The organism is Enterobacter sp. CCUG 70166 (genome assembly GCF_020224095.1).
In the GTDB taxonomy this organism is placed as follows: domain Bacteria; phylum Pseudomonadota; class Gammaproteobacteria; order Enterobacterales; family Enterobacteriaceae; genus Enterobacter; species Enterobacter intestinihominis.
This window is the reverse complement of the sequence record NZ_NRIQ01000008.1, coordinates 57,672-115,342: the sequence shown is the minus strand read 5'-3', so window position 1 is coordinate 115,342 and position 57,671 is coordinate 57,672. Positions and strand designations below refer to the sequence as shown.

Sequence of the window (57,671 nt, the reverse complement as noted above, 5' to 3'; positions counted from 1 at the left end):
GTTATGTAGCAACGGCTACCAGCCGCAATCTTGATCTTGCATTTGCTGATCCGGTTGATTTCCGTATCTGGAGCATACAGGACAAGTTTAAGAACGTGGAGCTATTCGCGGAAAGCTCAATCTTGCCTGTGGTGTACCGTCCAGACTTTGTGACCAAACTGGCGAACGACGCAGCTTAACGATCAGTGAGCAGTTATTGGGGACGCATTGTCCCCGCTGCTGGCGAGGCAAAGAAGAGGAGATACACAGATACCCGTTATCGGGTTTGCCTGTGGCAAATCTCGAAAGGAGATACATATGAAATTAGCTTTGATCGGTACTGGCAACATGCCGCTGATGCAGTGGATTCTGGACGGTAAAGGCGATGATTCGATCATCAACATGTCTGCATTAGCACGCAGGCTTGAGTGTAGTCGTTCCAGCTTACTTGACCGCATCCATACGCATGGATTCGACAGCGCTATTAGGTACTACTTGAGCGAACAGCGACAATGGAAACTGAAAACATGAGAGCCGGGTTAATCCCGGCTTTTTTTTAGCGCTTTTTATTCGATTGAGAAACAACCGAACCAGCTAAGGTTTTAGTAACCTCGCTTGAACGTGGGTTTTTCAAAGCTGCTGATGCTTTGGCTTCCATGTTCGTGCCAGTCTGATTTTTTGTTCCTGCTTGTGATAGCACCGAACCCGCTAAACTTTTCTGAATCGCAGAGGCGTTTGGGTTGTTTAGAGTCTCTGCCGCCAGATGAGCTACATCTTTCGAGGATTGCTTATCATTGTTTGCCATTTCAACACCTATTCACGGGATGGATTTTTGGATATATTGTATTTGTTATATCAATAAACACAATATGTAGTAGTTATGATAGAAGCGAAGCGGCAAGCTTAGCAAGCTCGGAAAAAAGTTTTTACTGGTTTTATGACCAGTGTCAATTGTTTGATAACTGACCGTTTACGAAGTGGTAGAGAAGTCATATAGGTAGTGTGCAGGCATAAGCTTGTAATACTCAGGACAAACCAAATGGCAGATAACTTACAGCGTCGGCAGCCAGAAGATAAACGTTTCATCAGCTTGAGTGAATCTTGGGAAGTAGCATATTGGACCCAAGCGTTGGGTGTTACTGAATCTCAGCTTAGGGCTGCTGTTAGAGCTGTTGGTAATGGCACCGCTAAGGTAAGAGCACATCTAGGTAAATAAATTTGTGAAGGCACCTTTAATTGTGCTGTTGAGGCTGGGGAAACCCGGCCTTTTTTGTGTTCGGTGTTTGGTACTGTGAGCCACAACTTGAGACCCAAGCTGGGACACAGAGCATTTTTTAGGGTTGAGTCTTTGGCTTTCCGCTGGCATTATCCAGAACAGGGATTAACGGGACGTTAATCGCAAGTCTTTGATTTTTATTTATTTGACTCGGGGTGCCCTTCTTTGTGAAGGCTGAGAAATACCCGTATTACCTGATCTGGATAATGCCAGCGTAGGGAAGTCAGATGCCTACCCGGTCATCGCTTCTTTCCGCACGGCAGGAGCGAAACCATGCAGCCTGACCTGCTCGACTCACACGTTTTACATCAATTCCGAACCCGTTCCCCGCTCACGCACTGTATGACCAACGATGTCGTGCAGACCTTCACCGCCAACGTTCTGCTCGCGCTCGGTGCTTCCCCGGCAATGGTGATCGAAGCCGAGGAAGCGGAACAGTTTGCCGCGCTTGCCGATGCCCTGCTCGTCAACGTTGGCACGCTCACCGCGCCGCGCGCCCAGTCGATGCGTCGGGCTATTGAGAGCGCGGTAGCCGCGGGCACACCCTGGGTTCTGGACCCCGTCGCGGTTGGCGCGCTGGCGTTCCGCACCCGTTTTTGCCAGCAAATATTATCCCTTAAACCTGCGGCCATTCGTGGCAACGCCTCCGAAATCCTCGCCCTTGCCGGAATGAGTGCGGGCGGACGTGGGGTCGATTCCACCGATACGGCAGCGAGCGCGTTGACCGCTGCGCAGGCGCTTGCCCGCCAGACCCACGCCGTTGTAGTCGTCACAGGGGAAGTGGATCACATCACCGACGGCCAGCGAACCCGTACGGTCGCGGGGGGCGACCCGCTGATGACCCGCGTGGTAGGAACTGGCTGTGCGCTCTCGGCGGTCGTCGCCGCCTGCTGCTCGCTGCCTGGCGACAGGCTTGATAACGCGGCGGCAGCCTGCGGCTTTATGAAGCGCGCAGGGTCAGTTGCCCTGACTCAAAGCCGGGGGCCCGGCAGCTTTGTCTCCGCGTTTCTGGACGCGCTTTACGCGCTGGAGGAACAGGTATGACGCGCATTAATGCCCTGACTATTGCGGGAACCGATCCAAGCGGCGGAGCGGGGATCCAGGCAGACCTGAAAACCTTCTCTGCGCTCGGCGCATACGGGTGCTCGGTTATCACCGCGCTGGTTGCGCAAAACACGCGCGGCGTACAGTCGGTGTATCGCATTGACCCGGATTTTGTCGCCGCGCAGCTGGATTCGGTATTCAGCGACGTACGTATCGACACCACCAAGATCGGCATGCTGGCAGAGGCGGACATTGTTGAAGCGGTCGCTGAACGTCTCAAACACTACCAGATAAAAAACGTGGTGCTTGATACCGTGATGCTGGCCAAAAGCGGCGATTCGCTGCTCTCCGCCTCGGCTGTCGATACCCTGCGTAAAAAGCTGCTGCCGCAGGTTGCGCTGATCACGCCAAACCTGCCTGAAGCCGCCGCGCTGCTGGATGCGCCACACGCGCAAAACGAACGTGAGATGAAAGAGCAGGGGAATGCGCTGCTGGCGATGGGGTGTCGCGCGGTGCTGATGAAAGGCGGCCATCTTGATGATGCAGAAAGCCCGGACTGGCTTTTCACCCACGATGGCACGCAACGTTTCACCGCGCCACGCGTCCAGACCAAAAACACCCACGGCACGGGCTGTACGCTCTCGGCGGCGCTGGCGGCGCTGCGTCCTCGTCACGCCACATGGGCGGATACGGTGCAGGAGGCGAAGGTCTGGCTCTCGGGCGCGCTGGCAAAAGCCGATTCTCTGGAAGTGGGTCACGGTATTGGTCCGGTTCACCATTTTCATGCATGGTGGTAAGCCGTATACTGGCATGAAACTCATGCCAGAGAAAAACAGAGATGGAACAAGCGCATACCCGGTTAATTGCTCAACTCAAGGAACGAATTGCCGCACCGGACAACACGCCGCTGTATCTGAAATTTGCCGAAACGGTTAAGAACGCGGTGCGCAGCGGTGTGCTCGCGCACGGTAATATTTTGCCCGGCGAGCGCGATCTGAGCCAGCTGGCCGGAGTGTCGCGTATTACGGTGCGTAAAGCCATGCAGGCGCTGGAAGAGGCTGGCGTCGTTACCCGCGCGCGTGGATACGGGACGCAAATCAACAATATCTTTGAATATTCGCTGAAAGAGGCGCGCGGCTTTTCTCAGCAGGTGGTGCTGCGTGGCAAAACGCCCAACACCCTGTGGGTCAATAAACGCATCGTGAAGTGCCCGGAAGAGATCGCCCGCCATCTTTCCCTTGCGCCGGAAAGCGATGTGTTTTTGCTTAAGCGCATCCGTTACGTGGATGACGATGCGGTATCGATAGAGGAGTCCTGGGTACCGGTAGGATTAATTCCCAACCCGGACGACATTGGCGTCTCGCTTTATGATTACTTCCGCAGCCAGAATATCTTTCCGCAGCGCACCCGTTCCCGCGTCAGCGCCCGGATGCCGGACAGCGAGTTTCAGGCGCATATCAAGATGGACGATAAGATACCGGTGCTGGTGATCAAGCAAGTCGCGCTCGATCAACAGCAGCGGCCAATTGAGTACAGCATCAGCTACTGCCGCAGCGACCTATACGTCTTTGTGTGCGAGGAGTAGGGCCTCGCGCGTGGGGGCGCAGTCTCCACCGCGATGGCTGACTACCCAGGCGGCCACGGCATTGCCAAGCTGCACCGACTCTGGCAGTGACCATCCCGCAGCCAGCCCGGCAAGGGTACCTCCCGCATGGCTGTCACCGGCACCGATGGTATCGACGACGGTAGCAGGAAACGCCGGAACGTGTCCGGAAGCGTCAGCGTCGTACCAGACCGCCCCGTCTTTATCATGGCGTACGATTAGCGCAGCGCCAAACCGTTGCTGCCACTGAGTGCCGAGCTGTTCCACTTTCACGCCAAGCCATTCGGCGGCAAGTTCCGCCTCCTGCCGATTGAGCGAGACAACCGGTTTACGGGCCATAATCCGCGCCATCAGCGGGTCGGGAATATCCGCGATGCGCGGACCGAAATCGATAAAGAGCGTCACATCCTGAAGACGTTCCACCCAGGCCGTCAGCAGCTCGCCGCTGGGCGACGCCAGCTGGTAGCCGGACAAATAGACCAGGCTTTTCTCCGGCACGCTCAACCCATCCAGCCAGCGTTGCTGCCACTGATTCTCCACACCGCTAAACGACATGAAGGTCCGTTCACCATCAGGCTCCACCAGCGCCAGGCACCAGCCGTTATCGCCCGTTTCCGCTTCCACGGCGCTGTGCAGATCCTGCTTCGCCATGGCATTACGGATAATATCGGCCCACACGCCGTGGCCAACGGGAAGCGCGTTTTGCGCTGCAATGCCGAGCCGCTTGAGGGCGATGGCGATATTCAGCGCGCAGCCGCCAATATTCACTCCCTGTTGCTTAAGCTCGATATCACACCCGCGCCAGGGCAGGGCGTAGGCGTCGGCAATCACGTCGATGACCGCCGCGCCGAGCACCGTTACGGGGCGCGTAGCGTGAAGGGTTTCGAGACGGCGGGCAAAAGCACTCATACGCCCTCCCTTTGCTCCCGGAAGTGCAGCAGTTTTTCGCAGTAGCGTCCGAAATCAAGCTGGTTTACGGCATCAAGTTCGCTTTTAAGCGCCGGATCAATGGCCTGTACACCGTGCAGCGCGCCACAGATGGCCGTTGCCATCGCGCCGATAGTGTCCGTATCACCGCCCAGGTTAGCGCATAACACCGCGCAGCGGTTCGGATCGGTGCCAGCAAGTTCGACCATCGCAATCGCCGCCGGAACGGACTCCAGGGTGCTCGTGCCCGCGCCAATAAGCTGATAGATCTGCTCGCTGGCGGACTCCGTACCGTTGGCTTCGCGCACGGTTTTCAGGGCCAGCTCAATACGAGCGGAAAGCGATGCGCTGAAAGTGGTCGTGTTCGCCTCCTGCGCCGCACGGGCAATACCCGGCAGGGCATCGGCGATGTTCTGCCAGCGCTCGCCGTCGATAGCGCGTGAAACCGCCCACGCGATCACCACCGCACCGGCGATGGCGAGATCCGATTTATGGGTCGGGCTGGAGGCTAACGCAACCTGTTCAACAAAATGTGCCAGACGCGTGGCCGGTAGCAGGCATCCCAGCGGGGAGGCGCGCATCGCCGCCCCGTTGGTGACGCCGTTATTTTCCAGCTCGCTCACCGGCTTGCCGTCACGGATGGCGTTCAGGGCAATTTTGGAGGTCGGGCCGAGCACATTCTTATTGAACGCGTCAAAATCCAGCGCCCAGTCCAGAATATGCTTACCGATAACGTCAGGATTAATTTCCCCGTCGCATTCGATAATCGCGTCGGCCAGGCACAGCGCCATCGACGTATCATCCGTAAATTCGGCCTGATTAAAGTAGCAGGCGGCATTATTCTCAGCCGGGCCGGGTAAGAAACGGTCGATCCAGCCGAAGTGCGCTTTCACCCGCTTGCGCGGCCACAGTTCAGACGGCATCCCCATCGCATCCCCTAACGCCTGCCCGTAAAGAGCACCGAGAATACGGTCTTGTTTCATTTAACTTCCCCTCGTGTCAGCGCGGTATCGCCATCAACCACCTCAATTGCGGTGATCTCTTTATCCGATTCGCGGAAAAACAGCATAAACAGCACGGCAATCACTACAATCATGATTGCACCAAACGTCCACATTCCGGCCCAGTTGAAGGTCAGCCCATTCACCGGCTCTTTATAGGCGAACATTTTTTCCATCATCACGCCGCCGAGACGGTAACCCAGCAGGCTACCAAAGCCCTGACAGCACAGCGTGATCAAGCCCTGCGCCGCGTTGCGCATATGCACGGGCGCTTTTTTATCCACGTAGATGTACGCGGTGACGTAATAGAAGTCATAGCTTACGCCGTGCAGCAGAATGCCGAGGAACAGCAGGGCGTAGGTGAAGTATTGTTCGGCGCCGCCGTAAACAAAGAAGCCGTAGCGAATGGCGGCGGTGATCAGCCCCAGCAGCAAGACCTTCTTAATACCAAAACGTTTGGTAAAGAACGGCAGGGCGAGCATGAAGAAGATTTCAGAGAACTGGCCGAGGGTCATCCAGCCGGTGGCGTTTTTCATCCCCACTTCGGTGAGATAGCCGTTGGCAAAGATGTAGTAGAAAGCCAGCGGCATGGCGAACAGGAATGAGCAGAAGAAGAACACCAGGAAGTTTTTATCGCGCAGCAGGATCAGCGCATCCAGCCCCAGCATCACTTTGATATCCAGCTTGCCGGTGCTCTTCGGCGGGGTATTCGGCAGGAAAAGTGCGAAGACGCCGAGCAGAAGGGAGCTGGCAGCGGTCATCAGCAGCGGGATATTGGTGTCAGAGATGTCGCTATAGCCCATCATCTGCGGCAGGAAGCCGCACGCCAGGCCGGATGCAATCCAGCCGATGGTGCCCATCACGCGGATGCGCGGGAAATCAGCCTCCACGTCATCGACGTTCGCAAAAGCGATGCTGTTCGTCAGCGCGATGGTCGGCATATAGGTCAGGGAGTAGGCCAGTAACAGCGGGAAGAAGGTGCTGAACTGGGTTTGCTGTGCTGCGAAATACATCAGAATCGCGCCAGCGAACATCAGCACGGCCAGCACTTTCTGGGCGGCGAAGAAACGGTCGGTCAGCGAGCCGACCAGGATAGGAGAGAGGATCGCGGCAATAGCGGTACAGGCATAGGACCAGCCAATTTCCCCGGCGGTAAACCCGCTCTTGCTCAGCCACAGCCACAGCGGCACAAACCACGCGCCCCAGATAAACCATTCAACAAACATCATGAATGACAGTTGGACTTTCGTTTTCATTTTTTAATCCTGCATGTCAGAGGTACGCATGTAACATACCATGTGATAATACCTTTTAAATACCTTTTAAATACCTTTAAGGCGATTGTTTGATCAGTGTAACAAAAATGTTGTACATGAAACGAGCCAGCAGATTGTGCTTAAAAAAGTTGCAAATGGTGGAAAATAGGTTAAGTCGGTACCAGGCTTAGTCTGCCTGCAAAAACGTGGGCTTGGATCACACGCTCCGACATCATGTCGGACATACGGGAGCATCACTATGACTGATATTGCGCAGCTGCTTGGCAAAGACGCCGACAGCCTTTTACAGCATCGTTGTATGACCATTCCAGCCGACCAGCTTTATCTGCCTGGCCATGATTACGTAGACCGCGTCATGGTCGACAACAACCGTCCTCCTGCCGTACTGCGAAACATGCAGACGCTTTATAATACCGGCCGCCTGGGCGGAACCGGGTACCTCTCTATTCTGCCCGTTGACCAGGGCGTTGAACACTCTGCGGGGGCATCGTTTGCCGCGAACCCGCTCTATTTTGATCCGAAAAATATCGTCGAGCTGGCAATTGAGGCAGGCTGTAACTGCGTGGCCTCCACCTACGGCGTGCTGGCCTCCGTGTCGCGTCGCTATGCCCACCGCATTCCGTTCCTCGTTAAGCTGAACCACAACGAAACCCTGAGCTACCCAACCGAATACGACCAGACGCTCTACGCCAGCGTCGAGCAGGCGTTCAATATGGGTGCGGTGGCGGTCGGGGCAACCATCTATTTCGGTTCTGAACAGTCGCGTCGTCAGATAGAAGAGATCTCCGCGGCGTTCGAGCGCGCCCACGAGCTGGGCATGGTAACCGTGCTGTGGGCCTATCTGCGTAACGGCTCGTTCAAAAAAGACGGAGTGGATTACCACGTGTCTGCGGATCTGACCGGTCAGGCAAACCACCTTGCGGCGACCATCGGCGCGGACATCGTGAAGCAGAAAATGGCCGAGAATAACGGCGGCTATAAAGCGGTGAACTTTGGCTATACCGACGACCGCGTCTACAGCAAGCTGACCAGCGACAACCCGATCGATCTGGTGCGCTACCAGCTGGCGAACTGCTATATGGGCCGCGCCGGGCTGATTAACTCCGGCGGTGCGGCAGGCGGTGAAACCGACCTGACCGATGCGGTGCGCACGGCGGTGATTAACAAACGCGCGGGCGGCATGGGGCTGATCCTCGGCCGTAAGGCGTTCAAAAAATCTATGGCCGACGGCGTGAAGCTGATCAACGCGGTTCAGGACGTCTATCTGGACAGTAAGGTCACGATCGCTTAAGTCTTTTCCCCTCACCCTAACCCTCTCCCCAACGGGGAGAGGGGACTGTTCAGTGCATACGGGAAGAGGGCCGCCACCCGGCAACACATCAGCGCAAAAGCTGACAGTCCGGCGGCAACCGGCACTGCAACGCGCCGGGCAAAACTTCGATGCGGAATCGCTCGCCGCTGAGCGGCTCTCCGTCGAGGTTAAAGGTCATGCCGTGTGGGGCGATCACTTCAAACCACGCGGATTTCCCGTCGATGATATTGGGGCTCTCATCTGGCTGCGTCAGCGTCGTAAACAGCGCCGGCAGCAGCCCGTCGCCGGTAAAAATACGCAGCTGTAATTGACCGTCATTAATCAGCGCTTCCGGGCAAAGCTGCTGACCGCCCCCCGCCTGCCGCCCGTTGCCGATACCAATCACCAGCGCGTCGCCCTGCCAGTGGAAGTTTTCACCTTGGATCTCACAGCTGTCGGGCTTGAGGGTGTCCATGCGCATCAGGCCGTGGATCAAATATGATACGCCGCCCAGCGCCGCCTTGAGTTTTTCGGGCGTTTCGCTGGTGATGCGCGTGCCGAACCCGCCGGTCGCCATATTGATAAAGCAGGTTCTTTCATTCACCTGCGCAATATCGACGGCGGTCGCTTTCCCGAGGATAGCCAGTTGCAGTGCTTTGCCTACATCCTCAGGTATACCGGCGCTGGTGGCAAAATCGTTGGCGGTACCGAGCGGTAAAATCCCCATCGCCGGGCGAGCTGCGTCGTTGAGGTCAATGAGCGCACCGGCGATCTCGTTGATCGTTCCGTCGCCGCCGCCGGAAATGATGGTCTGAACACCTAACCTGATGCCCTCGTCGATGTAGCGCGCCGCATCGCCTTTTTCAAACGTTACCCGCACGTGTATGCATGCTCCGTCTTCACGCAATTCGGTAATCGCCTGGCGCAGCAGATCGTTGCCTGCACTCTTGCCGTTAAGAATTAATAAACTGTCTGGATAGGTTGCCATCCGGGTTGCTCCCTTTTTTAGCTATAGAAAGAGTGTATCCCAGAGAGGGAAAAAGCGGGTAAGAACAGGATGAAAGGCAAAAAATAAGCCCGCGTAAGGGCTTTGAAATCGACTAAAGAACCCCGTAGCGCTTACAATGCATACTACTGCCGCTCAATTGACTATTGTGGTCAACGTTTGAGGTGTGACATTGGCCTTGCCTCGATTTTGAGCTGCTTACGCCAGACCCGATTATGTAGCGTTAGCGCAATGGAGCGGTAAAAAATCGATGAATTCATCCACATAATGTTCAGAAAGAAACATCCCAGCCCCAGCAAAGAGGTTATTTGCGGTGTGTAGTTCTCAACAGGGCCGAATAAAAGCGAAATCCCCGTCCAGATGAAATAAATGATGCTCATTATGCCTGTCAGCGTAATGACGAAAATATGCAGTTTATATCCAGGTAAAGAACCTCGTGTAGTCAGAAACATCGTGCTCATCACTACCAGACAATACACAATCGCTGCAATGAATACTCCCATCATAACCTTAAATTCGGGTAAGCCGAGCCAGCGAAACAGCAACAACCAGAGGGACACTTGCAGCATGGCGTAGCAAAAAATAGCCAGTAACGTGCTCACTGCCAAAGGAATTCCTGTCATATGGACGCCCACAGGAACGCCGAACCGATCTTTTAACTGTTCTTTTAATGTTTCAAGCTGGTTGGGATCATCGGTCGCCATTTTACTTTTAACCAAAGCACTTAATGCAAGGCTATCTTTAATGTATTTCATCATGGACGGGTCAATAACTTCCTGTAAATGAAAAAGACTGAATTAAACCAAAAATGTATTTACCCGTTTGTGCAACATTCTGTGGATTTCTGATATTTCCTGAGATGGCACTTCCAACGAAGGCGGAAGAATTTGAAATGGTATTCAGCAACTCACGCTGTAAGAGCAACTGCAACGCTTCTGACGGATAACGTTTGGGATACACGCCTGCCTTCATTGCTGCTTTTACACCTGAATTCGAGATGCCGGGATTGCGGATACGAATAATCTCCTCTGTTAATCGCGTACGGTCGGCCCGGCTCATTTTTTGTAATAAGGAGAGCAAACTCTCAGACGATGAACGGTTAAGAAGGCGATATGTTAATGCAGCGCTTTTTAAACCCGCAGCAGCCCCGGCAAGAGAAATCGCATCCAGGGCTGTGTTGGTTGCTGTATACCACTCCTGGGAGTCCATCCACGCAACGTAGTCATCGTGATTCATAGCAATCAACGATAGTCGGCCAAGCCCATTTGCACATTGAATTCCAGTTGCTACACCACCGGCTAAAATCACAGCGGCTATAGCACCGGAAGACCCTGCAGTGAGAGGTATAGCCATACCGGCCCCTGCCGCAAGTACAACAGTAAGAATTGCGGCTCCGCAGGAAATTGCCGTTGAACCAATTTCAGTCGCCAGGGAAGGGGACTGAATCGTAGCCGTTGTTGCGTGAACGGGGTTAACTTGTGAGGCATTTACTTTGGTTATGACTACATGACTAACCGAGCTTTCGTTTGGTGTCGCAATCCTTCTTGATGGCCGTACTAGCCACTGACGTGTACCGTCTGAGTAGATAATCCCGGCCTGGCTAAAATTTCTGCTGCAGTCCAGTTGACCTGCAAGTGCTGTGAAATTTATATCGCCGCCAGAGGCAAGACCAAGACTGCGTGCGAGTTCGTAATCTGGAAGATCCTTTGAAAATTGTCCTGTGAATGTCACTTCATCTCTCCGTCCGTGTGAAACGTTGATTGTTAATAAATCAAGAGTAAAGGTCCTGTTAACACTTAAAATTAGGAATGTTCCGAATAGTGTTCATCCCTCTCAAAGCCATTAAAAAATGTGATTAGGATCCTTTGTTCGTTCGATTTGCTTAGATGATACGCCTAATGCTGACACAAACCTTTCCCGGGTCAATGCAACGCCATATTTATCAGGGGGAAAAATTTCAGGAGTTAACAAAAAAATAAGCCCGCGTAAGGGAGATTACGCAGGCTAAGGAGGTGGTTCCTGGTACAGCTAGCATTTATGGGTTATGTTTTTCAGCGGGGGGATAATACCCGTATTGAACGAAGCGGTATGTGATCCGATTCTAAGAATTATCCCAGCGTGAAAAAATCCCGTTGATTGACTATTTGCCGTGCGGATTTCGGGTATTTTCACCTTCAAAATTGCGCATCAGCAGCGCAAACTCCAGCTCTACTTCTTCAGGAACCGGCAGCCAGACCACATGGCCGTCGCCAGGTGCGACCTCAATCGCCTCACCTTTTTTGTTTTCCAGATGCTCCAGGCGGAAGTTCATGTTGCCCTGCGGTGTCATCAGCTCCAGGCTGTCGCCTTTAGTGAATTTGTTTTTTACGGCGACGGCGGCCAGCGGGCCTTTACGCTCGCCGGTGAAGTCGCCTACAAACTGCTGGCGTTCGGAAATCGAATAGCCATGCTCGTAGTTCTGGTAGTCGTCGTGGGTATGTCGACGCAGGAAACCTTCGGTATAACCGCGATGCGCCAGGCCTTCCAGCGTTTCCAGCAGGCTGGTGTCGAACGGTTTACCGGCGGCGGCATCGTCGATGGCTTTGCGATACACCTGCGCGGTACGAGCGCAGTAGTAATAGGACTTGGTGCGGCCTTCGATTTTCAGGGAGTGCACGCCCATCTGGGTTAAACGCTCCACGTGCGCGATGGCGCGCAGATCCTTCGAGTTCATGATATAGGTGCCGTGCTCGTCTTCGAAGGCGGTCATGTACTCACCCGGACGTTTGGCTTCTTCGATCATAAACACGCTGTCGGTAGGCGCGCCGATACCCAGCGTTGGCTCAACGTTGGTGACCGGGATCGGCTCGTGTTTATGCACGATGTTACCGATGTCATCCTCTTTGCCTTCCTGAACGTTATATTCCCAGCGGCAGGCGTTGGTGCAGGTGCCCTGGTTCGGGTCACGCTTGTTGATATAGCCAGAGAGCAGGCAGCGGCCGGAGTAGGCCATGCACAGCGCGCCGTGAACGAAGATTTCGATCTCCATATCCGGCACCTGGGTGCGGATCTCTTCGATCTCTTCGAGAGACAGCTCGCGAGACAGAATGACGCGGGTCAGCCCCATCTGCTTCCAGAATTTCACCGTTGCCCAGTTGACGGCGTTAGCCTGCACCGAGAGGTGAATGTCCATCTCCGGGAAGTTCTCCCGAACCAGCATGATTAAACCCGGGTCCGACATGATCAGCGCGTCCGGCCCCATCTCCACGACCGGCTTCAGGTCACGAATGAATGTTTTCAGCTTGGCGTTGTGCGGCGCGATGTTCACCACCACGTAGAATTTTTTGCCCAGGGCATGCGCTTCGTTGATGCCGAGCTGAAGATTCTCGTGGTTGAATTCGTTGTTACGCACGCGCAGCGAATAGCGCGGCTGGCCCGCGTAGACGGCGTCGGCACCATAGGCGAAAGCGTAACGCATATTTTGCAGCGTTCCCGCCGGGGAAAGGAGTTCCGGTTTAAACATGTTTGTTCTCGTTCTGATGACAGGTCAGATCCGCGTGCACCAGGTGCAGCGGTAAGGGGAGATCCCCCACTTTAAGGGCGGGCATTGTAGCGCTGCGGGGCGGGGAGGTAAAGCCCGGCCCCCTCACCCTAAACCTCTCCCCAGGGGGGAGAGGGCAGGGTGAGGGGAGTATGTTGTCAGGCAATCCTGCACGCATCCGCTTCCCAGCGATACCCCACGCCGTACACCGCGCGAATAAACGACTGGTCGGCGTCCAGCGCCTCCAGCTTGCGGCGCAGGTTTTTGATGTGGCTGTCGATGGTGCGGTCGGTCACCACGCGGTAATCGTCATACAGATGGTTGAGCAGCTGCTCGCGGGAAAACACTTTTCCCGGCTCGTGGGAGAGGGTTTTCAGCAGGCGGAACTCCGCGGGGGTGAGATCCAATAGTTTGCTGCGCCAGCTCGCCTGGAAGCGGCTTTCGTCGACGATCAGCGGGCTTTGTGCATCCAGCACCTGCAATTCACGCTGCGGCTTGCAGCGGCGGAGGATGGTTTTCACGCGAGCGACCACCTCCCGCGGGCTGTAAGGCTTGCAGATGTAATCGTCGGCGCCGATTTCGAGCCCCAGCAGACGGTCGATCTCTTCAATTTTGGCCGTCACCATCACGATGGGCACATCGGAGAAACGACGAATTTCCCGGCACAGGGTCAGGCCGTCAGTACCCGGCAGCATCAGATCCAGCAGGATCAGATCCGGCGGCGTCTGGCGCACGTAGGGCAGCACCTGGTCGCCGTGGCTGATAAGCGTTGGCGCATAGCTCGCGGCACGTAAATAGTCGATCAGCAGTTGCCCAAGTTTAGGCTCGTCTTCCACGATCAAAATACGCGGTGTGTTGTCGTCAATCGGTAACTCGGTCATGCTTCCCTCGATAAATCCCGTTCCAGAGGTAACTCTACTGTAATGCTAACCCCGCCAAAAGGCGAATGGGCGGCGCGGATGGTGCCACCATGCGCCTCCACAATGTTTACGCAAATCGCCAGCCCAAGGCCGGAGCCCCCGCTGGCGCGGTTACGCGAACCTTCGGTGCGATAGAAGCGCTCGAACAGTTTTTCCAGCTGCGCATCCTTCACGCCAGGGGCGGAGTCCGCAAAGGTCAGGGCAAAGCGCCCGTTTTCCTGCTTGCCGGAGATATGCAACCCGCCGCCGCCGTCGGTGTAGCGGAGGCTGTTCTCCAGCAGATTATTGAACAGCTGCATCAGGCGATCTCTGTCACCGAATACCACCGCACTGTCAGGCAGCGAGAGGTTGATTTTCAGGTCACGGCTGGCGAAGCGTTCGCGGAACGCGCCGGTCACGACTTCAAGGATATTGATCACGTCGATTGGGGCTTTCTGGTAGGCCAGGGCGCCTTCATCGGACATGGAAAGCTGATGTAGATCGTCCACCAGTTTGGTCAGCGTACCGACTTCCGCCTGTAGCGAGGCCACGGATTCGGGGGTGAACTGCCGCAAGCCGTCCTGAATCGCCTCCAGCTCACCGCGCAGCACCGCCAGTGGGGTGCGCAGCTCGTGCGAAATGTCGGCCATAAAGTCGCGGCGCATCTGCTGGTTTTTCTCCAGCGTGCTGGCGAGCTGGTTGAAGTCCTGCGCCAGCTTGCCCAGTTCATCCTGACTGCGGGTGTCCACGCGGGTCGAGAAATCACCCGCCGCCAGCTTATGCGTGCCTTCCACCAGGCGTTTTACCGGCGCCAGCAGGCCACGCGCCAGCGGGAAGGTGGCGAGCGCCGCAAGCAGGGTAGAAAGCGCGACAATCAGCCAGCTGGTCTGGCGCTGCTGGCGATCAAAGTTGATGTCGGTGTTGCGCGTCAGCCGCTCGACCGGCGAGGCAATAACCCAGCCCACCGTGGCGCCGTTCGAGGTAATGGCGCGCTTTGTACCGTCCGGCGGTACCGGCGAGCGCGGGCCAACGAGCACGTGCATCTCCTGATCGATCACCCAGAACTGGGTGCGCCAGCCGTGCGGCGGCATGCCCGGCCCCGGGCGGTCGTCGTCATTATCGTGCTCCAGCGAGCGCAGAATTTGAAATATAAAACGATCGTTATTGCGCAGAAAACGCCAGTTACCGTGCAGGCTATACTGTTCCCCCAGTGCGTCGCTTAAGCCCTGTAAGCGCTGTTCGTTACCGTGCTTGATGTAGTCAATAAAGCCGCGCTCAAAGCTTACCCGCACCGCCCAGTGCATGGTAATCAGCAGGACGATACAGGTGGCGAAAATCGCCACAAAAAGCTTACCGGTGATCCCCGGACGCCAGAATTTCATGGTGCACTCCTTTTGCCGCGTCGGATCACAACGTTTTTGGTCGTGTCATTCGGTACTCTGGCAAAGATAAAAGCGGGCAGGGCGATAATTACCGCCATGCTGAGGTAGGTGTATAAAAAGACCTGATGCGCGACGGGGGTGTCGGCGCTGAGATGGTGCTGACCGTACATGCCGAGCAGCAATCCGGCGACCGTGACCCCCACGCTCATGGAGAGCTGCATGATCATCGACAGCAGGCTGTTACCACTGCTCGCCAGTTCGTCCGGCAGATCTTTCAGCGTCAGGGTGTTCATCGACGAGAAGCGCATGGAGTTGATGATCCCCTGGCAGAACAGCACCAGCGGCAGGATGTAGTACCAGCCCAGCAGCGCCACGGTCATAAACAGCAGACTAACCAGCGCCAGCCCGAGCGTGGCGGCCACCAGCACCCGGCGATAGCCAAAGCGGTTTACCACCTGCACCACAATACGCTTCATCCCCATGCTGCCGAGCACCATCGGGATCATCATCAGCCCGGCATGGAACGGCGAGAAGCCCATCCCAATCTGTAAAAATACCGGCGTCATAAACGGCAACATGCCGCTGCCGATGCGTCCGGCAAAGCTGCCGAACAGACCAAGACGGTAGGTGGGATTCTTGAACAGGTTCAGGCTAAACAGCGCGTTAGCGTTGCCTCTGGCATGCCAGAGATACCAGAGAATGGCGGTGACACCCAGCGCTACCAGCAGGGCGAGCGACAGGGAGGAGATCCCCAGCCCTTTTTGCCCGTCGAGCGCCAGGGTGAGCGTCGCCATGCCAGCTGCCAGCAGGATGAAGCCAAAGAAATCAAAGCGCCGGGTCTGCATTTTATAGTTCGGCATCAGCGTCAGGGTGGCAATCGCGCCGATAATACCGACCGGCAGGTTGATCAGGAAGATCCAGTGCCAGGAGGCATACTCCACCAGAATACCGCCCAGCGCCGGGCCCAGCAGCGGGCCGACCTGACCGGGCAGGGTGACGAAGGTCATCGCCGCCATATACTGCGCGCGCGGAACAATTTTCATCACCGTTAACCGCCCGACGGGCACCATCATCGCGCCGCCGACGCCCTGTAGCACGCGCGCCATCACCAGCTGGTCAAGGGTATTGGCCTGGGCGCAAAACAGCGAGCCGGTGGTAAACAGCACAATGGCGGTGAAAAAGATGTTTCGCACGCCGACTTTATCCGCCAGCCAGCCGCTGGCGGGCAGCATCACGGCGACCGTCAGCACGTAGGCGACAATCACCATATGCATGTGCAGCGGGCTCTCCCCCAGGCTTTTCGCCATTGAGGGGAGGGCTGTGTTCACGATGGTCGTGTCCAGCGACTGCATAAAGAAGCCGAACGCGACGATCCACAATTGCCAGCGAACGTTACTGGGTAGGTCGGTCATTTACTCGGTCACCGTGGTTCTCTTTTTACGCGAAAAACGCAGCCGCAGGCGGTCAAAGAACAGATAGACTACCGGCGTGGTGTAGAGCGTCAGCAACTGGCTCATCACCAGGCCGCCAACGATCGTGATCCCCAGCGGCTGGCGCAGTTCAGAGCCGTCACCGCCGGATATGACCAGCGGCAGTGCGCCGAACAGCGCGGCCAGCGTAGTCATCATGATCGGGCGAAAACGCAGCAGACAGGCCTGGAATATCGCCTCGTCCGGCGTCAGGTTGCCGTTGCGCTGGGCGTCCAGGGCAAAGTCGACCATCATTATCGCGTTTTTCTTCACAATACCTATTAATAGCATGATCCCAATGAGCGCGATGAGGCTGAATGGAGCACCGAACAGCTCCAGCGCCAGCAGCGCCCCCACGCCCGCAGAGGGAAGCGTGGAGAGAATGGTCAACGGATGCACGTAGCTTTCGTACAGCACGCCCAGCACGATGTACACCGTGGCAATGGCCGCCAGGATCAAAATGACCTGCGAGTTCATGGTGTCCTGGAACACCTGCGCCGTACCGGCAAAGCTGCCGCGCACGGAGGAGGGCACCCCAAGCTGGGTCATGGCGCGGTTGATGGCGTCACTGGCCTCAGACAGCGACGAGCCGGTTGGCAGGTTAAACGACACGGTCGAGGCGGCGGAAAGCCCCTGGTGGTTCACCGACAGCGGCGCGTTCGACGGCTGCCAGCTGGCGAAGTACGACAGCGGGATCGCCTTGCCGTCATCATTGATCACAAACATCTTGTCCAGCGCGCTGATGTCCTGGGTGTAGCGCGGATCAACTTCCATAACCACCTTGTACTGGTTCATCGGCTGATAGATGGTGGAGACTTCACGCTGCCCGAAGGCGTTGTTAAGCAGGCTGTTGGCCGCCTCCACGTTAATGCCCAGGCGGGCCATAGTTTCACGATCGTAAGTGAGCGCCATCTCCGCGCCATTGTTCTGGCTGTCGGAGTTCACGTCCGCCAGCTGCGGCAGCGCGGCCAGCGCTTTACGGATCTTCGGCTCCCACTCGCGCAGGGCGGCTAAGTCATCCGAGAGCAGGGTGTACTGATAGCTGGCGTTAGCCTGTCGTCCGCCGACGCGGATATCCTGAACGGCCATCAAAAACAGGTTCGCCCCCGGCTCTTTGGCGAGCTTCACCCGCAAGCGGTCAATGATCTGCTGCGCCGTTTCGTGACGTTCACCGCGCGGCTTAAGGGTAATAAACATCATCCCGCTGTTAACGCGCGAGCCGCCGGTAAAGCCGGTAACGTTGTCTACGGCCGGATCTTCCCGGATGATTTTCATAAAGTCCTGAAGCTTGCCGCGCATCGCCCGGAACGAAATGCTCTGGTCTGCCTGAATACCGCCCATCAGCACGCCGGTATCCTGCTCCGGGAAGAAGGTTTTCGGGATGGTGATATACATCCAGACGTTGAGCCCGATGGTGGCGATAAGCACCAGCCCGACAATACGCGTGTGGTTCAGCACCCATTTCAGCGATTTGCCGTAGCCGGACTGCATCGCCATCAGGACGTGGCCAAAGCCTTTCATGCGCGGCTGTGAGTGTGGTTGGCTGCGCTTTAGCATCCAGCCGCACATCATCGGCGTTAGCGTCAGTGAAATCACCAGTGAGATACCAATGGCGACGGAGAGCGTGACGGCAAATTCGCGCAGCAGTCGCCCCGGCAGGCCGCCCATCAGCAGCAGCGGCAGGAACACCGCCACCAGCGACAGGCTCATGGACAGGACCGTGAAGCCCACTTCGCGCGTCCCCTGAAGCGCCGCCTGGAGCGGCTTCATGCCCGCTTCCAGATGACGCGAGATATTCTCCAGCACCACGATGGCATCATCCACCACAAACCCGGTGGCAATCGTCAGCGCCATCAGCGACAGGTTGTTAAGGCTAAACCCGCACAGGTACATGGCGGCAAAGGTGCCTATCAGCGATACCGGGACCGCTACCGCCGGGATCAGCGTGGCGCGCCCCGAGCGCAGGAACAGGAACACCACCAGAATTACCAGCGCGACGGAGATGATCAGCGTTTGCTCTACCTCTTCAAGCGAGGCGCGGATGGTGGGGGAGCGGTCCTGCGCAATCTGGAGATCGATGGCCGCCGGAATGGTTTCCTGAAGCTCCGGCAGCCGCGCGCGGATGCTGTTCACCGTCTGAATGATGTTGGCTTCCGGCAGCTTGCGGATCATCAGCAAAATCGCCGGTTTGGCATTGGTCATCCCGGCGTTACGCACGTCCTGCACCGAATCGGTAACGCTGGCGACGTCGCTCAGGCGCACCGCCGCGCCGTTATTGTAGTGAATAATCAACGGCTGATACTCGGCGGCGGTTTTCAGCTCGTCGTTGGTCTGGATCTGCCAGCGGTGGCTGCTGTCCTCAATCGCACCCTGCGGCTTACGCACGTTGGCGTTGCTGATAGCGGATCGCACGTCGTCAAGCGACACGCCCTGATTAAACAGCGCCTGCGGATTCAGCCCCACGCGCACGGCGGGCAAGGAGCTGCCGCCGACGTCCACGTCGCCCACGCCGTCAATCTGGGCGATGGTTTGCGCCAGCTGGGTGGAGGCAAAATCGTACAGCTCGCCCTGGGAGTAGGTCTCTGACGTAAGCGTCAGGATCATGATCGGCGCATCGGACGGGTTGGCCTTGCGGTAGGTTGGACGGCTCGGCATGCCGCTCGGCAGCAGGCTTTGGGCGGCGTTAATCGCGGCCTGCACGTCACGCGCCGCACCGTTAATATCCCGGTCGAAGTTAAATTCCAGAATGATGCGCGTGCTGCCCAGCGAACTGCTGGAGGTCATCTCGTTAACCCCGGCAATTCGCCCAAGCGATCGCTCAAGCGGCGTCGCCACCGATGAGGCCATGGTTTCCGGCGAAGCACCCGGCAGCGAGGCGCTGACCATGATCACCGGGAAATCGACCTGCGGTAGCGGGGCCACCGGCAGCAGCCGGAAGCCGAGCACGCCGCACAGGGTGATAGCGACGGAGAGTAAAATCGTCGCCACCGGACGGTAAATGAAGAGGGCGAAAAACTTCACTTACGCCTCCTCTTCACGTTTCGGGAAGCGGCTTTTCGTCCACAGGGCCAGACGGTCAAACAGCAGGTAGATAACCGGCGTGGTAAACAGCGTCAGCACCTGGCTCACGAGCAGACCGCCGACCATGCCGATGCCCAGCGGACGGCGCAGTTCGGCCCCCACGCCGGTGCTTAGCATCAGTGGCAGGGCGCCCAACAGGGCGGCGAGGGTGGTCATCAGGATCGGGCGAAAACGCAGCAGACAGGCCTGGTAAATGGCCTCGCGCGGCGCCATACCCTGCTCGCGCTCGGCGGCCAGTGCAAAGTCGATCATCATGATGGCGTTTTTCTTCACGATGCCGATAAGCAGGATGATGCCAATTATCGCAATCACGTCCAGTTCGCTCCCCGCCAGCATCAGCGCCAGCAGCGCCCCCACGCCCGCTGTCGGCAGGGTGGAGAGGATGGTGATCGGGTGGATGAAACTCTCATACAGCACGCCAAGCACGATATACATCGCCACCACCGCCGCGACAATCAGCCAGACGGTGCTGCCCAGCGCGGCCTGGAACGCCAGCGTACTGCCCTGGAACTGAGTCTGAATATCGGACGGGAAGCTGAGTTCTTTCTCCGCGCCCAGAATGGCCTCCACCGCTTCGCCCAGGGAATACCCGTCCGGCACGTTGAACGAAATGGTGGTGGACGGGAACTGATCGAGATGGTTAATCGACAGCGGGGTGTGGCGCTCTTCCACGCTGGCAATGGCGCTGAGCGGCACAATCCCGCCGTCTTTGCTGGTCAGGCGTATTGAGTCCAGCGCGGCAAGCCCGGGCGTGTTCTCGGTGTTATGTTCCAGCACCACGCGATACTGGTTGGCCTGGGTGTAAATGGTGGAGATCAGTCGCTGACCAAAGGCGTTATACAGGGCGTTATCCACATCGGACATGGTAATGCCCAGACGGCTGGCGGTGTCGCGGTTGACGTTCACGTACGCCGCCAGCCCTTTATCCTGCCAGTCGCTGCTGACGTCAGAAACCTGCGGCAGTGCTTTCAGCTTATCCACCAGCTGCGGCACCCAGGTGCTGAGTGCATCAAGCGAGGTGGCCTGGAGCGTAAACTGGTACTGCGTGCGGCTCACCTGCGTATCAATGGTTAAATCCTGGATCGGTTGCAGATACAGCTCAATGCCCGGCACGCGCGCCACCGCGCTTTGCAGGCGCTCAATTACCGCGTTGACGCGATCGTCGCGGTCATCAAGCGGTTTAAGGTTAATTTGCAGGCGCGCGCTGTTGAGCGACGGGTTGGTGCCATCCACGCCCACGTAGGCAGTCAGGCTTTCCACCGCCGGATCTTTCATGATGATCTCAGACACCTGCTGCTGGCGCTGCGCCATGTTGGCGAAGGAGACCGTCTGCGGCGCCTGAAGCGTGCCCTGAATAATGCCGTTGTCCTGAATCGGGAAGAAGCCTTTCGGAATGAAAATCCACAGCATCACGCTGAGCGCCAGGGTGCCGAGCGCCACGCCGAGCGTCGCCCAGGGATGGTTCAGGACTTTCGCCAGCACGCGGCCGTAGGCGGCGATAATGCGCTCGAACATCCGCTCGGAGGCGCGCGAGAAGCGGTTTTGCTTGCGCAAAGATTCGTGGCTCAGCATGCGGGCGCACATCATCGGCGTTAGCGTCAGCGACACCACGGCAGAGATCAGAATGGCGACCGCCAGCGTCACGGCAAACTCGCGGAACAGCCGCCCGACGATATCGCCCATAAACAGTAGCGGGATCAGCACCGCAATCAGCGAGAAGGTGAGCGAGATGATGGTAAAGCCAATTTCTCCTGCGCCCTTCAGCGCGGCGGCTAAGGGCTTTTCACCTTTTTCGATATAGCGCGAGATGTTCTCGATGACCACGATGGCATCGTCCACCACGAACCCGGTGGCGATGGTGAGCGCCATCAGCGTCAGGTTATTAATCGAAAAGTCGAGGAACACCATCACCGCAAACGTCCCGACCAGCGAGAGCGGCACGGCGACGGCGGGAATGATGGTTGCCGGAACGTTGCGCAGGAACAGGTAGATGATCATCACCACCAGCGCAATCGCCAGCATCAGCTCGAACTGGGTGTCTGACACCGAGGCGCGAATATTCGTGGTGCGGTCAGAAAGCACTTTCACGCTCACCGATTTTGGCAGGCTTTCCACCAGCTGCGGCAGCATGGTGCGAATGCTGTCGGCGGTATCAATAATGTTCGCGCCCGGCTGGCGCTGAACGTTCATGACAATCGCCTGCTGCTTATTGGCCCACGCCCCGAGCCAGCTGTTTTCCGCGCCTTGTTCGACGGTTGCCACATCGCCGAGGCGGATCGGCGCGCCGTTTTGATAGGCCACAATCAGCTGACGGTACTCATCGGCGGACTGCATCTGGTCGTTGGCGGAGAGCGTAACTGCTCGGGTTGGGCCGTCCAGCGAGCCCTTCGCTGAGTTAACGTTGGCGCTGCTGATGGCGGTGCGAATGGTTTCGCTGGTTAACCCCAGCGCGGCAATGGCCTGGGCATTGAGCTTAACGCGCACAGCGGGGCGTTGACCGCCCGCCAGCGTCACCAGTCCCACGCCGGTCACCTGCGAAATCTTCTGTGCCACGCGGGTTTCGACCATGTCTTCCACCTGCGTCATCGGCATGGCCGAGGAGGTGACGGCAAGGGTCATGATCGGTGGATCCGCCGGGTTGACCTTGCTGTAAACCGGTGGATTCGGCAGGTCAGACGGCAGCAGGTTAGTGGCGGCGTTAATCGCGGCCTGCACCTCCTGCTCGGCGACGTCCAGCGACAGCGTGAGCTGGAACTGAAGCGTGACGACCGAGGCACCGCCGGAGCTCTGGGAGGACATCTGCTTCAGGCCAGACATCTGGCCGAACTGGCGCTCCAGCGGGGCGGTGATGGCGGACGTCACCACATCCGGACTGGCGCCCGGATAGAGGGTGACAACCTGAATGGTCGGGTAGTCCACTTCCGGCAGCGCCGACACGGGCAGGAAACGGTAGCCAATGATCCCGGCCAGCAGGATCGCCACCATCAACAGGGTCGTCGCAACCGGACGTAAGATAAACAGGCGTGATGGCCCACCTGTAGAGCTCGGCGGCATCACCTGCATCAGGCTTTTGCTCCTGTATTCTGCGCTTCCACCACCTCGACCTGCGCCCCTTCGGTCAGACGGTCAATACCGTCGGTCACGACGCGGTCGCCAGCGGACAGCCCGGCACTGATCACCACCGTCTGACTGTCCTGGATCCCGGTTTTCACCAGATGTTTGCTGACCTTGTTTTCGCTGTTCAGCACCCAGACAAAGTTGCCTTCACTGCCCATTTGCAGGGCCGCCGTCGGGATCACCACGGCGTTTTCTTCTGTCGCGACCAGCATTCGCGCATTGACGAACTGATTCGGGAACAGGGCATCGTCCTGATTGTTGAAGCGTGCTTTAAGCTTGATGGTGCCGGTGGTGGTATCGATCTGGTTATCCAGGCTAAGTAGCGAACCTTCGCTCAGCTTCTGCTTGTTGGTGCGATCCCAGGCTTCAACCACCAGCGCTTTTCCGGCCTTCTGCGCCTGTATCACCGTCGCAATGTCGCTTTCCGGCAGGGTAAAGACGAGATCGATAGGGTGCGTTTGGGTGATCACCACGATGCCCGTAGTGTCGCCGCTGGAGATTTGGTTGCCGATATCAACCTGTTTCAGGCCCACGCGGCCGTCAATCGGCGCGGTGATCCGGCTCCAGTCGAGCTGGAGTTGGGCGCTGGCGACCGCGGCTTCGTCGGCCTTGATGGTGCCCTGAGATTCACTGACCAGAGACTGCTGGGTATCCAGCTCCTGGCGCGACACGAGGTTGGTTTTTACCAGCTGCTGATAGCGGGCTAAATCGCGGCGGGCATTGGCGAGGGTGGCTTTGTCTTTCGCGAGCTGCCCCTGCGCCTGCGCCAGGGCCACCTTAAACTGGCTTGGGTCGATTTCCGCCAGCAGATCGCCGGCTTTCACCTGCTGGCCTTCCTGGAAGTGGATGGCCATCAGCTGACCGTCCACGCGGCTACGTACCGTCACGGTGTTGGCGGCGGTAATGGTTCCCAGCCCGGAGAGATAACGAGGCACCGCTTTATTCACCGCCGTTGCCGCCTGCACCGGTGCCAGCGCCGCGCCGCGCATACCGTGGCGCCCGCCGCCCGTTGGACGTTGTGAGGGGCTATTGGCGCCAGCAGGTGCCGTGGAGTTCGCGGACTGGCTGTGCCAGTACCAGGCGGCGGCCAGGACCACCACAATCAGACCAACGGCGATTGCCCAGCGGGATTTGTTACTGCCTTTCATCGTTATACGTTCTCGTCCTGAAACACTTTCGGGGAATGATACTAGTTTAGTCAGGTAACACAGCGGAAAAATGGAGGAAATATGGAAGACTGTCAGGAATGGTCTGAGTGTGGTGCGTTGTTTCGCCGGGTGGCGGCTTCGCCTTACCCGGCCTACAAGATCCTCGAACCGTAGGCCGGGTAAGGCGAAGCCGCCACCCGGCACAACCCCATTAGCTAAACACCACCTGCGCCCAGCGGGCCAGTCCTGCCGTAACGGAGCCAAAGTCATCGCCGCCGGCAATCGGGATCCCCGGCAGCTGTTCCGCCAGCGCTTTCTTGATCAGCGGGGAACGGGCGCTGCCGCCGGTCAGGTAAATCACGTCCGGTTTCTCTTTGCCATTCTCAAGCGCCAGCTGCACCTGCTCCAGAATACGCTGTAGCGGCTGAGCCAGCGCCATTTCCAGCCCTTCCTGGGTGATAGCCGTAGCCAGATCGTCCCTGATAAACGGCAGCGTAACCGCATGCTCAGGACGATCGGAAAGGGCAATTTTGCTCTCTTCGGCGGTGCGCACCACCCGGTAGCTCAGACGCTGACGCCACACCTTATACAGCAGCGCGACCTTCTCTGCATCCTGCGCATCACGCACCAGATCGTTAAGGAGACGCCCATTCGCGGTGCTGTAAAAATCACTCTGGGCAGGGACGTCGTTGATGGCAATCGCATTCCACCATGGCAGGATCGGCAGGGCGATGCCTTTCTCGGTTTGACCGCCCATGCCGAGCAGCGGCATCAGGCTCTTGAATGCCAGGGCGATATCCAGATCGTTACCGCCCACGCGGCAGCCGCTGTGTCCCAGCAGGCTGTTTTCACGATCGCGACGATGATGCCACTGCGGACCCATCAGCAGTAATGAACAGTCCGTCGTACCACCGCCGATGTCCACTACCAGCACCCGTTTCTCTTCCGTCAGCGTGGCTTCAAAATCCAGTCCCGCCGCAACCGGCTCATACTGGAACACCACGTCACGGAAGCCAGCCCGGTGCGCTGCACGCTCAAGGATCCCCTGCGCCTGCTGGTTGGCTTCGTCGCCGCCCAGCCCCTGGAAGTTGATCGGACGGCCAATCACCGCCTGGGTGATGGCATCCGGCACCTGGGATTGCGCCTGATTGCGGATGTGCAGCATCATCGCGCAGACCAGATCTTCAAACATCGCCACCTGCTGTGGCTTCAGTCCGCTGGCGCCAAGGAAGGATTTCGGCGATTTAACGAAGTAGACCTCTTCCGGGTCTTCAATGTACTGCCCGAGGGAAGAGAGGCCGAACTGCACGCTGGAAGGGGTAACGTCGATATCTTCCTCGCGGTTAAAGCTGACCGCACGGCGCAGCAGCGCCTGGGTTTCCGCCGCCGTGGCCGGAACCTGATGATGGCGGAACAGCCACTCGCTCACCGCTTCACGCGTGGGCGCACAGAGCATTGACGGCAACAGCGTACTGCCGTTTTCCATTTTCAGGAGCTGCGGTTGTCCGTTTTGCATTATCGCAACCGAGCAGTTTGCGGTGCCGTAGTCGAATCCAATAAACACAATAAATCCCCATGCCGGTGAGAAGGGGCGAGACTTTAGCGAAATGTCTGCCAGGCGACAACAGGAATATGAAAGCAAGGCGCAACGCGATCTTTCGGTTTATGCTGAGGTAAATACAAAAGGAGAGACGATGTACACCCTGAACTGGCAACCGCCCTACGACTGGCAGTGGATGTTTGGCTTTCTTGCCGCGCGTGCGGTCACAGGGGTTGAGACCGTTACGGAGGATTACTACGAACGCAGTTTTGGCTATGCGGGGCATCAGGGCATATTTCGGGTTGTGCCAGACAGCGCAACCCATACGCTGGCGGTGTCGCTCAGCCCTGGCCTGATCCCGGTGGCGGATATTTGCCTGGATCGCATTGCCCGCCTGTTCGATCTTGATTGCGACCCGCTAAGAATTGCGCAGACCCTGGGCGATCTCGGCGCGGCGCGGCCGGGGTTACGTTTGCCGGGCGCGATGGATGCCTACGAGCAGGGCGTGCGCGCCATTCTCGGGCAACTGGTGAGCGTTGCGATGGCGGCAAAACTGGCGTCAAGAGTGGTGGCGCTGTGCGGTGAACCCATCCAGGACGCGCCGGGCTACCTCTGTTTTCCTCCGCCAGAGGTACTGGCCGCGGTGGATCCGCTGGCGTTGAAAGCCCTTGGGATGCCGCTCAAGCGTGCGGAGTCGTTGATTCATCTGGCGCAGTCGGTGGTGGACGGTGAATTCCCGCTGTTCCCGCCTGCGAACGTCGAGGCCGGGATGAAGGCGCTACAGCAGCGCCCCGGCATCGGGCGCTGGACCGCTAATTATCTGGCCTTGCGCGGCTGGCAGGCGAAGGATGTTTTCCTGCCGGATGATTATCTCATTAAACAGCGCTTTGCCGGTATGACGCCCGCGCAGATCCGTCGCTATGCCGAGCGCTGGCAGCCGTGGCGCTCGTATGCGCTGTTACATATCTGGTACACCGACGGCTGGTCGCCGTCAGTTGATGGCGAAATAGCTGGTATTCAGCAGTAGATCGAGCGGCTGCGCTTCCCCGATGGTGTCGCCGTAAATAAAGTCAATGCCGATGCCCGACAGCGTATTCATCATGATCGACTGATGGCATGGCCCGGCAATGGTTTTTATGCCCAGACGCTGGGCGTGGCCCTGAATGATGGTCACCATCATCTCATCCATCAGATTGCCGTGGACGTTGGTTACCACGTCTGCATCCAGCAGCAAATAATCAGCGGTGTTGGCGCTGAGCTGGCTGAAGACGTTCATATCGCGTCCAACCCGGGTCAGCACCACGCGACAGCCAGCCTGACGAAGCTTTTGCAGACCCTGCTGCACGTTTTCATCCGTATTGCTCAGCACATCAACGGCGATCGCCAGATGCAGCAGCCGCGCCGGCAGCGGACCTCTGGTGATCAGGTCGAGCAGCTCATCCACCAGCGTGACGCTGGCTAAACCCGCTTCTGAGAGCGGCAGCGCGACGCCCATCCCTTTGGCCGCCACCTGTGCGGCATAGGTACGGAAAAATTCGCTGAATATACGTCGGTCAAGGGCGTGCAGCAGCTCCGGCTCCGCCAGCCCGGCGCGGAAGGCATGCTCTTCCAGCACTTCCCCCTGGCTGGTCCACAACCGCAGGGAAATCAGCCAGAAGCTACTGCTCTCGGGAATGCGCGGTGAGGCGACGCTGCGGGCGATCATCAGCAGATGATTATCTTTGATCATGTGCCACTGCTCATCCAGCGACATCATGCTGCGCGTGCTGTGGATCCGCTCCTGCTGGGGTTCATAGACGGTGACCACACCGCGCCCGCTGTTTTTCGAGGCGTAACAGGCGATATCGGCCTGAGACATCACTTCCGCTGTCTGATAATTAGCGTCGTCAATCAATGTGATCCCCGCGCTGGCGCCGATGCGGTGCAGGCGTCCTTCCCAGGAAAAATGATAGTTGTTGATGGCGTCGATCAACCGGCCCGCAATATAGCGTGCGCTTTCGACGTTGCAGTCCGGCAGCAGCAGGCCAAACTCGTCGCCGCCCAGACGCGCCAGCACGTCGCTGGAGCGCAGCATGGTCAGCATCAGCGAAGAGAGTTCGCGCAGGAGCGCGTCGCCCGCCGCGTGGCCTGCGGTATCGTTCACCGCCTTAAAACGGTCAAGATCGATAAAGACCAGCGCGTGACGCTGATGGGTCTCCTGTACCGTCTGCAACAGGCGCTTAAGATGGTTTTCAAAACTGACGCGGTTCGCCAGGTGGGTAAGGGCGTCATGGGAAGCGCTGTAGCTCAGCTGGCGCAGCATTTTGCGCGACTCGGTGACATCCTGAATCACCAGCACCGAGCCGATAGCGTGCCCCTCCAGGGTGCTGAGCGGGGTAATGCTGTAATGAATGTCGAAACTGCCGCCATTCCGGCAGTTAAGCACCACATCCTGTTCGATATCGGTACGGGACATATCGCCGCTGTGGATGTTTTCCATTAACGGGCCGTTCTCGCCGAAGGTAATGTGCAGCACCTTCAGAACGGGCTGACCCAGCGCTTCGCTTTGCGACCAGCCGCTCATCTTCTCTGCGACCGGGTTCATAAAGGTGATGTTCATGTCGATATCGGTTCACAGCACCGCTTCGCCGATGGAGTCGAGGGTGATATGCAGGCGCTCTTTTTCCTGGAACAGCGCCTCGTTCAACTGCTTCACCTCGGTCATATCCATGTTGATCCCTAACAGCCGCTCCACTTCGCCCTGTTTGTTCAGCACCCGGTTCGCCAGCGAACGAATGTGGCGAATGCCATCCTTGACGCGAATGCGAAATTCCAGCTTGAAAGGCACCCTGGCCTGGAGTGACTCACGCAGTACCTGTTCGGCGTGCGCACGATCTTCAGGCACCATGGCCGCATGCCAGAGCTGCCAGGTAGGTTTAATGTGCGGGGGGATCTCGTACAGCTCAAACATCCGTTTATCCCAGCTGATCACGTCCGGCTCGAGATCCCACTCCCAGATCCCGATGCCGCCGGCTTCGTTCGCGAGGGTGATACGCTCCATCAGACGCTTATTCACCCACTCGGTCTGTTTCAGGTCGTTGATGTCTTCAATCTGGGCAATAAAGTAGAGCGGCGTGCCGTCTGCATGGCGCACAACGGAAACGGCCAGCAGCGCCCACACCACTTCGCCGCTGCGGGTGTAGTAGCGTTTTTCGAGGCTGTAGCTGTTGATCTCCCCGTTAATCAGCTGTTGCAACTGCTCCAGGCCGGTATTTAAATCTTCCGGCCAGGTTAACTGCTGGAACGTGAGCGACTGAAGCTCAGACTGACTGTAACCGAGGAAATTGCACAGCGCCTTGTTGGCCTGAAGCCACTGGCCCTCAATGCCCACCAGCGCCATACCAATCGCGGAATATTCCATCGCATTACGAAAACGTTCTTCGCTTTCCGTAATATGTTTACGCTCGGCCCGGAAGGCATACATCACCATCGTCATAATGTTGGCGGGGAGCAGCATCATCAGAAAGGGAAGCCATGGCGCGTTGAAGGTCACCATCATGTTTGAAGGTGTCATGGAGGGCGGGTTTCGCGCCATCATCAAGGACACCATCATGATGGTGAATAAAAAAATCAGGAATGCTTCCATTCGCGGCAGGCGTACCGCGCTCCACATCAGCAAAACGATGATGCAGGTGAACGGCCACGGCAGCCAGGTGATAGCCGTCCAGCTAAGAACCAGCGTAACGACCAGGGTCACCAGCGTTTCCAGCAGCAGTCTCGGGTTGCGGTGGCGCAGCAGGTAATGCGGTTTAAACAGCAGACCTAAAGGTACAAGCGCCAGCGCGCCAATGGCTTCTGAAAGTACCCAAAACAGAAAATTACGCAGCGGCTCCGCGCCTGGCACCAGAAAATGAACCAGAATGCCGCCCACCAGCGGCGGCACCAGGGCGCTGCCGAGGGCAAGGCGTATCCAGTCGTTGAGGTTTTGCAGCGGGTTATACCAGGGGAGCAGCTTACGCAGCAACACCGCACCAACACAGGCCTCAATAATATTGATTGCCGTGTAGGTTAAGTTGATTGATTCCCATGAAAAGAGCATCCACGAGGCAAAAATATTTCCAAAGGAGCAGGCGAGGGCGATGCCGGGCCACATTTTTCCCGCATGGCGGTAAAACGCCACCATCATAATGGAGGTCGGGAACCACAATGGCGCCAGCAGCGAACCGAAGCGAGTCAGCTCAAGGGAAAATAAGGTGAAGATGAACGTGACCAGACCCAGACAGACAAGCCGCAGTAAAGGATGTGGGGTAGTAACCAAAACCCGCTGGTATTGTTTATTCATTACCGCTCTATCCAGGGACGCCGTGTTGTCAGGAGCCAGCTCCGGACGCGTGAAATCATTAATTTGGTTTATGCTAGTACAAACATTTTACAATTCATATGCTGAGTGCTCAGATTTTGACTTCATAGACTTATAAAATAGTTACTCTGCGAAGAAGGGGGATGAAATGGTGAAAATCCGTGCGTAAAAATTTCGCTAAAGGCGTGAAACGGCGCTTTTCAGCCCGCCTCGCATAACCTGCGCATTCGACTGGTATCACGCCCCCGAAATCCCTATAATTGCCGCGTTTGACGCTCCGGCGTCGTCCTTCCTTACATCCAGGTTAATCAGGTCGCTAAATTTATGACTGATAAGTCTCATCAGTGCGTCATCATAGGCATCGCCGGCGCATCGGCTTCAGGTAAAAGTCTTATTGCCAGTACGCTTTATCGCGAACTGCGTGAACAAGTGGGTGATGAGCATATCGGTGTTATTCCCGAAGATAGCTATTACAAAGATCAATCCCATCTTTCGATGGAAGAGCGCGTAAAAACCAACTACGACCACCCCAGTGCGATGGATCACAGTCTGCTGTTCCAGCATCTGGAAGCGCTGAAGCGCGGCGAGGCGATTGAGCTGCCCGTCTACAGTTACGTGGAACATACCCGCACCCAGGAAACGATCCGCATTGAGCCCAAGAAGGTGATTATCCTTGAAGGGATTTTGCTGCTCACCGACGCCCGTCTGCGCGAATCAATGAACTTCTCGATTTTCGTCGATACCCCGCTGGATATCTGCCTGATGCGGCGTATTAAACGCGACGTTAACGAACGCGGTCGCTCCATGGACTCCGTGATGGCGCAGTATCAGAAAACCGTTCGTCCGATGTTCCTGCAATTTATTGAGCCTTCTAAACAATACGCCGATATTATTGTGCCTCGCGGCGGTAAAAACCGTATTGCCATTGATATCTTAAAAGCGAAAATCAGTCAGTTTTTTGAATAAGCCGTGTGAATTGTGTACCGTTCAGAGATAACCTGGTTTTGCCCTGACGCCGTAAGGATTCAGGGCGCGATGCACGAAAGGAGAAAGTGCCATGCGTCTTTGTGACCGCGATATAGAAGCCTGGCTGGATGAAGGCCGCCTGTCTATCACCCCGCGTCCGCCGGTTGAGCGTATTAACGGCGTGACCGTCGATGTACGTCTGGGGAATAAGTTCCGCACCTTCAGCGGCCACACGGCACCGTTTATCGACCTCAGCGGGCCGAAAGACGAAGTCAGTGCGGCGCTGGATCGCGTCATGAGTGACGAAATCGTCATCGAAGAAGGAGAGGCGTTTTATCTCCATCCTGGCGAACTGGCGCTGGCGGTGACCTTTGAATCGGTCACGCTGCCTGCGGATCTGGTCGGCTGGCTTGACGGACGCTCTTCTCTGGCGCGTCTGGGCCTGATGGTGCACGTCACCGCGCACCGTATCGATCCGGGCTGGTCTGGCCGTATCGTGCTGGAGTTCTTTAACGCCGGTAAACTGCCGCTGGCGCTTCGCCCGGGAATGATGATCGGTGCGTTGAGCTTCGAACCGCTGACCGGCCCGGCAGACCGTCCTTATAACCGCCGTCAGGACGCAAAATATCGCGACCAGCAGGGTGCGGTTGCCAGCCGTATCGATAAAGACTGATCTGTGAGTTCACTGAGGAAGCCATGAGAAGAGTTCTGACAACGCTGATGATTTTGCTGGTGGTGCTGGTGGCTGGCCTTTCAGCGTTGGTGCTGCTGGTTAACCCGAATGACTTCCGGGCCTACATGGTGCGGCAGGTTGAAACGCGCAGCGGGTATGAACTCAAGCTGGACGGGCCGCTGCGCTGGCACGTCTGGCCGCAGCTCAGCATTCTCTCCGGACGTATGTCGCTCACCGCGCCGGGCGCCGCGCAGCCGCTTGTTACGGCGGATAACATGCGTCTTGATGTCGCGCTCATCCCGCTCTTATCCCATCAGCTCCAGGTTGAACAGGTGATGCTGAAAGGGGCGGTGATTCAGCTTACGCCACAAACCGAAGCCGTTCGTCAGGCGAATGCTCCGGTCGCACCGCGTGAAAATACTTTGCCTGACGTTCCGTCTGACACCGGCTGGTCTTTCGATATTGGTAATCTGAAAGTCGCTGACAGCGTGCTGGTTTTCCAGCATGAGGATGACGAACAGATCACCGTCCGCAATATCAACCTCAGGATGGAGCAGGACGCCAACCATCAAGCGACCATGGAGTTCTCCGGGCGGATCAACCGTAACCAGCGCGATCTCAACCTGTCGATGAATGCGAACGTGAACGCCTCTGACTACCCGCACCAGCTGACGGCGGACGTTCAGCAGGTCAACTGGCAGCTGACCGGCGCGGATTTACCCGCGAAGGGGATCGCCGGCCAGGGCACGATGCAGGCGGTGTGGCACGAGGAGCGCAAACAGCTCGAACTGAACGCGCTCAACCTCCAGGCCAACGACAGTTCCCTGAAGGGGCAGGCGAGCGTCACGCTTGATGAAAAACCCAAGTGGGTGTTGGATCTGCAATTCGACAAGCTGAACCTTGAGAACCTGCTCGCGGCCCAAACGGTGAATGCGACCGATGAGGGTGTCGCACAGGTAGGGCAAAGCCAGGTCACGCAGTCGCGTCCGGTGATCTCCTCCAGTCTCGATCTGCCTGACTACAATGGTCTGCGCGGATTTACCGCCGACATTCTGCTGAAAGCGAACAGCGTGCGCTGGCGTGGGATTGATTTTACTGACGTCAACAGCCAGATGTTCAACCACAACGGCCTGCTGGTCATCTCTGAGCTCAGCGGAAAAATGGGGGCAGGAAATCTCTCCCTGCCGGGCACGCTGGACGTACGTAAAGACATTGCCAGCGCCGCGTTCCAGCCGCGTCTGGAAAACGTTGAGATTGGCACCATCCTGAAAGCCTTTAATTACCCGATTTCCCTCACGGGGCAGCTGTCGCTGGCCGGGGATTTCTCCGGCACGAAGATTGATGCGGACGCCTTCCGTCGTAGCTGGAAGGGGCAGGCGCACGTTGAGCTAAAAGATTCGCGCATGGAAGGGCTGAACTTCCAGCAACTGGTGCAGCAGGCGGTAGAGCGCAGCAGCAGCGTGAAGGCGAATGAAAACTACGACAGCGCAACCCGTCTCGACAGCTTTACCAGCGAGCTTGCCCTCGACAACGGTCAGCTCTCGCTCGACGAGATGCAGGGAATCTCGTCCCTGCTGGCGCTGACCGGAAACGGCGCGCTGGATCTGGTGAAAGAGACGGTTGACACCCGCTTCAACGTCCGCGTGAAGGCCGGCTGGGAAGGGGAAGGCCAGCTTGTCGAGTTCCTGAAACAGACGCCGATACCGCTGCGCGTGTACGGAAAATGGCAGGAACTGAATTACAGTTTGCAGGTCGATCAGATCCTGCGTAAGCACCTTCAGGATGAAGCGAAACGTCGGCTGAATGACTGGGCGGACCGCAATAAAGAGTCTCAGTCTGGTAAGGACGTGAAAAAGTTGCTCGATAAGCTCTGATGCCTGTTGTGCCGGGTGGCGGCTTCGCCTTACCCGGCCTACAAAAGCCAGACACCGTAGGCCGGGTAAGCGAAGCGCCACCCGGCTTTTTTACACCTCAAAATCCATCTCATCTTCACCGCGCAGCGGTATCAGCTGCACCTTCTGCACGCGATGGCTCTCTACCTGCAAGGTTTTGATCATGTAATCCCCCACCTGGACCTCTTCGCCCGGCTGCGGAATACGTTGCAGATATTCCATCAGCAAACCGGCGATGGTGTGGTATTCGCGCTTCTCGTCCAGCGGAAGCGGAACGAACTGCACCAGATCTTCGAGCGGCATATGGCCGTTGGCGGTCCAGCTGCCGTCTGCGTTTTTCTGAATATCGTGGCGTGCATCGATCTCATCCACCTCATTAGGCAGATTACCCGCGATGGTTTCCATCACGTCGCTGAGCGTCACCAGCCCTTCCACAGAACCAAACTCATCAACGACAAACGCGAAGTGAGTACGCGCGTTGCGGAACTGCTCCAGCGCGGAGAGCAGCGGCAGCGCTTCCGGGAAGACCAGCGGCTGGCGCACCAGCGCGCGCAGGTTGAGCGGCTCACCGTGAAGCTGCTGTTGCAGCAGGTCAATCACGTGTACCACGCCCAGCAGCTCTTCTTCCTCTTCTCCGCCGGTCACCACCACGCGGGTGTGCTGGTTTTTATCCAGCAGGGCACGGATCTGCTCTTCCGGTGCCGTCAGGTCAATATGCTCAATGTCGTGGCGGGAGGTCATGATACTGCTGACCGAGCGCTGGTTGAGGTTAAGCACGCGCTCTATCATCCGGCGTTCCTGCGGGTTGAAGATCTGCCCGTCGCTGTGGTCGGCTAGCATCGCAGCGGATTCAGCATCCAGCTCGGCATCCTCTTTTTTGCCGCTCAGCAGGCGCATCACCGTATCTGCGGTGCGCTGTCGTAATGTCTGGTTCGCGGAAAGAAAACGGCGGCGGTTGAAAATGGCCAGTTGGTTAAGAAACTCAATAAGCACCGAGAAACCAATGGCTGCGTACAGATATCCTTTCGGGATATGGAAGCCAAAACCATCCGCCACCAGGCTAAAGCCAATCATCAGCAGGAAGCTCAGACAGAGAATGACGATAGTCGGGTGACTGTTCACGAAGCGCGTCAGGGCTTTACTGGCGAGCACCATCAGGGTGATGGCAATGATCACGGCGGCCATCATCACCGCCAGATGGTCAACCATCCCGACGGCAGTAATCACGGAGTCGAGAGAAAAGACGGCATCCAGCACCACTATCTGCGCGACCACCGGCCAGAATTTAGCGCCGCGCCGCTGGGTGGGGTTTTCACTGTCTTTTCCTTCCAGCCGCTCATTAAGCTCAACCGTGGCTTTGAACAGCAGGAACAATCCGCCGAAAAGCATGATCAGGTCGCGGGCGCTAAAGCTCAGACCCTGCACGCTGAATAAGGGTTTGGTGAGCGTGACCAGCCATGATATTGAGGCCAGTAACAGCAGACGCATCACCATGGCGAGCAGAAGACCCGTCACGCGGGCGCGGTCGCGTTGTGAAGGGGGTAATTTATCGGCAAGGATGGCGATAAACACCAGGTTATCAATGCCGAGCACTAATTCGATGACGACCAGCGTCACCAGCCCGGCCCAGATTGATGGATCGGCAATCCATTCCATAGTAAATGTAATACCTTCTGTTATATGACTAATGTCACACTTCGATCATGGATAAAGCAGACGGAAATTGCAATGCCGGGGTGAGATTTCTCTTAATGCTACACTCAGGTAAAACCCATTTGCGGGGCGGTGTAAATAAGTTAAATGCGAAGATTTAATTACAAAAGACGATATTTAGGATATATCGCAATAAATGGTCTGGCGCTCTATTTTGTCAATATAAAGAAAATCCGAAAACCTCAAAACTTTGCTCTTAATATTAATCTTAAAAACGAATATTAGGACGGTTGTCTCCTTGCCTGCTATTAGGTTAGCTGCAACAATTCTTCCAGCATCAAATGTTAAATCTCCTTGTTGCTATTTTTGTTTCAGTCTTTGGTGAAGGTTATACATTATCAATCACCCGTTTAAGGTGGCGGATATATTTCTCAAAAGGCCTGATCCAAGAGGGTGTCTAACCATAACGCATTGTTTAGTCAGTGGATTGGTAACTGAAAGCCAAGGGCGGTAGCGTGCCTGAAAGCGTGTGAATCAGCCTCAATTATTCTGTCAATAGCCAATGGATGAATAAGCTTTTTTTAGGACTGATGCCAGTTATATTGCTAAATGATTAACTGCATTCTGATTGTCACCACGACCCGCGCTTATTTTAATTGCACAGGATAATTACTCTGCCAAAGTGATAAATAATCAATGATGAAATCCAAAATGAAATTGATGCCATTATTGGTGTCTGTGACCTTGATGAGTGGTTGCACGGTCTTTCCCGGCAGCAATATGTCAACAATGGGCAAGGATGTGATTAAACAGCAGGATGCTGATTTTGATCTCGACAAAATGGTGAATGTTTACCCATTAACCCCACGTCTGGTAGAACAATTACGCCCACGTCCGAATGTTGCTCAGCCAAATATGTCTCTGGACCAGGAAATTGCCTCTTACCAGTATCGCGTTGGTCCAGGTGACGTCATTAACGTGACCGTCTGGGATCACCCTGAACTGACCACACCTGCGGGCCAGTACCGCAGCTCAAGCGACACCGGTAACTGGGTACAGTCCGATGGCACCATGTTCTATCCCTACATTGGCAAAGTGCACGTCGCGGGAAAAACGCTTGCTGAGATCCGTAGTGATATTACCGGCCGCCTGGCGCAGTACATTGCTGACCCGCAGGTGGACGTTAATATCGCCGCGTTCCGATCCCAGAAAGCCTATATCTCAGGCCAGGTCAACAAATCCGGCCAGCAGGCTATCACTAACGTCCCGCTCACCGTTCTTGATGCGATCAATGCCGCAGGCGGCTTAACCGACGGTGCTGACTGGCGCAACGTGGTGCTGACCCACAACGGCAAAGAGCAGCGCATTTCGCTTCAGGCGCTGATGCAAAACGGTGACCTGACCCAGAACCGTCTCCTCTATCCGGGCGATATTCTTTACGTGCCGCGCAACGACGATCTGAAAGTGTTCGTGATGGGTGAAGTGAAGAAACAGAGCACCCTTAAGATGGACTTCAGCGGTATGACCCTGACCGAAGCCCTGGGCAACGCGGAAGGTATCGATCTGACCGCCTCCAACGCCAGCGGTATCTTTGTGATCCGTCCGATCAAAGGCGAAAACGCGAAAGGCAAGATTGCCAACATCTACCAGCTGGACATGTCCGACGCGACGTCGCTGGTCATGGCAACGTCGTTCCGTCTCCAGCCATACGATGTGGTCTATGTCACCACCGCGCCGGTTGCCCGCTGGAACCGTCTGATCAACCAGTTGCTGCCTACCATCAGTGGCGTTCGCTACATGACGGATACGGCGAGCGACATTCATACCTGGTAAGCCGCGATGTTTAACAAAATTCTGGTGGTGTGTGTGGGGAACATTTGCCGTTCCCCCACGGCTGAAAGGCTGTTGAAAAATTACCAGCCTGCGTTAACGGTCGACTCCGCAGGGCTGGGCGCGCTGGTCGGAAAAGGTGCCGACGAACGTGCCGCAAGCGTCGCCCTTGAGCATAACCTCTCACTCGACGGGCACGTTGCCCGTCAGGTCTCTGGCCGAATGTGCCGGGAATATGACCTGATCCTCGCGATGGAAAAACGCCACATTCACGCGCTGTGCGATATTGCACCGGAGATGCGCGGCAAGGTGATGCTGTTTGGTCACTGGGATGGTGAGCGCGAAATTCCCGATCCGTATCGCAAGAGCCGCGAGGCCTTTGAGGCGGTATACACCTTACTAGACCAGTCTGCCCGCCAGTGGGCGCAGGCACTGAAAGCTCAGCAGGGATAACAATGACAGAAAAAACAAGACCTTCTGCCGCCCCGACGTCGGGCAGTGATGAAATCGATATCGGTCGCCTGGTCGGGACCGTTATTGAAGCGAAATGGTGGGTGCTGGGTATAACCGCCATCTTTGCCGTGGCGGCGATCGTTTATACGCTGTTCGCGACGCCTATTTACAGCGCCGACGCGCTGGTGCAGATCGAACAAAATACCGGAAACTCGCTGGTTCAGGATATCGGCTCTGCGCTGGCCAACAAGCCGCCGGCATCGGAGGCTGAAATTCAGCTGATCCAGTCGCGCCTGGTATTGGGCAAAACGGTTCACGATCTGGGGCTGGATATCGCGGTCACCAAAAACACCTTCCCGGTGTTTGGCGCAGGCTGGGATCGCCTGATGGGGCGCAGTAACGATACGGTAAAAGTGACCGACTTCGTGATTCCAAAAGGGGCAGGGGACCAAACCTTTACCCTGACCGTGCTGGGACCAAAACAGTATCAGCTGACCAGCGACGCAGGCTTCAGCGCGCGCGGCGAAGTGGGGCAGATGCTGACCAAAGATGGCGTGAGCATCAGGGTTGGTGCCATCCAGGCGCACGAGGGCGGTGAGTTTACGGTCACCAAATTCTCGACGCTCGGGATGATCAACAATCTGCAAAACAACCTGACCGTCACCGAAAACGGCAAGGACACCGGCGTCCTGAGCATGACCTTCACCGGTGAAGACAAGGATCAAATCCGCGACATCCTGAATAGCATCACCCGTAACTACCTTGAGCAGAACGTTGAGCGCAAGTCAGCGGAAGCCGCTAAAAGCCTCGCGTTCCTCAGTAAACAGCTGCCGGAGGTGCGCGCCCGTCTGGATGACGCCGAGAACAAGCTGAACGCATACCGTCAGGATAAAGACTCCGTCGACCTGCCGCTGGAGGCGAAATCGGTTCTCGACTCCATGGTCAATATTGATGCGCAGCTAAACGAGCTGACCTTTAAAGAGGCGGAAATTTCCAAGCTCTATACCAAACGTCACCCGGCGTACCGCACGCTGCTCGAGAAACGTCGTACCCTGGAAGAAGAGAAGGCGAAGCTGAATGACCGCGTGACCGCGATGCCGAAGACGCAGCAGGAAATCGTACGCCTGACGCGTGATGTGGAATCCGGCCAGCAGGTTTACATGCAACTGCTGAACAAGCAGCAGGAGCTGAAAATCACCGAAGCCAGCACCGTGGGCGACGTGCGTATCGTTGACCCGGCGATTACCCAGCCGGGCGTGCTGAAGCCGAAGAAAGCGCTGATTATCCTCGGCAGCATTATTCTCGGCCTGATGCTCTCTATCGTCGGCGTGCTGCTGCGCTCGCTGTTCAACCGCGGTATCGAAAGCCCGCAGGTGCTGGAAGAGAACGGGATCAGCGTGTACGCCAGCATCCCGCTTTCGGAGTGGCAGAAGTCCCGTGACAGCGTCAAAACCGTTAAGGGCGTCAAGCGTTACAAACAGAGCCAGCTGCTGGCCGTGGGTAACCCGACCGACCTGGCGATTGAAGCGGTGCGTAGCCTGCGTACCAGCCTCCACTTCGCCATGATGCAGGCCAAAAACAACGTCCTGATGATGACCGGTGTCAGCCCGTCAATTGGTAAGACCTTCGTCTGTGCCAACCTGGCGGCGGTGGTGAGCCAGACCAACCAGCGCGTGCTGCTGATCGACTGCGACATGCGTAAGGGCTACACCCATGAGCTGCTGGGTACCAACAACGTTAACGGTCTGTCGGAAATCCTGCTGGGTAAAGGGGAGATCAGCGAGAGCGCCAAGCCGACCTCGATTCCGAAATTTGACCTGATCCCGCGTGGCCAGGTACCGCCGAACCCGTCTGAACTGCTGATGAGCGAGCGCTTCACGCAGCTGATCGAGTGGGCAAGCAAAAACTATGACCTGGTGCTGATCGATACCCCACCAATTCTGGCGGTCACCGACGCCGCCGTGGTAGGGCGTCATGCGGGCACCACGCTGATGGTTGCACGCTATGCGGTGAACACCCTGAAGGAAGTGGAAACCAGCCTGAGCCGCTTTGAGCAGAACGGTATTGAGGTGAAAGGGGTCATTCTGAACTCCATCTTCCGCCGTGCGACGGGTTATCAGGATTACGGCTACTACGAGTACGAATACAAGTCTGACTCTAAATAACAAAACACACCCCACACCCCTCACCCTAACCCTCTCCCCTGAGGGGAGAGGGGACTGCCTGGTGCGGTCTTTCACCCTCTCCCCTCCGGGGAGAGGGTCGGGGTGAGGGGCAGGAGGAATACATGAGCACACAACGCCCTTTGATTTCTATCTATATGCCGACATGGAATCGTCAGCAGCTGGCGATCCGCGCGATTAAATCGGTCCTGCGTCAGGATTACGATAACTGGGAACTGATTATCGTGGATGACTGTTCCTCCTCTTACGAACAGCTGCAAAAGTTTGTCGAAGACCTGAACGACCCGCGCGTGGTGTACACGCACAACGCCATCAACTCCGGGGCGTGCGCGGTGCGCAATCAGGCGATTATGCAGGCGAAAGGGCAGTATCTGACCGGTATCGACGATGATGACGAATGGACGCCAAACCGTCTGTCGATCTTCCTGTCGCACAAAGCGCAGCTGGTGACCCACGCGTTTCTGTATGCCAACGACTATGTCTGTCAGGGCGAGGTCTATTCGCAGCCGGCCAGCCTGCCGCTGTATCCGAAATCACCGTATTCCCGCCGCCTGTTCTACAAGCGCAACATCATTGGCAATCAGGTATTTACCTGGGCCTGGCGCTTTAAGGAGTGTCTGTTCGATACCGAGCTGAAGGCCGCACAGGATTACGACATTTTCCTGCGGATGGTGGTGGAGTACGGCGAGCCGTGGAAGGTGGAAGAGGCCACGCAGATCCTGCACATCAACCACGGGGAGATGCAGATCACCTCGTCACCGAAAAAATTCTCGGGCTACTTCCATTTTTACCGCAAGCACAAGGACAAGTTTGACCGTGCCAGTCGGAAGTATCAGCTCTTTACCCTCTATCAGATCCGTAACAAGCGCATGAACTGGCGCACGCTGCTGACGCTGCTGTCGGTGCGTAACGGCAAGCGTCTGGCTGACGGGCTTCGGGGGAAATAATGTTTCTGGAAGATTGCCGCGCTAACAGCTGGAGCCTGCGCCCGTGCTGCATGGTTCTGGCCTACCGTATTGCGCACTTTTGCTCGGTGTGGCGCAAAAAAAATGTGCTGAACAATATCTGGGCCGCGCCGGTGCTGGTGCTGTACCGCATCATCACCGAATGCTTTTTTGGCTATGAAATTCAGGCCGCTGCCACCATTGGCCGCCGCTTTACCATTCATCACGGCTATGCGGTCGTCATCAACAAGTTCGTCGTCGCGGGTGATGATTTCACCATTCGCCACGGGGTGACAATCGGCAACCGTGGGCCAGACAGCCTGGCCTGCCCGGTGATTGGCAATAACGTCGAGCTGGGCGCCAACGTGGTGATGATCGGGGAGATTACCGTGGGCAATAACGTGACGGTTGGCGCAGGCAGCGTGGTGCTGGACAGCATTCCGGACAATGCGCTGGTGGTGGGCGAGAAAGCCCGCGTGAAGGTGATTAAATGAACATTCTGCAATTTAACGTACGCCTCGCAGAGGGCGGGGCGGCAGGCGTAGCGCTGGATCTGCACCAGCGCGCGCTGCAAAAAGGATTACAGTCGCGCTTTGTTTACGGTTACGGCAAGGGCGGCAAGAAAAGCGTCAGCCATGATAACTATCCGCAGGTGTTGAAGCAGACGCCACGTCTGACCTCCATCGCCAATATTGCGCTGTTCCGCCTGTTTAACCGCGACCTGTTCGGCAACCTGAATAATCTCTACCGCACCGTCACCCGCACCCGCGGGCCGGTTGTGCTGCACTTCCACGTGCTACACAGCTACTGGCTGAATCTGGAAGAGGTGGTAGCGTTTTGTGGCAAAGTGAAGGCGCACAAGCCGGACACCCGTTTCGTCTGGACGCTACACGACCACTGGAGCGTGACCGGACGCTGCGCCTTTACCGACGGCTGCGAAGGCTGGAAAGATAACTGCCAGAAATGCCCTACGCTCAGCAACTATCCGCCGGTGAAGGTCGATCGCGCGCATCAGCTGGTTGAGGGCAAGCGTCAGCTGTTCCGCGACATGCTCTCGCTCGGCTGCACCTTTATCTCTCCAAGCCAGCACGTGGCAGATGCTTTTAATAGCCTGTACGGAGCAGGGCGCTGCCAGATTATCAACAACGGTATTGATGTGGCGACGGAAGAGATCCTGGCCGAACTGACGCCCGTAGCCATTACCACCGGCAAGCCGAAAATTGCGGTCGTCGCCCATGACCTGCGCTACGACGGCAAAACCAACCAACAGCTGGTGCGCGACATGATGGCGCTCGGCGACAAAATTGAGCTGCATACCTTCGGCAAATTCTCGCCGTTCGAAGGCGCTAACGTGGTGAATCACGGGTTTGAAACCGACAAGCGCAAACTGATGAGCGCGCTCAACGGTATGGACGCGCTGGTGTTCAGCTCCCGCGTGGACAACTACCCGCTGATCCTGTGCGAAGCGCTGTCCATTGGCGTGCCGGTCATTGCCACCCACAGCGACGCGGCGCGCGAAGTGCTGGAGAAATCGGGCGGTAAAACCTTCAGTGAGAACGAGGTGCTGCCGCTGGTGCAGCTGTCGAAGGCCGATATCGCGCAGGCTGTTTTTGGCACGGACCTGGAATCGTTCCGCAACCGCAGCCGCAAAGCGTACAGTGGACAACAGATGCTGGAGGAGTATGTCTCGTTCTATCAGAATCTGTAGTTATCTGCTGCTGCCGCTGATCTACCTGCTGGTCAACGTCAAGATTGCCCAGCTCGGTGAAAGCTTCCCAATCACCATCGTCACCTTCCTGCCGGTTCTGCTGTTGCTATACGTTGATAAGCTTAACCTCAAAAAGCTGATGATTGCGCTGGGGATCGGGTTTGGTCTGACGGCGTTTAACTACATCTTTGGTCAGTCGCTGGACGCCAGCAAATATGTCACCTCCACCATGCTGTTTGTTTATATCGTTATCATTATTGGCATGGTGTGGAGTATTCGTTTTAAAACTATCTCTCCGCACAATTATAGGAAAATCCTCAGGTTCTTTTATATTGTCGTCGGGCTGATTGTTATGCTTGCGGCATTGGAGATGGCGCAAATTATTCTCACAGGCGGCAGTAGCCTGATGGAAATAATTTCGAAATATCTTATATACAGTAACAGCTATGTACTGAACTTCATTAAGTTTGGTGGCAAGCGTACCACTGCGCTCTATTTTGAACCGGCGTTTTTTGCTCTGGCATTAATCTCAATTTGGCTCAGCATCAAACAGTTCGGTATCAAAACCCCCAAGACCGATGCTATGATTCTTGCAGGAATCGTTCTGTCAGGGTCGTTCTCAGGGGTAATGACGTTTATTCTGTTTTACCTGCTGGAGTGGGCGTTCCAGTACCTGAACAAAGAGGCGATTAAGAAAAAACTGCCGCTGGCGATCATTTCTCTGACGGTATTTTTAGTGGGCGTAATATTCGCCTTCCCGTACATTTCTGAACGTCTGGGTGATTTGGGAACGGAAGGTTCGTCGTCCTACTATCGCATCATTGGTCCACTGGTGATGGTGGGTTATTCCTTAACCCATATTGATGGCGTAGTAAGATTCGGCTCACTTTACGAATATGTTGCATCATTCGGAATCTTTAACGGTGCGGATGTCGGTAAAACCATAGACAATGGTCTGTATCTGTTAATTATCTATTTTTCCTGGTTCGCCGTACTGTTGACACTGTGGTATCTGTTTAAAGTTTTCAAAATGATGATTAACGCGTTTGGTGATAACCAGAACTTTCGCGTGCAACTTTATCTGTTCACACCGGTGTCGTTGTTTTTTACCGGATCAATATTTAGCCCGGAATATGCATTCTTAATTGTATGTCCGTTTATTTTGCGCAAAGCGCTGAATATTACGAGCGTATGACGAAATGAGGTGATTTATGTTTCTTAGCGTCATTACTGTCGCCTTTCGTAACCACGAAGGGGTGGTAAAAACCTGGCGCTCGCTGCGCAACCTGGCGCGCGATCCGAGCCTCACCTTTGAGTGGATTGTGGTCGATGGCGGCTCGAACGACGGCACGGCGGAGTTCCTGGAAAAACTTAACGGTGAGTTCAACTTACGTTACATCAGCGAGAAAGATAAAGGCATTTACGATGCCATGAATAAAGGCATCAACATGGCGCAGGGGCGCTACGCCATCTTCCTCAATTCCGGCGACGTGTTCCATGAAGATGTGGCGCTGTTTGCACGCAAGCTGGCGCGCCAGAAAGAAGATGCCATGTTTATCGGTGATGCGCTGCTTGATTTCGGCGAGGGGAAAAAAGTCCTGCGCGGCGCGAAACCAGGCTGGTATATCTACCACAGCTTGCCGGCAAGCCATCAGGCTATTTTCTTTCCGATGAGCGGCCTGAAAAAGCAGCCTTACGATTTGCAATATAAAGTGTCATCAGATTATGCCCTGGCCGCCAGCCTGTACAAATCTGGCTACCCGTTCCGTCGAATTAAAGGACTGGTATCCGAATTTTCAATGGGCGGCGTGTCAACCTCGAATAATCTGGAATTGTGCCAGGATGCCAAAAACGTGCAGCGTAAAATATTACGCGTACCGGGGTTCTGGGCGGAATTATCTTATTTCTTACGTCTGAAAACGACGGGTAAAGCGAAAGCCTTATATAACAAAGCCTGAGATATAAGGAAACGTAATGCAGGAATTAAATGGATTCTCCGTGCCGAAAGGTTTTCGGGGCGGGAGCGGTATTAAAGTTCAACTGTGGTGGGCTGTACAGGCAACGTTATTTGCCTGGTCGCCGCAAATACTGTACCGCTGGCGCGCATTTTTACTGCGTCTGTTTGGCGCAAAAATAGGAAAAAACGTAGTCATTCGTCCTTCGGTGAAAATTACTTATCCCTGGAAATTAACGCTTGGGGATTACGCCTGGGTAGGGGATGACGCGGTGTTATATAACCTTGGCGAGATTACGATTGGCGCAAATTCGGTGGTTTCACAGAAGTGTTATTTGTGCACCGGCAGTCACGATTTTATGAGCCCGCATTTTGATATTACCGCTTCGCCTGTTGTGATCGGTGAAAAATGCTGGCTGGCAACAGACGTCTTTGTTGCACCCGGTGTTTCTGTTGGCGATGGCACGGTAGTCGGTGCCCGCAGCAGCGTTTTTAAATCGCTTCCGGCAAATAAAATTTGCCGTGGCAACCCCGCAGTGGTGATACGCGAACGCGTTGAAACTGATTAAATTCATAAGTAGAGGAATATAAACATGTCTAAAGTCGCTCTCATCACCGGCGTTACCGGGCAGGATGGTTCTTACCTGGCAGAGTTACTGCTGGAAAAAGGGTATGAAGTACACGGTATTAAACGTCGTGCGTCTTCATTTAACACCGAACGTGTCGATCATATTTATCAGGATCCTCACGCGGCGAACCCGAAATTCCACCTGCACTACGGCGACCTGACCGATACCTCCAACCTGACCCGCATCCTGCAGGAAGTACAGCCGGATGAAGTCTACAACCTGGGCGCGATGAGCCACGTTGCGGTTTCCTTCGAATCCCCGGAATACACCGCTGACGTGGACGCCATGGGTACGCTGCGTCTGCTGGAAGCGATTCGCTTCCTGGGTCTTGAGAAGAAAACCCGTTTCTATCAGGCATCTACCTCTGAGCTGTACGGCCTGGTGCAGGAAATTCCACAGAAAGAGACCACGCCGTTCTACCCACGTTCTCCGTACGCGGTAGCGAAACTGTACGCTTACTGGATCACTGTGAACTACCGTGAATCCTACGGCATGTACGCCTGTAACGGCATTCTGTTCAACCACGAATCCCCACGTCGTGGCGAAACCTTCGTGACCCGTAAAATTACCCGCGCTATCGCTAACATCGCTCAGGGTCTGGAGTCTTGCCTGCACCTCGGCAACATGGACTCCCTGCGTGACTGGGGCCATGCGAAAGACTACGTGAAAATGCAGTGGATGATGCTGCAGCAGGAACAGCCAGAAGACTTCGTGATCGCGACCGGCGTGCAGTACTCCGTACGTCAGTTCGTTGAGATGGCTGCGGCACAGCTGGGCATCAAGCTGCGCTTCGAAGGCACCGGCGTGGAAGAGAAGGGTATCGTTGTTTCCGTGACCGGCCACGACGCACCGGGCGTGAAGCCAGGCGACGTGATTGTTCAGGTGGATCCGCGTTACTTCCGTCCTGCTGAAGTGGAAACCCTGCTGGGCGACCCAACCAAAGCGCACGAGAAGCTGGGCTGGAAACCAGAAACCACCCTGCAAGAAATGGTATCCGAGATGGTGGCCAAAGATCTTGAAGCAGCGAAAAAACACTCCCTGCTCAAGTCCCATGGCTACGAGGTTGCCATCGCGCTGGAGTCCTGAGAATGACAAAACAACGTATTTTTGTCGCCGGTCATCGCGGAATGGTGGGTTCCGCGATTGTCCGCCAGCTTGAACAGCGCGGCGACGTTGAGGTGATTGTTCGCACGCGTGACGAGCTGAACCTGCTTGACAGCAAAGCGGTGCAGGACTTCTTCGCCAGCGAACGTATCGACCAGGTGTATCTGGCGGCGGCGAAGGTGGGCGGCATTGTCGCTAACAACACCTACCCGGCGGATTTCATTTACGAGAACATGATGATTGAGAGCAACATCATTCACGCGGCGCATCTGCACAACGTGAACAAGCTGCTGTTCCTCGGTTCATCCTGTATCTACCCAAAAATGGCGAAACAGCCGATCGCCGAGAGCGAACTGTTGCAGGGCACGCTGGAAGCCACCAACGAGCCGTACGCGATTGCCAAAATTGCCGGGATCAAGCTGTGTGAATCGTACAACCGTCAGTATAACCGCGACTATCGCTCGGTGATGCCGACCAACCTCTACGGACCGCACGACAACTTCCACCCGAGTAATTCGCACGTGATCCCGGCGCTGCTGCGTCGTTTCCACGAGGCGACTGCCGAAAACGCCCCGGACGTGGTGGTGTGGGGCAGCGGTACGCCAATGCGCGAGTTCCTGCACGTGGACGATATGGCGGCTGCCAGCATTCACGTCATGGAGCTGGATCGCGAGGTGTGGCAGGAAAACACCGAGCCGATGCTGTCGCACATTAACGTCGGGACCGGCGTGGACTGCACCATTCGCGAGCTGGCGCAGACCATCGCGCAGGTGGTGGGCTACAAAGGACGCGTGGTGTTTGATGCCACCAAACCGGACGGCACGCCGCGCAAGCTGCTGGACGTGACCCGTCTGCATCAGCTGGGCTGGTATCACGAGGTCTCACTGGAGCAGGGGCTGGCCAGCACCTACCAGTGGTTCCTGGAAAACCAGCACCGCTTCCGGGGGTAATGATGTTTTTAAGTCAGGAAGATTTTGCCACGGTGGTGCGTTCCACTCCGCTCATCTCAATTGATTTGATCGTGGAGAACGAACGCGGCGAGTTCTTGCTGGGGAAACGAACCAATCGTCCTGCACAGGGCTTCTGGTTCGTGCCCGGCGGGCGCGTGCAGAAGGATGAGACGCTAAGCGATGCGTTTGAGCGTCTCACTCTGGCGGAACTGGGCCTGCAACTGCCGATGGCAGCGGGCCAGTTTTACGGGGTCTGGCAGCACTTCTATGACGATAACTTTTCGGGCACCGGGTTCACCACGCACTATGTCGTGCTGGGGTTCCGCCTGAAGGTGAGTGAGGCAGACCTGCGTCTGCCTGATTCTCAGCATGACGATTACCGCTGGTTAACGCCAGAGGCGCTGCTGGCAAGCGACAACGTCCATGACAACAGTCGGGCGTACTTCCTTGCGGAACGTCAGGCCGAGGTGCCAGGCCTATGAAAATCCTCGTCTACGGAATTAACTACTCGCCGGAGCTTACCGGTATCGGGAAATACACCGGCGAGATGGTCGAGTGGATGGCGAGCCAGGGACATGACGTGCGGGTGATTACCGCCCCGCCGTATTACCCGGAGTGGAAGGTAGGCGAACGCTATTCCAGCTGGCGCTACCGCCGTGAAGAGGGGGCTGCGACCGTCTGGCGCTGCCCGCTCTACGTGCCGAAACAGCCCTCGACGCTGAAACGTTTAATTCATCTGGGCAGCTTTGCCCTGAGCAGTTTTTTCCCGCTGATGGCGCAGCGTCGCTGGAAGCCGGATCGCATCATCGGCGTGGTGCCGACGCTGTTCTGCACGCCAGGCATGCGCCTGCTGGGAAAACTCTCCGGCGCGCGCACCCTGCTGCACATTCAGGATTATGAAGTGGACGCCATGCTCGGACTGGGGATGGCCGGGAAAGGCAAGGGCTGCAAGGTGGCGAAGCTCGCCAGCGCCTTTGAGCGCAGCGGCCTGCACAACGTGGATTACGTCTCGACCATCTCGCGCTCGATGATGAACAAGGCGCAGGAGAAGGGTGTCCCGGCGGAGAAGGTGATCTTCTTTCCGAACTGGTCCGAAGTGGCGCGTTTCCGCGATGTGACAGACCAGGATGCGCAGGCGTTACGCGCGCAGCTCGGTTTGCCTGAAGATCAAAAAATCATTCTTTACTCAGGCAACATCGGTGAAAAACAGGGGCTGGAGAGCGTGATTGACGCCGCGCTTCAGCTGAGCGAACACCCGTGGATGTTCGTGATAGTCGGGCAGGGCGGGGGTAAAGCGCGGCTGGAAAAAATGGCCAGCGAGCGCGGACTGACCAACATCCGCTTCTTCCCGCTTCAGTCTTATGACGCGCTGCCCGCGCTGCTGAAAATGGCAGATTGCCATCTGGTGGTGCAAAAACGCGGCGCGGCGGATGCGGTGCTGCCGTCCAAGCTGACCAACATTCTGGCAGTGGGCGGAAATGCGGTGATTACGGCAGAAGCCGCAACAGAATTAGGCCAGCTGTGCAACAGCTACCCGGGCATTGCCGTTTGCGTAGAGCCAGAATCGGTTCCTGCGCTGGTGACCGGAATTGAGCAGGCACTCGCCATGCCAAAAGAGAACACGGTGGCACGTGAATATGCCGAACGCACGCTCGAGAAAGAGAACGTGCTGAGCCAATTTATTGCAGATATACGGGGATAAATCATGAGTCAAACCACTTTGTATCCGGTCGTAATGGCGGGTGGATCCGGGAGCCGGTTGTGGCCACTGTCCCGCGTGCTTTATCCAAAACAATTTCTGTGCCTGAAGGGCGACCTCACCATGCTGCAAACGACGGTTAACCGTCTGCACGGCGTGGAGTGTGAAAGCCCGGTGGTGATCTGTAACGAGCAGCACCGCTTTATCGTTGCCGAGCAGCTGCGCCAGCTGAATAAACTGACCGAAAATATCATTCTGGAGCCTGCCGGACGCAACACCGCGCCTGCTATTGCTCTTGCGGCGCTGGCGGCAAAACGCAGCAGCCCGGACTGCGACCCGCTGATGCTGGTGCTGGCGGCTGACCACGTTATTCAGCAGGAAGACGCCTTCCGCGACGCGGTTCGCGCGGCGATTCCTTACGCTGAGAACGGCAAGCTGGTGACCTTCGGCATCGTGCCGGATCTCCCGGAAACCGGCTATGGCTACATTCGCCGCGGCAGCGTTACGCCTGGTGAAGGCGACAGCGTGGCCTTTGACGTGGCGCAGTTTGTCGAAAAACCGAATCTGGAAACCGCCCAGGCCTACGTGGCCAGCGGTGAATACTACTGGAACAGCGGTATGTTCCTGTTCCGCGCCGGTCGCTACCTGGAAGAGCTGGAAAAATATCGCCCGGATATCTTAAATGCCTGCGAAAAAGCGATGGCGGTGGTGGATCCGGATCTTGATTTTATCCGCGTGGACGAAGAAGCCTTCCTCGCCTGTCCGGAAGAATCCATTGACTATGCGGTGATGGAACGTACGGCAGATGCGGTAGTGGTGCCGATGGATGCGGGCTGGAGCGACGTTGGCTCCTGGTCGTCACTGTGGGAGATTAGCGCCCATACCCCGGAGGGTAACGTCCATCACGGTGATGTGATCAGCCACAAAACGGAAAACAGCTACGTCTACGCCGAATCTGGCCTTGTCACCACGGTAGGGGTGAAAGATCTGGTGGTCGTGCAGACCAAAGACGCGGTGCTGATTGCCGACCGTAATGCCGTGCAGGACGTTAAAAAAGTGGTGGAGAAGATCAAGGCCGATGGCCGCCACGAACACCATATTCACCGCGAAGTCTACCGCCCGTGGGGCAAATATGACTCCATTGACGCCGGCGAGCGTTACCAGGTGAAACGCATCACCGTGAAGCCGGGTGAAGGGCTGTCGGTGCAGATGCACCATCACCGCGCCGAACACTGGGTAGTGGTGGCGGGAACCGCCAAAGTGACCATCAACGGTGAAGTGAAGCTGCTGGGTGAAAACGAATCCATTTATATTCCGCTGGGTGCCACGCACTGTCTGGAAAACCCGGGGAAAATTCCACTCGACTTAATTGAGGTGCGTTCCGGTTCGTATCTGGAAGAGGACGATATCGTGCGCTTCCAGGACCGCTACGGGCGGGTGTAGCGCCGTCTTAACGCCGGATGGCGCTTCGCTTATCCGGCCTACGAATGAATAAAAAACAATTAAGCCTGTTAACGGGCGGGCCAACTGTTGCCTGAAAAAGGGGTCATCATGGAAAAATTAACCTGTTTTAAAGCCTACGATATTCGCGGCAAGCTGGGCGAAGAGCTGAACGAAGACATTGCGTGGCGCATCGGCCGCGCGTACGGCGAATACCTGAAACCACAAACTATCGTGCTGGGCGGCGACGTGCGTCTCACCAGCGAATCCCTGAAGCTGGCGCTGGCGAAAGGGCTACAGGACGCGGGCGTCGACGTGCTGGACATTGGCCTTTCCGGTACCGAAGAGATCTATTTTGCCACCTTCCACCTCGGCGTGGACGGCGGTATCGAAGTGACGGCCAGCCATAACCCGATGGACTACAACGGCATGAAGCTGGTGCGCAAGGGCGCGCGTCCTATCAGCGGCGACACCGGTCTGCGCGACGTGCAGCGTCTGGCCGAGGCCAACGACTTCCCGCCGGTGAACGAAGCGAAGCGCGGCAGCTATAAGCAGATCAACCTGCAAAAAGAGTACATCGACCACCTGCTGGGCTACATCAACGTGGCGAACCTCAAACCGCTGAAGCTGGTGATTAACTCCGGCAACGGCGCGGCAGGCCCGGTTGTCGATGCACTTGAAGCCCGCTTTAAGGCGCTGAACGTGCCGGTGACCTTCGTCAAAGTGCACAACACGCCTGACGGAAACTTCCCGAACGGTATTCCTAACCCGCTGCTGCCGGAGTGCCGCGACGACACCCGCAACGCGGTGATTGAGCACGGCGCCGATATGGGTATCGCCTTTGACGGCGATTTCGACCGCTGCTTCCTGTTCGACGAGAAAGGGCAGTTTATCGAAGGCTACTACATCGTTGGCCTGCTGGCGGAAGCGTTCCTTGAGAAAAACCCGGGGGCGAAGATCATTCATGATCCGCGCCTCTCCTGGAACACCGTCGACGTGGTGAAGGCCGCGGGCGGCGAGCCGGTGATGTCTAAAACCGGCCACGCGTTTATCAAAGAGCGTATGCGCGAGGAAGACGCCATCTACGGCGGCGAGATGAGCGCCCACCACTATTTCCGTGATTTTGCCTACTGCGACAGCGGGATGATCCCGTGGCTGCTGGTAACCGAGCTGCTGTGCCTGAAAGGACAGAGCCTGGGCGAACTGGTGCGCGACCGCATGGCGGCGTTCCCGGCGAGCGGGGAGATCAACAGCAAACTGGCACAGCCAGCCGAGGCCATCGCCCGCGTCGAACAGCACTTTGCCATTCATGCGCTGGAGATTGACCGTACCGACGGTATCAGCATGGCGTTCCCGCAGTGGCGCTTCAACCTGCGCTCTTCCAACACTGAGCCGGTGGTGCGCCTGAACGTTGAGTCCCGCGCCGATACCGCGCTGATGGAAGCCCGAACGAAGGACATTCTGGCGCTGTTGAATCAGTAAAAAGAAAACCTTACCCCTCACCCTAACCCTCTCCCCTTTGGGGAGAGGGCCGGGGTGAGGGGCGAGGGGAAAGGTTTAGAACTAAAGGAACAACGATGACAAATCTAAAAAAGCGCGAGCGAGCGAGAACGAATGCATCGTTAATCTCTATGGTGCAGCGTTTTTCTGATATCACCATCATGGTCGGCGGACTGTGGGCGGTGTGTTGGGTCAGCGGGCAGTCGTTCTTATACATGCACTTGCTGATGGCGTTGATTGCGCTGGTGGTGTTTCAGATGATCGGCGGCATGACCGATTTCTATCGTTCATGGCGTGGCGTCAAAATGACCACCGAACTGATGCTGCTGCTCCAGAACTGGACCTTAAGCCTGATTTTCAGCGCAGGCCTGGTGGCGTTCAGCCATGATTTTGATAATCGGCTTGTGACCTATCTCTGCTGGTATCTGTTAACCAGCGTTGGCATGGTGGTCTGCCGCTCGCTGATCCGCTTTGGCGCGGGCTGGCTGCGCAACCGTGGGTATAACCGTCGCTTTGTTGCCGTGGCGGGCGACCTGCCGGTGGGACAGGTGTTGCTCGACAGCTTCCGCAAAGAGCCGTGGTTAGGTTTTGAAGTGGTGGGGGTTTATCACGACGCGAAGCCCGGCGGCGTACCATCTGACTGGGCGGGCAGCTACGAACAGCTGATAGAAGACGCGAAAGCCGGCAAAATTCACAACGTCTACATCGCCATGCAGATGAAAGATGAATCCCGCATCAAGACACTGATGCGCGAGCTTGCCGATACCACCTGCTCGGTGATCCTCATCCCTGACGTGTTTACCTTCAATATTCTCCACTCCCGTATTGAAGAGGTGAACGGGGTACCGGTTGTTCCGTTGTACGACACGCCGCTGTCGGGAATTAACCGCGTGCTGAAGCGCGTGGAGGACATCGTGCTTTCGTCGCTGATCCTGCTGCTGATCTCCCCGGTGCTGTGCTGCATTGCGCTGGCGGTGAAGCTCAGCTCGCCGGGGCCGATCATCTTCCGTCAGACCCGCTACGGCATGGACGGTAAGCCGATCATGGTGTGGAAATTCCGCTCCATGAAGGTGATGGAGAACGACAAGGTGGTGACCCAGGCGACGCAGAACGATCCGCGCGTCACCCGCGTGGGTAACTTCCTGCGCCGTACCTCGCTCGATGAGCTGCCGCAGTTCATCAACGTGTTCACCGGCGGGATGTCCATCGTCGGGCCTCGTCCTCACGCCGTGGCCCATAACGAGCAGTACCGTACCCTGATTGAAGGCTACATGCTGCGCCATAAGGTGAAGCCAGGCATCACCGGCTGGGCGCAGATCAACGGGTGGCGCGGCGAGACCGACACGCTGGAAAAAATGGAAAAACGCATCGAGTTCGATCTGGAGTACATCCGCGAGTGGAGCCTCTGGTTCGATATCAAGATTGTTTTTCTGACCATTTTCAAAGGCTTCGTGAACAAAGCGGCGTACTAAGATGAGCTTACGAGAAAAAACCATCAGCGGCGCAAAATGGTCAGCCATGGCCACCATCGTCATCATTGGCCTCGGCCTGGTGCAGATGACGGTGCTGGCACGCATTATCGATAACCACCAGTTTGGTCTGCTGACCGTCTCGCTGGTGATTATCGCCCTGGCCGATACGCTGTCGGACTTTGGTATCGCCAACTCCATTATCCAGCGCAAAGAGATCAGCCATCTGGAGCTGACCACCCTCTACTGGCTGAACGTCGGGCTGGGTATCTTCGTCTTTGTGCTGGTGTTCCTGCTGAGCGATGTGATTGCCGGCGTGCTGCATAACCCGGACCTGGCGCCGCTGATGCGCACCCTGTCGTTTGCTTTCGTGGTGATCCCGCACGGGCAGCAGTTCCGCGCGCTGATGCAGAAAGAGCTGGAGTTCAATAAGATAGGCATGATTGAAACCAGCGCCGTGCTGGCGGGCTTTACCTTCACCGTGGTCAGCGCCCATTTCTGGCCGCTGGCGATGACCGCTATTCTCGGCTACCTCGTTAACTCTGCCGTGCGCACGCTGCTGTTTGGCTTCTTTGGCCGCAAGATTTATCGCCCGGGACTGCATTTTTCGCTGGCGTCTGTTTCATCCAACCTGCGCTTCGGCGCGTGGCTGACGGCAGACAGCATTATCAACTATGTGAATACTAACCTCTCTACGCTGGTGCTGGCGCGCATTCTGGGCGCGAGCGTCGCGGGCGGCTACAACCTGGCGTATAACGTCGCGGTTGTCCCGCCGATGAAGCTCAACCCAATCATTACCCGCGTGCTGTTCCCGGCGTTCGCCAAAATTCAGGACGATACCGAGAAGCTGCGTGTGAACTTTTACAAGCTGCTCTCCGTGGTGGGGATCATCAACTTCCCGGTACTGCTGGGGCTGATGGTGGTCGCCAGCAATTTCGTACCGCTGGTGTTTGGCGAGAAGTGGAACAGCATCATCCCGATCCTGCAACTGCTGTGCGTTGTGGGGCTGCTGCGCTCGGTGGGGAATCCAATTGGTTCTCTGCTGATGGCGAAGGCGCGCGTGGATATCAGCTTCAAGTTCAACGTGTTTAAAACCTTCCTGTTTATTCCGGCAATTATTGTGGGCGGGCACATGGCGGGCGCCATTGGCGTGACGCTCGGCTTCCTGCTGGTGCAGATCGTCAATACCGTGCTGAGCTACTTCGTGATGATCAAACCGGTTCTGGGCTCCAGCTACCGTCAGTACATTCTCAGCCTGTGGCTGCCGTTTTATCTCTCCTTACCGACTCTGGCGGTGAGCTACGGCCTGGGCGTGGTGCTCAACGGGCATCTGCCACTGGCGGCGCTGCTTGCGGTGCAGGTCGCGGCAGGCGCGCTGGCATTCGGCGTGATGATTGTGCTGTCACGCAATGCGCTGGTGGTTGAGATAAAGCGCCAGTTTTGCCGTAACGAAAAAATGAAAACGCTGCTTCGCGCAGGCTAATTTTACGAGGCCATTATGAAATTACTTATTCTTGGCAACCATACCTGCGGCAACCGTGGCGACAGCGCCATCCTGCGCGGTTTATTGGATGCAATTAACACCCTTAAGCCTGAGACAGAAGTGGATGTGATGAGCCGTTATCCGGTCAGCTCATCCTGGTTACTGAACCGCCCGGTGATGGGCGACCCGCTCTACAGCCAGATGAAACAGCACAACAACGCTGCGGGCGTGATGGGGCGCGTGAAGAAAGTACTGCGTCGCCGCTACCAGCATCAGGTGCTGCTTTCTCGCGTAACCGACACCGGCAAGCTGCGCAACATCGCCATCGCGCAGGGCTTTACCGATTTCGTGCGTCTGTTGTCCGGCTATGACGCCATTATTCAGGTCGGCGGCTCGTTCTTTGTCGATCTCTACGGCGTGCCGCAGTTTGAGCATGCGCTCTGCACCTTTATGGCGAAAAAGCCGCTGTTTATGATCGGCCACAGCGTCGGGCCGTTCCAGGATCCGCAGTTTAACCAGCTGGCAAACTATGTCTTCGGCCACTGCGACGCGCTGATCCTGCGCGAATCGGTCAGCCTCGACATGATGAAGCGCAGCGAGATCGACACGTCAAAAGTGGAGCACGGCGTGGATACCGCCTGGCTGGTGGATCATCAGGTCGACAGCTTCCAGCCGAGCTACGCGGTCCGGTACTGGCTGGACGTGGCGGCGAAACAGAAAACCGTCGCGATTACCCTGCGCGAACTCGCCCCGTTCGATAAACGTCTCGGCACCACCCAGGCGGCGTACGAGAAAGCCTTTGCCGACGTGGTAAACCGCGTGCTCGACAGCGGTTACCAGGTGCTGGCGCTCTCCACCTGCACCGGTATCGACAGCTATAACAAGGATGACCGCATGGTGGCGCTCAACCTGCGCAACCTGGTGAACGATCCGTCCCGCTATCACGTGGTGATGGACGAGCTGAACGACCTTGAGATGGGCAAGCTGCTCTCCGCCTGCGACCTGACCGTGGGCACGCGTCTGCACTCGGCTATTATCTCGATGAACTTCGGCACGCCAGCCATCGCCATTAACTACGAACACAAGTCCGCGGGCATTATGCAGCAGCTCGGTATGCCGGAAATGGCCGTCGATATTCGTCATCTGCTGGACGGATCTCTGGGTGCGATGGTGGGCGACACGCTCGGTCAGCTGCCTGCGATCAACGAACGTCTGGCGGTGGCGGTGAAAGCCGAACGCGAAAAAGGCATTGGGATGGTGAAATCCGTACTCGATCGCGTCCGGGAGGGGAAATGAAGGTTGGTTTCTTCTTGCTGAAATTCCCGCTGTCGTCTGAGACCTTTGTGCTGAACCAAATCACCGCGTTTATCGATATGGGATATGACGTGGAGATTATCGCCCTGCAAAAGGGCGATACGCAAAACACCCATGCGGCGTATAGCCAGTATGGGCTGGAGGCGAAAACCCGCTGGTTGCAGGACGAACCCGCCGGACGGATGAACAAACTGCGCCATCGCGCCGGACAGACGCTGCGCGGCCTGCATCGCGCCTCGACGTGGCGGGCGCTGAATATGTCGCGCTATGGGGCGGAGGCCCGCAACCTGATCTTATCCGCCATTTGCGGGCAAACGGCCCAGCCGTACCGGGCCGATGTCTTTATCGCTCACTTTGGCCCGGCTGGCGTCACGGCGGCAAAACTGCGTGAGCTGGGGGTGATTGACGGCAAAATCGCCACCATTTTCCACGGTATCGATATCTCCAGCCGTGAAGTGCTGAACCACTACACGCCGGAATATCAGCAGCTGTTTCGCCGTGGTGACATGATGCTGCCGATAAGCGACCTGTGGGCCGGGCGCCTGAAAACCATGGGGTGCCCGAGCGAGAAAATTACCGTCTCGCGCATGGGCGTGGACATGGAGCGCTTCACCCAGCGCCCGGTCAAGGTGCCGGGCAAGCCGCTGCAGATTATCTCCGTGGCCCGCCTGACCGAAAAGAAAGGGCTGCACGTGGCCATTGAGGCCTGTCGCCAGCTGAAGGCTCGCGGCGTCGATTTCCACTACCGCATCCTGGGGATCGGGCCGTGGGAGCGTCGCCTGCGCACGCTGATCGAACAGTATCAGCTGGAAGACGTGGTCGAGATGCCGGGCTTCAAGCCGAGCCACGAAGTGAAGGCCATGCTCGACGAGGCGGATGTGTTCCTGCTGCCTTCCGTAACCGGCGCTGACGGCGATATGGAAGGCATTCCCGTGGCGCTGATGGAGGCGATGGCGGTCGGCATTCCGGTGGTCTCGACGTTACACAGCGGCATCCCGGAGCTGATCACCTCTGAGCATTCCGGCTGGCTGGTCCCTGAAAACAATGCGCTGGCGCTGGCGGACCGTCTGGCCGCGTTCAGCGATATCGATCAGCAGACGCTGATCCCTGTGCTGCAAAATGCGCGGCAAAAAGTTGAAGCAGAATTCAATCAGCAGGTGATTAATCGCCAGTTAGCGAGCCTGCTGCAAACGCTGTAACGCTGAGGTTGTATGCTGAAAAAGATTACCCGACGCCGATTTGTCTCTTCTTTATCCGTCCTGGCTGCCATGCCGCTGCTGTCGCCCCGCGCTGCGCGGGCGGCAACCGGGAAGACGGTTTCTGTCGATCGCTACAACAATAACGACTGGATCGCCGCCTTCAGGCAGGCATTTGCCGAGGGCGATACCGTTGTTGTTCCCGCCGGGTTTACCTGTGAAAACATCAATACCGGCATTTTCATTCCTGATGGCAAAACCCTGCTGATCCGCGGTGCGCTGAAGGGCAACGGCCGAGGACGATTTGTACTCCAGGAAGGCTGCAAGGTCATTGGGGAAGGAGAAGGGCGCACGCATAACATCACGCTGGACGTGCGTGGCTCCGACTGTGTCATTAAAGGGCTGGCGATGAGCGGCTTCGGCCCCGTCACCCAGATCTACATCGGCGGTAAAAAGCGGCGAGTGATGCGCAACCTGCTCATCGATAACATCACCGTGACGCAGGCCAACTACGCGATCCTGCGTCAGGGGTTCCACAATCAGGTGGACGGTGCGCGCATTACCAACAGTAAATTCAGCCACTTGCAGGGTGACGCGATTGAGTGGAACGTGGCGATTAACGACCGTAACATCCTGATCTCGGACCACGTGATCGATAACATCAACTGCACCAACGGCAAGATCAACTGGGGCATAGGCATCGGGCTGGCCGGCAGTACGTACGACAATGAT

At 56.7% G+C, this 57,671-nt stretch carries 46 protein-coding genes, 2 pseudogenes and 1 riboswitch (2 of these 49 cut by a window edge); of the genes and pseudogenes, 31 read left to right on the top strand and 17 right to left on the bottom strand.

All coding sequences use genetic code 11. The features are described 5' to 3' along the window. A pseudogene (locus tag CKK19_RS04730) lies at window positions 1-179 on the top strand (phage capsid protein); its annotated part reaches 26 nt to the left of the window's first position; the annotation flags it as partial. 118 nt (window positions 180-297) lie between these two features. After that, entirely contained in the window at window positions 298-510 is a 213-nt protein-coding gene (locus tag CKK19_RS04725) for a hypothetical protein (RefSeq protein WP_063854379.1), read from the top strand. Between the two features lie 25 nt (window positions 511-535). On the opposite strand, the gene CKK19_RS04720 is transcribed toward CKK19_RS04725, so the two are convergent. Continuing rightward, a complete protein-coding gene (locus tag CKK19_RS04720; protein WP_074174457.1) occupies window positions 536-784 on the bottom strand; it encodes a hypothetical protein in 249 nt (82 codons plus the stop codon). Window positions 785-1,018: 234 nt separating this feature from the next. Between CKK19_RS04720 and CKK19_RS04715 the strand changes: the two genes are divergently transcribed. The 4 genes from CKK19_RS04715 to CKK19_RS04700 all read left to right on the top strand — a co-directional run bounded on the left by CKK19_RS04715 (window position 1,019) and on the right by CKK19_RS04700 (window position 3,884). Continuing rightward, entirely contained in the window at window positions 1,019-1,195 is a 177-nt protein-coding gene (locus CKK19_RS04715) for a DUF3606 domain-containing protein (RefSeq protein ID WP_071579603.1), read from the top strand. Between the two features lie 201 nt (window positions 1,196-1,396). Then, window positions 1,397-1,493, top strand: a riboswitch (TPP riboswitch). A 35-nt stretch (window positions 1,494-1,528) separates the two neighbouring features. Then, a complete protein-coding gene (gene thiM / locus CKK19_RS04710) occupies window positions 1,529-2,299 on the top strand; it encodes a hydroxyethylthiazole kinase (RefSeq protein ID WP_023306588.1) in 771 nt (256 codons plus the stop codon). After that, on the top strand, window positions 2,296-3,096 hold the full coding sequence (gene thiD, locus CKK19_RS04705) for a bifunctional hydroxymethylpyrimidine kinase/phosphomethylpyrimidine kinase (protein ID WP_058646971.1): 801 nt from the start codon (window positions 2,296-2,298) through the stop codon (window positions 3,094-3,096). The genes thiM and thiD overlap by 4 nt, the downstream gene beginning before the upstream one ends. Before the next feature lie 41 nt (window positions 3,097-3,137). Continuing rightward, window positions 3,138-3,884, top strand: coding sequence for a GntR family transcriptional regulator (locus CKK19_RS04700; RefSeq protein ID WP_022648658.1), 747 nt, complete (start codon window positions 3,138-3,140; stop codon window positions 3,882-3,884). On the opposite strand, the gene CKK19_RS04695 is transcribed toward CKK19_RS04700, so the two are convergent. Genes CKK19_RS04695 through CKK19_RS04685 form a run of 3 tightly spaced genes read right to left on the bottom strand, consistent with a single transcriptional unit; the run spans window position 3,858 to window position 7,086 of the window. Continuing rightward, window positions 3,858-4,811, bottom strand: coding sequence for a PfkB family carbohydrate kinase (locus CKK19_RS04695; protein ID WP_063854378.1), 954 nt, complete (start codon window positions 4,809-4,811; stop codon window positions 3,858-3,860). The genes CKK19_RS04700 and CKK19_RS04695 overlap by 27 nt on opposite strands. After that, complete coding sequence (locus CKK19_RS04690; protein ID WP_023300562.1) at window positions 4,808-5,812, bottom strand: ADP-ribosylglycohydrolase family protein; 1,005 nt, start codon at window positions 5,810-5,812, stop codon at window positions 4,808-4,810. The genes CKK19_RS04695 and CKK19_RS04690 overlap by 4 nt, the downstream gene beginning before the upstream one ends. Next, a complete protein-coding gene (locus CKK19_RS04685) occupies window positions 5,809-7,086 on the bottom strand; it encodes a nucleoside permease (protein WP_022648655.1) in 1,278 nt (425 codons plus the stop codon). The genes CKK19_RS04690 and CKK19_RS04685 overlap by 4 nt, the downstream gene beginning before the upstream one ends. A gap of 259 nt (window positions 7,087-7,345) precedes the next feature. Between CKK19_RS04685 and fbaB the strand changes: the two genes are divergently transcribed. Further along, window positions 7,346-8,398 (top strand): class I fructose-bisphosphate aldolase, encoded by a 1,053-nt coding sequence (gene fbaB / locus CKK19_RS04680; RefSeq protein WP_022648654.1) that lies wholly within the window; start codon window positions 7,346-7,348, stop codon window positions 8,396-8,398. An 88-nt stretch (window positions 8,399-8,486) separates the two neighbouring features. Here the strand turns inward: fbaB and yegS are convergent, their stop codons facing one another. From yegS to yegD, 11 genes are all read right to left on the bottom strand, one after another. Further along, complete coding sequence (yegS, locus tag CKK19_RS04675) at window positions 8,487-9,386, bottom strand: lipid kinase YegS (RefSeq protein ID WP_225455038.1); 900 nt, start codon at window positions 9,384-9,386, stop codon at window positions 8,487-8,489. Window positions 9,387-9,556: 170 nt separating this feature from the next. Beyond that, window positions 9,557-10,162, bottom strand: a complete 606-nt coding sequence (locus CKK19_RS04670; RefSeq protein WP_023306583.1) for a hypothetical protein — start codon at window positions 10,160-10,162, stop codon at window positions 9,557-9,559. 7 nt (window positions 10,163-10,169) lie between these two features. Next, a complete protein-coding gene (locus tag CKK19_RS04665; RefSeq protein WP_063854376.1) occupies window positions 10,170-11,135 on the bottom strand; it encodes a hypothetical protein in 966 nt (321 codons plus the stop codon). A gap of 409 nt (window positions 11,136-11,544) precedes the next feature. Further along, window positions 11,545-12,906 (bottom strand): tRNA 5-hydroxyuridine modification protein YegQ, encoded by a 1,362-nt coding sequence (yegQ, locus tag CKK19_RS04660; protein WP_017383261.1) that lies wholly within the window; start codon window positions 12,904-12,906, stop codon window positions 11,545-11,547. 176 nt (window positions 12,907-13,082) lie between these two features. Next, complete coding sequence (gene baeR / locus CKK19_RS04655; protein WP_015572364.1) at window positions 13,083-13,805, bottom strand: two-component system response regulator BaeR; 723 nt, start codon at window positions 13,803-13,805, stop codon at window positions 13,083-13,085. Then, complete coding sequence (baeS, locus tag CKK19_RS04650; RefSeq protein WP_023306582.1) at window positions 13,802-15,205, bottom strand: two-component system sensor histidine kinase BaeS; 1,404 nt, start codon at window positions 15,203-15,205, stop codon at window positions 13,802-13,804. Before baeS ends, baeR begins: the two co-directional genes overlap by 4 nt. Next, the gene (locus CKK19_RS04645; RefSeq protein WP_032623937.1) at window positions 15,202-16,617 is read right to left on the bottom strand and encodes an MFS transporter; all 1,416 of its coding nucleotides are present in this window, start codon (window positions 16,615-16,617) and stop codon (window positions 15,202-15,204) included. Before CKK19_RS04645 ends, baeS begins: the two co-directional genes overlap by 4 nt. Beyond that, window positions 16,618-19,695, bottom strand: a complete 3,078-nt coding sequence (gene mdtC / locus CKK19_RS04640) for a multidrug efflux RND transporter permease subunit MdtC (protein ID WP_063854375.1) — start codon at window positions 19,693-19,695, stop codon at window positions 16,618-16,620. Beyond that, window positions 19,696-22,818, bottom strand: coding sequence for an MdtB/MuxB family multidrug efflux RND transporter permease subunit (locus CKK19_RS04635; protein ID WP_023300557.1), 3,123 nt, complete (start codon window positions 22,816-22,818; stop codon window positions 19,696-19,698). It abuts the gene before it with no gap. Continuing rightward, on the bottom strand, window positions 22,818-24,020 hold the full coding sequence (locus CKK19_RS04630; RefSeq protein ID WP_032623941.1) for an MdtA/MuxA family multidrug efflux RND transporter periplasmic adaptor subunit: 1,203 nt from the start codon (window positions 24,018-24,020) through the stop codon (window positions 22,818-22,820). Before CKK19_RS04630 ends, CKK19_RS04635 begins: the two co-directional genes overlap by 1 nt. 211 nt (window positions 24,021-24,231) lie before the next feature. Further along, window positions 24,232-25,584 (bottom strand): molecular chaperone, encoded by a 1,353-nt coding sequence (gene yegD / locus CKK19_RS04625; RefSeq protein ID WP_045308638.1) that lies wholly within the window; start codon window positions 25,582-25,584, stop codon window positions 24,232-24,234. 130 nt (window positions 25,585-25,714) lie between these two features. Here yegD and alkA point away from each other — a divergent pair, with 130 nt between their 5' ends. After that, window positions 25,715-26,587, top strand: coding sequence for a DNA-3-methyladenine glycosylase 2 (alkA, locus tag CKK19_RS04620; protein WP_063853301.1), 873 nt, complete (start codon window positions 25,715-25,717; stop codon window positions 26,585-26,587). Here alkA and CKK19_RS04615 read toward each other — a convergent pair. After that, window positions 26,552-29,881: pseudogene (locus CKK19_RS04615) on the bottom strand (diguanylate cyclase). The gene alkA and the pseudogene CKK19_RS04615 sit on opposite strands and share 36 nt — an antisense overlap. A gap of 342 nt (window positions 29,882-30,223) precedes the next feature. Here CKK19_RS04615 and udk point away from each other — a divergent pair. From udk to asmA, 3 genes are all read left to right on the top strand, one after another. Beyond that, the gene (udk, locus tag CKK19_RS04610; RefSeq protein ID WP_000130320.1) at window positions 30,224-30,865 is read left to right on the top strand and encodes a uridine kinase; all 642 of its coding nucleotides are present in this window, start codon (window positions 30,224-30,226) and stop codon (window positions 30,863-30,865) included. Between the two features lie 91 nt (window positions 30,866-30,956). Then, a complete protein-coding gene (gene dcd, locus CKK19_RS04605; RefSeq protein WP_006811250.1) occupies window positions 30,957-31,538 on the top strand; it encodes a dCTP deaminase in 582 nt (193 codons plus the stop codon). Window positions 31,539-31,561: 23 nt separating this feature from the next. Continuing rightward, window positions 31,562-33,412, top strand: a complete 1,851-nt coding sequence (gene asmA / locus CKK19_RS04600; RefSeq protein WP_063853300.1) for an outer membrane assembly protein AsmA — start codon at window positions 31,562-31,564, stop codon at window positions 33,410-33,412. A gap of 90 nt (window positions 33,413-33,502) precedes the next feature. Here asmA and CKK19_RS04595 read toward each other — a convergent pair whose 3' ends face one another. Further along, window positions 33,503-35,086 carry a TerC family protein gene (locus CKK19_RS04595; RefSeq protein WP_015572372.1) on the bottom strand — a complete coding sequence of 528 codons (1,584 nt, stop codon included), beginning with the start codon at window positions 35,084-35,086 and terminating at the stop codon, window positions 33,503-33,505. Window positions 35,087-35,779: 693 nt separating this feature from the next. Here CKK19_RS04595 and CKK19_RS04590 point away from each other — a divergent pair. From CKK19_RS04590 to wcaM, 20 genes are all read left to right on the top strand, one after another. Then, window positions 35,780-36,916, top strand: a complete 1,137-nt coding sequence (locus CKK19_RS04590; RefSeq protein ID WP_022648641.1) for a polysaccharide export protein — start codon at window positions 35,780-35,782, stop codon at window positions 36,914-36,916. Window positions 36,917-36,922: 6 nt separating this feature from the next. Then, the gene (gene wzb / locus CKK19_RS04585; protein ID WP_003862078.1) at window positions 36,923-37,366 is read left to right on the top strand and encodes a low molecular weight protein-tyrosine-phosphatase Wzb; all 444 of its coding nucleotides are present in this window, start codon (window positions 36,923-36,925) and stop codon (window positions 37,364-37,366) included. A gap of 2 nt (window positions 37,367-37,368) precedes the next feature. Continuing rightward, window positions 37,369-39,531 carry a tyrosine-protein kinase Wzc gene (gene wzc, locus CKK19_RS04580; protein WP_058646963.1) on the top strand — a complete coding sequence of 721 codons (2,163 nt, stop codon included), beginning with the start codon at window positions 37,369-37,371 and terminating at the stop codon, window positions 39,529-39,531. 122 nt (window positions 39,532-39,653) lie between these two features. Next, window positions 39,654-40,496 (top strand): colanic acid biosynthesis glycosyltransferase WcaA, encoded by an 843-nt coding sequence (gene wcaA / locus CKK19_RS04575; protein WP_006811246.1) that lies wholly within the window; start codon window positions 39,654-39,656, stop codon window positions 40,494-40,496. Further along, window positions 40,496-40,987 carry a colanic acid biosynthesis acetyltransferase WcaB gene (gene wcaB / locus CKK19_RS04570; protein WP_023300548.1) on the top strand — a complete coding sequence of 164 codons (492 nt, stop codon included), beginning with the start codon at window positions 40,496-40,498 and terminating at the stop codon, window positions 40,985-40,987. Before wcaA ends, wcaB begins: the two co-directional genes overlap by 1 nt. Next, window positions 40,984-42,201: a colanic acid biosynthesis glycosyltransferase WcaC gene (wcaC, locus tag CKK19_RS04565; protein ID WP_023300547.1), complete on the top strand. Its 1,218-nt coding sequence runs from the start codon at window positions 40,984-40,986 to the stop codon at window positions 42,199-42,201. Before wcaB ends, wcaC begins: the two co-directional genes overlap by 4 nt. Continuing rightward, a complete protein-coding gene (wcaD, locus tag CKK19_RS04560) occupies window positions 42,176-43,396 on the top strand; it encodes a colanic acid polymerase WcaD (RefSeq protein ID WP_022648637.1) in 1,221 nt (406 codons plus the stop codon). The genes wcaC and wcaD overlap by 26 nt, the downstream gene beginning before the upstream one ends. A gap of 16 nt (window positions 43,397-43,412) precedes the next feature. Further along, window positions 43,413-44,159, top strand: a complete 747-nt coding sequence (gene wcaE, locus CKK19_RS04555) for a colanic acid biosynthesis glycosyltransferase WcaE (RefSeq protein WP_063853298.1) — start codon at window positions 43,413-43,415, stop codon at window positions 44,157-44,159. A gap of 16 nt (window positions 44,160-44,175) precedes the next feature. Then, window positions 44,176-44,724 (top strand): colanic acid biosynthesis acetyltransferase WcaF, encoded by a 549-nt coding sequence (wcaF, locus tag CKK19_RS04550; protein ID WP_063853297.1) that lies wholly within the window; start codon window positions 44,176-44,178, stop codon window positions 44,722-44,724. 24 nt (window positions 44,725-44,748) lie between these two features. Continuing rightward, window positions 44,749-45,870, top strand: coding sequence for a GDP-mannose 4,6-dehydratase (gene gmd / locus CKK19_RS04545; protein ID WP_003863514.1), 1,122 nt, complete (start codon window positions 44,749-44,751; stop codon window positions 45,868-45,870). A 2-nt stretch (window positions 45,871-45,872) separates the two neighbouring features. Next, entirely contained in the window at window positions 45,873-46,838 is a 966-nt protein-coding gene (fcl, locus tag CKK19_RS04540; protein ID WP_015572377.1) for a GDP-L-fucose synthase, read from the top strand. Window positions 46,839-46,840: 2 nt separating this feature from the next. Further along, window positions 46,841-47,320, top strand: coding sequence for a GDP-mannose mannosyl hydrolase (locus CKK19_RS04535; protein WP_072201098.1), 480 nt, complete (start codon window positions 46,841-46,843; stop codon window positions 47,318-47,320). After that, entirely contained in the window at window positions 47,317-48,540 is a 1,224-nt protein-coding gene (wcaI, locus tag CKK19_RS04530; protein ID WP_225455037.1) for a colanic acid biosynthesis fucosyltransferase WcaI, read from the top strand. The genes CKK19_RS04535 and wcaI overlap by 4 nt, the downstream gene beginning before the upstream one ends. A gap of 3 nt (window positions 48,541-48,543) precedes the next feature. Continuing rightward, window positions 48,544-49,980, top strand: a complete 1,437-nt coding sequence (gene cpsB / locus CKK19_RS04525; RefSeq protein ID WP_023300545.1) for a mannose-1-phosphate guanyltransferase — start codon at window positions 48,544-48,546, stop codon at window positions 49,978-49,980. A gap of 108 nt (window positions 49,981-50,088) precedes the next feature. Continuing rightward, on the top strand, window positions 50,089-51,459 hold the full coding sequence (gene cpsG / locus CKK19_RS04520; RefSeq protein ID WP_022648631.1) for a colanic acid biosynthesis phosphomannomutase CpsG: 1,371 nt from the start codon (window positions 50,089-50,091) through the stop codon (window positions 51,457-51,459). Window positions 51,460-51,554: 95 nt separating this feature from the next. Continuing rightward, on the top strand, window positions 51,555-52,949 hold the full coding sequence (gene wcaJ, locus CKK19_RS04515; RefSeq protein WP_038416372.1) for an undecaprenyl-phosphate glucose phosphotransferase: 1,395 nt from the start codon (window positions 51,555-51,557) through the stop codon (window positions 52,947-52,949). A gap of 1 nt (window position 52,950) precedes the next feature. Then, window positions 52,951-54,429: a colanic acid undecaprenyl disphosphate flippase WzxC gene (gene wzxC / locus CKK19_RS04510; protein ID WP_022648629.1), complete on the top strand. Its 1,479-nt coding sequence runs from the start codon at window positions 52,951-52,953 to the stop codon at window positions 54,427-54,429. A gap of 15 nt (window positions 54,430-54,444) precedes the next feature. Then, window positions 54,445-55,725 (top strand): colanic acid biosynthesis pyruvyl transferase WcaK, encoded by a 1,281-nt coding sequence (wcaK, locus tag CKK19_RS04505; RefSeq protein ID WP_225455036.1) that lies wholly within the window; start codon window positions 54,445-54,447, stop codon window positions 55,723-55,725. Next, window positions 55,722-56,942: a colanic acid biosynthesis glycosyltransferase WcaL gene (gene wcaL, locus CKK19_RS04500; RefSeq protein ID WP_063853295.1), complete on the top strand. Its 1,221-nt coding sequence runs from the start codon at window positions 55,722-55,724 to the stop codon at window positions 56,940-56,942. The genes wcaK and wcaL overlap by 4 nt, the downstream gene beginning before the upstream one ends. Before the next feature lie 12 nt (window positions 56,943-56,954). Continuing rightward, window positions 56,955-57,671 carry the 5' portion of a colanic acid biosynthesis protein WcaM gene (wcaM, locus tag CKK19_RS04495; protein ID WP_225455035.1) on the top strand. It continues 675 nt past the right edge of the window, so only the first 717 of its 1,392 coding nucleotides appear in the window; the start codon lies at window positions 56,955-56,957; its stop codon lies beyond the right edge, outside the window.

Bases quoted from the DNA above. Each gene is read 5' to 3' on its own strand.
- CKK19_RS04725 (WP_063854379.1), top strand. From the start codon at position 298: ATGAAATTAGCTTTGATCGGTACTGGCAACATGCCGCTGATGCAGTGG.
- CKK19_RS04720 (WP_074174457.1), bottom strand. From the start codon at position 784: ATGGCAAACAATGATAAGCAATCCTCGAAAGATGTAGCTCATCTGGCG.
- CKK19_RS04715 (WP_071579603.1), top strand. From the start codon at position 1,019: ATGGCAGATAACTTACAGCGTCGGCAGCCAGAAGATAAACGTTTCATC.
- thiM (WP_023306588.1), top strand. From the start codon at position 1,529: ATGCAGCCTGACCTGCTCGACTCACACGTTTTACATCAATTCCGAACC.
- thiD (WP_058646971.1), top strand. From the start codon at position 2,296: ATGACGCGCATTAATGCCCTGACTATTGCGGGAACCGATCCAAGCGGC.
- CKK19_RS04700 (WP_022648658.1), top strand. From the start codon at position 3,138: ATGGAACAAGCGCATACCCGGTTAATTGCTCAACTCAAGGAACGAATT.
- CKK19_RS04695 (WP_063854378.1), bottom strand. From the start codon at position 4,811: ATGAGTGCTTTTGCCCGCCGTCTCGAAACCCTTCACGCTACGCGCCCC.
- CKK19_RS04690 (WP_023300562.1), bottom strand. From the start codon at position 5,812: ATGAAACAAGACCGTATTCTCGGTGCTCTTTACGGGCAGGCGTTAGGG.
- CKK19_RS04685 (WP_022648655.1), bottom strand. From the start codon at position 7,086: ATGAAAACGAAAGTCCAACTGTCATTCATGATGTTTGTTGAATGGTTT.
- fbaB (WP_022648654.1), top strand. From the start codon at position 7,346: ATGACTGATATTGCGCAGCTGCTTGGCAAAGACGCCGACAGCCTTTTA.
- yegS (WP_225455038.1), bottom strand. From the start codon at position 9,386: ATGGCAACCTATCCAGACAGTTTATTAATTCTTAACGGCAAGAGTGCA.
- CKK19_RS04670 (WP_023306583.1), bottom strand. From the start codon at position 10,162: ATGATGAAATACATTAAAGATAGCCTTGCATTAAGTGCTTTGGTTAAA.
- yegQ (WP_017383261.1), bottom strand. From the start codon at position 12,906: ATGTTTAAACCGGAACTCCTTTCCCCGGCGGGAACGCTGCAAAATATG.
- baeR (WP_015572364.1), bottom strand. From the start codon at position 13,805: ATGACCGAGTTACCGATTGACGACAACACACCGCGTATTTTGATCGTG.
- baeS (WP_023306582.1), bottom strand. From the start codon at position 15,205: ATGAAATTCTGGCGTCCGGGGATCACCGGTAAGCTTTTTGTGGCGATT.
- CKK19_RS04645 (WP_032623937.1), bottom strand. From the start codon at position 16,617: ATGACCGACCTACCCAGTAACGTTCGCTGGCAATTGTGGATCGTCGCG.
- CKK19_RS04635 (WP_023300557.1), bottom strand. From the start codon at position 22,818: ATGCAGGTGATGCCGCCGAGCTCTACAGGTGGGCCATCACGCCTGTTT.
- CKK19_RS04630 (WP_032623941.1), bottom strand. From the start codon at position 24,020: ATGAAAGGCAGTAACAAATCCCGCTGGGCAATCGCCGTTGGTCTGATT.
- alkA (WP_063853301.1), top strand. From the start codon at position 25,715: ATGTACACCCTGAACTGGCAACCGCCCTACGACTGGCAGTGGATGTTT.
- udk (WP_000130320.1), top strand. From the start codon at position 30,224: ATGACTGATAAGTCTCATCAGTGCGTCATCATAGGCATCGCCGGCGCA.
- dcd (WP_006811250.1), top strand. From the start codon at position 30,957: ATGCGTCTTTGTGACCGCGATATAGAAGCCTGGCTGGATGAAGGCCGC.
- asmA (WP_063853300.1), top strand. From the start codon at position 31,562: ATGAGAAGAGTTCTGACAACGCTGATGATTTTGCTGGTGGTGCTGGTG.
- CKK19_RS04595 (WP_015572372.1), bottom strand. From the start codon at position 35,086: ATGGAATGGATTGCCGATCCATCAATCTGGGCCGGGCTGGTGACGCTG.
- CKK19_RS04590 (WP_022648641.1), top strand. From the start codon at position 35,780: ATGATGAAATCCAAAATGAAATTGATGCCATTATTGGTGTCTGTGACC.
- wzb (WP_003862078.1), top strand. From the start codon at position 36,923: ATGTTTAACAAAATTCTGGTGGTGTGTGTGGGGAACATTTGCCGTTCC.
- wzc (WP_058646963.1), top strand. From the start codon at position 37,369: ATGACAGAAAAAACAAGACCTTCTGCCGCCCCGACGTCGGGCAGTGAT.
- wcaA (WP_006811246.1), top strand. From the start codon at position 39,654: ATGAGCACACAACGCCCTTTGATTTCTATCTATATGCCGACATGGAAT.
- wcaB (WP_023300548.1), top strand. From the start codon at position 40,496: ATGTTTCTGGAAGATTGCCGCGCTAACAGCTGGAGCCTGCGCCCGTGC.
- wcaC (WP_023300547.1), top strand. From the start codon at position 40,984: ATGAACATTCTGCAATTTAACGTACGCCTCGCAGAGGGCGGGGCGGCA.
- wcaD (WP_022648637.1), top strand. From the start codon at position 42,176: ATGTCTCGTTCTATCAGAATCTGTAGTTATCTGCTGCTGCCGCTGATC.
- wcaE (WP_063853298.1), top strand. From the start codon at position 43,413: ATGTTTCTTAGCGTCATTACTGTCGCCTTTCGTAACCACGAAGGGGTG.
- wcaF (WP_063853297.1), top strand. From the start codon at position 44,176: ATGCAGGAATTAAATGGATTCTCCGTGCCGAAAGGTTTTCGGGGCGGG.
- gmd (WP_003863514.1), top strand. From the start codon at position 44,749: ATGTCTAAAGTCGCTCTCATCACCGGCGTTACCGGGCAGGATGGTTCT.
- fcl (WP_015572377.1), top strand. From the start codon at position 45,873: ATGACAAAACAACGTATTTTTGTCGCCGGTCATCGCGGAATGGTGGGT.
- CKK19_RS04535 (WP_072201098.1), top strand. From the start codon at position 46,841: ATGTTTTTAAGTCAGGAAGATTTTGCCACGGTGGTGCGTTCCACTCCG.
- wcaI (WP_225455037.1), top strand. From the start codon at position 47,317: ATGAAAATCCTCGTCTACGGAATTAACTACTCGCCGGAGCTTACCGGT.
- cpsB (WP_023300545.1), top strand. From the start codon at position 48,544: ATGAGTCAAACCACTTTGTATCCGGTCGTAATGGCGGGTGGATCCGGG.
- cpsG (WP_022648631.1), top strand. From the start codon at position 50,089: ATGGAAAAATTAACCTGTTTTAAAGCCTACGATATTCGCGGCAAGCTG.
- wcaJ (WP_038416372.1), top strand. From the start codon at position 51,555: ATGACAAATCTAAAAAAGCGCGAGCGAGCGAGAACGAATGCATCGTTA.
- wzxC (WP_022648629.1), top strand. From the start codon at position 52,951: ATGAGCTTACGAGAAAAAACCATCAGCGGCGCAAAATGGTCAGCCATG.
- wcaK (WP_225455036.1), top strand. From the start codon at position 54,445: ATGAAATTACTTATTCTTGGCAACCATACCTGCGGCAACCGTGGCGAC.
- wcaL (WP_063853295.1), top strand. From the start codon at position 55,722: ATGAAGGTTGGTTTCTTCTTGCTGAAATTCCCGCTGTCGTCTGAGACC.